Annotated in this window: 52 protein-coding genes (1 of these 52 running past the window's edge); 31 read left to right on the top strand and 21 right to left on the bottom strand. The window is 62.3% G+C overall.

Annotation, left to right across the window (positions count from 1 at the left end; all coding sequences use genetic code 11):
* Together K6N12_RS19775 and K6N12_RS19770 are read right to left on the bottom strand one after the other, a co-directional pair.
* A protein-coding gene (locus K6N12_RS19775) for a BQ00720 family protein (protein WP_003570822.1) crosses the window boundary here: on the bottom strand, window positions 1-4 show its 5' portion. 254 nt of this gene lie to the left of the window's left edge; 4 of the gene's 258 nt are visible here — the first part of the coding sequence; the start codon lies at window positions 2-4; the stop codon falls past the left edge of the window.
* 47 nt (window positions 5-51) lie between these two features.
* Window positions 52-477, bottom strand: a complete 426-nt coding sequence (locus K6N12_RS19770; RefSeq protein WP_097624647.1) for an Hsp20 family protein — start codon at window positions 475-477, stop codon at window positions 52-54.
* Between the two features lie 238 nt (window positions 478-715).
* On the opposite strand from K6N12_RS19770, the gene K6N12_RS19765 reads away from it, so the two are divergent.
* Window positions 716-1,660, top strand: a complete 945-nt coding sequence (locus K6N12_RS19765) for a nucleoside hydrolase (protein ID WP_097624844.1) — start codon at window positions 716-718, stop codon at window positions 1,658-1,660.
* A 30-nt stretch (window positions 1,661-1,690) separates the two neighbouring features.
* On the opposite strand, the gene grpE is transcribed toward K6N12_RS19765, so the two are convergent.
* Window positions 1,691-2,323 (bottom strand): nucleotide exchange factor GrpE, encoded by a 633-nt coding sequence (gene grpE / locus K6N12_RS19760; RefSeq protein ID WP_097624646.1) that lies wholly within the window; start codon window positions 2,321-2,323, stop codon window positions 1,691-1,693.
* Window positions 2,324-2,432: 109 nt separating this feature from the next.
* Window positions 2,433-3,521, bottom strand: a complete 1,089-nt coding sequence (gene hrcA, locus K6N12_RS19755) for a heat-inducible transcriptional repressor HrcA (protein ID WP_097624645.1) — start codon at window positions 3,519-3,521, stop codon at window positions 2,433-2,435.
* 127 nt (window positions 3,522-3,648) lie between these two features.
* On the opposite strand from hrcA, the gene rph reads away from it, so the two are divergent.
* The 4 genes from rph to hemW are packed head-to-tail and all read left to right on the top strand — an operon-like array spanning window position 3,649 to window position 6,647.
* Complete coding sequence (rph, locus tag K6N12_RS19750) at window positions 3,649-4,368, top strand: ribonuclease PH (protein WP_097624644.1); 720 nt, start codon at window positions 3,649-3,651, stop codon at window positions 4,366-4,368.
* Window positions 4,365-4,781: a VOC family protein gene (locus K6N12_RS19745; protein WP_097624643.1), complete on the top strand. Its 417-nt coding sequence runs from the start codon at window positions 4,365-4,367 to the stop codon at window positions 4,779-4,781. Before rph ends, K6N12_RS19745 begins: the two co-directional genes overlap by 4 nt.
* Before the next feature lie 9 nt (window positions 4,782-4,790).
* Window positions 4,791-5,435, top strand: a complete 645-nt coding sequence (gene rdgB / locus K6N12_RS19740; RefSeq protein ID WP_097624642.1) for an RdgB/HAM1 family non-canonical purine NTP pyrophosphatase — start codon at window positions 4,791-4,793, stop codon at window positions 5,433-5,435.
* A 9-nt stretch (window positions 5,436-5,444) separates the two neighbouring features.
* Complete coding sequence (gene hemW / locus K6N12_RS19735; protein WP_097624641.1) at window positions 5,445-6,647, top strand: radical SAM family heme chaperone HemW; 1,203 nt, start codon at window positions 5,445-5,447, stop codon at window positions 6,645-6,647.
* A gap of 62 nt (window positions 6,648-6,709) precedes the next feature.
* Here the strand turns inward: hemW and K6N12_RS19730 are convergent, their stop codons facing one another.
* The 5 genes from K6N12_RS19730 to mutM form a co-directional block, all read right to left on the bottom strand.
* Window positions 6,710-7,792 carry a saccharopine dehydrogenase family protein gene (locus K6N12_RS19730; RefSeq protein ID WP_003589021.1) on the bottom strand — a complete coding sequence of 361 codons (1,083 nt, stop codon included), beginning with the start codon at window positions 7,790-7,792 and terminating at the stop codon, window positions 6,710-6,712.
* Between the two features lie 164 nt (window positions 7,793-7,956).
* Window positions 7,957-9,507 carry a chromosomal replication initiator protein DnaA gene (gene dnaA, locus K6N12_RS19725; protein ID WP_097624843.1) on the bottom strand — a complete coding sequence of 517 codons (1,551 nt, stop codon included), beginning with the start codon at window positions 9,505-9,507 and terminating at the stop codon, window positions 7,957-7,959.
* An 841-nt stretch (window positions 9,508-10,348) separates the two neighbouring features.
* Window positions 10,349-10,627, bottom strand: a complete 279-nt coding sequence (rpsT, locus tag K6N12_RS19720) for a 30S ribosomal protein S20 (protein ID WP_003570835.1) — start codon at window positions 10,625-10,627, stop codon at window positions 10,349-10,351.
* A gap of 191 nt (window positions 10,628-10,818) precedes the next feature.
* Window positions 10,819-11,592, bottom strand: coding sequence for an enoyl-CoA hydratase (locus K6N12_RS19715; RefSeq protein ID WP_097624639.1), 774 nt, complete (start codon window positions 11,590-11,592; stop codon window positions 10,819-10,821).
* A gap of 15 nt (window positions 11,593-11,607) precedes the next feature.
* Window positions 11,608-12,513 (bottom strand): bifunctional DNA-formamidopyrimidine glycosylase/DNA-(apurinic or apyrimidinic site) lyase, encoded by a 906-nt coding sequence (mutM, locus tag K6N12_RS19710; protein ID WP_097624638.1) that lies wholly within the window; start codon window positions 12,511-12,513, stop codon window positions 11,608-11,610.
* A 149-nt stretch (window positions 12,514-12,662) separates the two neighbouring features.
* On the opposite strand from mutM, the gene ubiE reads away from it, so the two are divergent.
* From ubiE to K6N12_RS19670, 8 genes are all read left to right on the top strand, one after another.
* Complete coding sequence (ubiE, locus tag K6N12_RS19705; RefSeq protein ID WP_097624637.1) at window positions 12,663-13,439, top strand: bifunctional demethylmenaquinone methyltransferase/2-methoxy-6-polyprenyl-1,4-benzoquinol methylase UbiE; 777 nt, start codon at window positions 12,663-12,665, stop codon at window positions 13,437-13,439.
* Window positions 13,440-13,487: 48 nt separating this feature from the next.
* Complete coding sequence (ubiB, locus tag K6N12_RS19700) at window positions 13,488-15,062, top strand: 2-polyprenylphenol 6-hydroxylase (protein ID WP_097624636.1); 1,575 nt, start codon at window positions 13,488-13,490, stop codon at window positions 15,060-15,062.
* 199 nt (window positions 15,063-15,261) lie between these two features.
* Window positions 15,262-16,848, top strand: a complete 1,587-nt coding sequence (locus K6N12_RS19695; protein WP_097624635.1) for an aromatic amino acid lyase — start codon at window positions 15,262-15,264, stop codon at window positions 16,846-16,848.
* Window positions 16,849-16,872: 24 nt separating this feature from the next.
* Window positions 16,873-18,252, top strand: coding sequence for a hydantoin-5-propionate amidohydrolase (locus tag K6N12_RS19690; protein WP_097624634.1), 1,380 nt, complete (start codon window positions 16,873-16,875; stop codon window positions 18,250-18,252).
* Window positions 18,249-19,529: a Zn-dependent hydrolase gene (locus K6N12_RS19685; protein WP_097624633.1), complete on the top strand. Its 1,281-nt coding sequence runs from the start codon at window positions 18,249-18,251 to the stop codon at window positions 19,527-19,529. The genes K6N12_RS19690 and K6N12_RS19685 overlap by 4 nt, the downstream gene beginning before the upstream one ends.
* Window positions 19,510-20,607 (top strand): thiohydantoin desulfurase, encoded by a 1,098-nt coding sequence (locus tag K6N12_RS19680; protein WP_097624632.1) that lies wholly within the window; start codon window positions 19,510-19,512, stop codon window positions 20,605-20,607. Before K6N12_RS19685 ends, K6N12_RS19680 begins: the two co-directional genes overlap by 20 nt.
* Window positions 20,608-20,610: 3 nt before the next feature.
* Window positions 20,611-20,940: a TfoX/Sxy family protein gene (locus K6N12_RS19675; protein ID WP_097624631.1), complete on the top strand. Its 330-nt coding sequence runs from the start codon at window positions 20,611-20,613 to the stop codon at window positions 20,938-20,940.
* 33 nt (window positions 20,941-20,973) lie between these two features.
* Complete coding sequence (locus K6N12_RS19670; RefSeq protein WP_097624630.1) at window positions 20,974-22,635, top strand: thiourocanate hydratase; 1,662 nt, start codon at window positions 20,974-20,976, stop codon at window positions 22,633-22,635.
* 17 nt (window positions 22,636-22,652) lie between these two features.
* Here K6N12_RS19670 and K6N12_RS19665 read toward each other — a convergent pair whose 3' ends face one another.
* Window positions 22,653-23,039 carry a VOC family protein gene (locus tag K6N12_RS19665; RefSeq protein ID WP_097624629.1) on the bottom strand — a complete coding sequence of 129 codons (387 nt, stop codon included), beginning with the start codon at window positions 23,037-23,039 and terminating at the stop codon, window positions 22,653-22,655.
* Window positions 23,036-24,286, bottom strand: coding sequence for an MFS transporter (locus tag K6N12_RS19660; protein ID WP_097624628.1), 1,251 nt, complete (start codon window positions 24,284-24,286; stop codon window positions 23,036-23,038). The genes K6N12_RS19665 and K6N12_RS19660 overlap by 4 nt, the downstream gene beginning before the upstream one ends.
* Before the next feature lie 91 nt (window positions 24,287-24,377).
* On the opposite strand from K6N12_RS19660, the gene K6N12_RS19655 reads away from it, so the two are divergent.
* Entirely contained in the window at window positions 24,378-25,253 is an 876-nt protein-coding gene (locus K6N12_RS19655; protein ID WP_131710685.1) for a LysR family transcriptional regulator, read from the top strand.
* Between the two features lie 100 nt (window positions 25,254-25,353).
* Here the strand turns inward: K6N12_RS19655 and K6N12_RS19650 are convergent, their stop codons facing one another.
* On the bottom strand, window positions 25,354-26,259 hold the full coding sequence (locus K6N12_RS19650; RefSeq protein WP_097624626.1) for a LysR family transcriptional regulator: 906 nt from the start codon (window positions 26,257-26,259) through the stop codon (window positions 25,354-25,356).
* A 125-nt stretch (window positions 26,260-26,384) separates the two neighbouring features.
* Here K6N12_RS19650 and K6N12_RS19645 point away from each other — a divergent pair, with 125 nt between their 5' ends.
* The 3 genes from K6N12_RS19645 (at window position 26,385) to coaBC (ending at window position 29,416) form a co-directional block, all read left to right on the top strand.
* Entirely contained in the window at window positions 26,385-27,149 is a 765-nt protein-coding gene (locus K6N12_RS19645; RefSeq protein ID WP_097624625.1) for an SDR family oxidoreductase, read from the top strand.
* A gap of 135 nt (window positions 27,150-27,284) precedes the next feature.
* On the top strand, window positions 27,285-28,034 hold the full coding sequence (locus tag K6N12_RS19640) for an SDR family oxidoreductase (protein ID WP_097624624.1): 750 nt from the start codon (window positions 27,285-27,287) through the stop codon (window positions 28,032-28,034).
* A gap of 176 nt (window positions 28,035-28,210) precedes the next feature.
* A complete protein-coding gene (gene coaBC, locus K6N12_RS19635; protein WP_097624623.1) occupies window positions 28,211-29,416 on the top strand; it encodes a bifunctional phosphopantothenoylcysteine decarboxylase/phosphopantothenate--cysteine ligase CoaBC in 1,206 nt (401 codons plus the stop codon).
* Between the two features lie 29 nt (window positions 29,417-29,445).
* Here coaBC and K6N12_RS19630 read toward each other — a convergent pair whose 3' ends face one another.
* The gene (locus K6N12_RS19630; RefSeq protein ID WP_097624622.1) at window positions 29,446-30,258 is read right to left on the bottom strand and encodes a class II glutamine amidotransferase; all 813 of its coding nucleotides are present in this window, start codon (window positions 30,256-30,258) and stop codon (window positions 29,446-29,448) included.
* A gap of 507 nt (window positions 30,259-30,765) precedes the next feature.
* On the opposite strand from K6N12_RS19630, the gene K6N12_RS19625 reads away from it, so the two are divergent.
* The 7 genes from K6N12_RS19625 to K6N12_RS19595 all read left to right on the top strand — a co-directional run bounded on the left by K6N12_RS19625 (window position 30,766) and on the right by K6N12_RS19595 (window position 42,128).
* A complete protein-coding gene (locus K6N12_RS19625; protein WP_097624621.1) occupies window positions 30,766-31,443 on the top strand; it encodes a FadR/GntR family transcriptional regulator in 678 nt (225 codons plus the stop codon).
* On the top strand, window positions 31,440-32,732 hold the full coding sequence (locus K6N12_RS19620) for a CynX/NimT family MFS transporter (RefSeq protein WP_097624620.1): 1,293 nt from the start codon (window positions 31,440-31,442) through the stop codon (window positions 32,730-32,732). Before K6N12_RS19625 ends, K6N12_RS19620 begins: the two co-directional genes overlap by 4 nt.
* Before the next feature lie 200 nt (window positions 32,733-32,932).
* Window positions 32,933-34,465, top strand: coding sequence for a S10 family peptidase (locus tag K6N12_RS19615; RefSeq protein ID WP_131710686.1), 1,533 nt, complete (start codon window positions 32,933-32,935; stop codon window positions 34,463-34,465).
* Between the two features lie 10 nt (window positions 34,466-34,475).
* The gene (locus K6N12_RS19610; RefSeq protein WP_097624618.1) at window positions 34,476-34,877 is read left to right on the top strand and encodes a GFA family protein; all 402 of its coding nucleotides are present in this window, start codon (window positions 34,476-34,478) and stop codon (window positions 34,875-34,877) included.
* 545 nt (window positions 34,878-35,422) lie between these two features.
* Window positions 35,423-38,971, top strand: a complete 3,549-nt coding sequence (locus tag K6N12_RS19605; RefSeq protein WP_097624617.1) for a DUF5801 repeats-in-toxin domain-containing protein — start codon at window positions 35,423-35,425, stop codon at window positions 38,969-38,971.
* 80 nt (window positions 38,972-39,051) lie between these two features.
* Window positions 39,052-40,776, top strand: coding sequence for a type I secretion system permease/ATPase (locus K6N12_RS19600; protein WP_097624616.1), 1,725 nt, complete (start codon window positions 39,052-39,054; stop codon window positions 40,774-40,776).
* Window positions 40,777-40,793: 17 nt separating this feature from the next.
* Window positions 40,794-42,128, top strand: coding sequence for an HlyD family type I secretion periplasmic adaptor subunit (locus K6N12_RS19595; RefSeq protein WP_222148944.1), 1,335 nt, complete (start codon window positions 40,794-40,796; stop codon window positions 42,126-42,128).
* 10 nt (window positions 42,129-42,138) lie between these two features.
* Here K6N12_RS19595 and K6N12_RS19590 read toward each other — a convergent pair whose 3' ends face one another.
* A complete protein-coding gene (locus K6N12_RS19590; RefSeq protein WP_097624614.1) occupies window positions 42,139-43,722 on the bottom strand; it encodes a peptide chain release factor 3 in 1,584 nt (527 codons plus the stop codon).
* A gap of 91 nt (window positions 43,723-43,813) precedes the next feature.
* Here K6N12_RS19590 and dut point away from each other — a divergent pair, with 91 nt between their 5' ends.
* Window positions 43,814-44,284 carry a dUTP diphosphatase gene (gene dut / locus K6N12_RS19585; protein ID WP_097624613.1) on the top strand — a complete coding sequence of 157 codons (471 nt, stop codon included), beginning with the start codon at window positions 43,814-43,816 and terminating at the stop codon, window positions 44,282-44,284.
* Window positions 44,284-45,183, top strand: coding sequence for a GNAT family N-acetyltransferase (locus tag K6N12_RS19580; RefSeq protein ID WP_097624612.1), 900 nt, complete (start codon window positions 44,284-44,286; stop codon window positions 45,181-45,183). Before dut ends, K6N12_RS19580 begins: the two co-directional genes overlap by 1 nt.
* A 12-nt stretch (window positions 45,184-45,195) precedes the next feature.
* Here the strand turns inward: K6N12_RS19580 and K6N12_RS19575 are convergent, their stop codons facing one another.
* Window positions 45,196-45,660 carry an Lrp/AsnC family transcriptional regulator gene (locus K6N12_RS19575; RefSeq protein WP_003583755.1) on the bottom strand — a complete coding sequence of 155 codons (465 nt, stop codon included), beginning with the start codon at window positions 45,658-45,660 and terminating at the stop codon, window positions 45,196-45,198.
* Window positions 45,661-45,772: 112 nt separating this feature from the next.
* Here K6N12_RS19575 and K6N12_RS19570 point away from each other — a divergent pair, with 112 nt between their 5' ends.
* Window positions 45,773-46,675, top strand: a complete 903-nt coding sequence (locus tag K6N12_RS19570; protein WP_097624611.1) for a DMT family transporter — start codon at window positions 45,773-45,775, stop codon at window positions 46,673-46,675.
* A 45-nt stretch (window positions 46,676-46,720) separates the two neighbouring features.
* Here the strand turns inward: K6N12_RS19570 and K6N12_RS19565 are convergent, their stop codons facing one another.
* Window positions 46,721-47,239, bottom strand: coding sequence for a Dps family protein (locus K6N12_RS19565; protein ID WP_097624610.1), 519 nt, complete (start codon window positions 47,237-47,239; stop codon window positions 46,721-46,723).
* 228 nt (window positions 47,240-47,467) lie between these two features.
* Here K6N12_RS19565 and K6N12_RS19560 point away from each other — a divergent pair, with 228 nt between their 5' ends.
* Together K6N12_RS19560 and cysK are read left to right on the top strand one after the other, a co-directional pair.
* The gene (locus K6N12_RS19560) at window positions 47,468-48,085 is read left to right on the top strand and encodes a LysE family translocator (RefSeq protein WP_097624609.1); all 618 of its coding nucleotides are present in this window, start codon (window positions 47,468-47,470) and stop codon (window positions 48,083-48,085) included.
* Window positions 48,086-48,229: 144 nt separating this feature from the next.
* Entirely contained in the window at window positions 48,230-49,192 is a 963-nt protein-coding gene (gene cysK / locus K6N12_RS19555; RefSeq protein ID WP_097624608.1) for a cysteine synthase A, read from the top strand.
* A 326-nt stretch (window positions 49,193-49,518) separates the two neighbouring features.
* On the opposite strand, the gene K6N12_RS19550 is transcribed toward cysK, so the two are convergent.
* The 4 genes from K6N12_RS19550 to K6N12_RS19535 form a co-directional block, all read right to left on the bottom strand.
* Window positions 49,519-50,445: a reverse transcriptase family protein gene (locus tag K6N12_RS19550; RefSeq protein WP_097624607.1), complete on the bottom strand. Its 927-nt coding sequence runs from the start codon at window positions 50,443-50,445 to the stop codon at window positions 49,519-49,521.
* Complete coding sequence (locus tag K6N12_RS35010) at window positions 50,435-50,713, bottom strand: helix-turn-helix transcriptional regulator (protein WP_425517724.1); 279 nt, start codon at window positions 50,711-50,713, stop codon at window positions 50,435-50,437. Before K6N12_RS35010 ends, K6N12_RS19550 begins: the two co-directional genes overlap by 11 nt.
* Before the next feature lie 716 nt (window positions 50,714-51,429).
* On the bottom strand, window positions 51,430-52,782 hold the full coding sequence (locus tag K6N12_RS19540; protein ID WP_425517723.1) for a YifB family Mg chelatase-like AAA ATPase: 1,353 nt from the start codon (window positions 52,780-52,782) through the stop codon (window positions 51,430-51,432).
* A 257-nt stretch (window positions 52,783-53,039) separates the two neighbouring features.
* Window positions 53,040-53,330, bottom strand: a complete 291-nt coding sequence (locus K6N12_RS19535; RefSeq protein WP_245277343.1) for a helix-turn-helix domain-containing protein — start codon at window positions 53,328-53,330, stop codon at window positions 53,040-53,042.
* Window positions 53,331-53,726: 396 nt separating this feature from the next.
* Here K6N12_RS19535 and K6N12_RS19530 point away from each other — a divergent pair, with 396 nt between their 5' ends.
* A complete protein-coding gene (locus K6N12_RS19530; RefSeq protein WP_165447401.1) occupies window positions 53,727-54,104 on the top strand; it encodes a hypothetical protein in 378 nt (125 codons plus the stop codon).
* A complete protein-coding gene (locus tag K6N12_RS19525) occupies window positions 54,101-56,065 on the top strand; it encodes an AAA family ATPase (protein ID WP_222148943.1) in 1,965 nt (654 codons plus the stop codon). Before K6N12_RS19530 ends, K6N12_RS19525 begins: the two co-directional genes overlap by 4 nt.
* Before the next feature lie 567 nt (window positions 56,066-56,632).
* On the opposite strand, the gene K6N12_RS19520 is transcribed toward K6N12_RS19525, so the two are convergent.
* Window positions 56,633-56,842 carry a hypothetical protein gene (locus K6N12_RS19520; RefSeq protein WP_222148942.1) on the bottom strand — a complete coding sequence of 70 codons (210 nt, stop codon included), beginning with the start codon at window positions 56,840-56,842 and terminating at the stop codon, window positions 56,633-56,635.
* Window positions 56,843-57,038: the final 196 nt, after the last annotated feature.

The raw sequence follows: 57,038 nt of genomic DNA, 5'->3' as shown, positions 1-57,038 counted from the left end.
ACATTCCTGTTCCTCCGGAAGAAGGGACCAACGGTTCGACAAACCGTTGTGCTACTGTGAGACCGAAATGTTAATTTTCTTGACCATGCGCGCGGGCTCCGGTCGAATTAGATCGACGGAGAGCAGACCGTTCTTCAGACCGGCGCCGAGCACCTGCATGCCGTCGGCCAGAACGAAGGTGCGCTGGAACTGACGGGCGGCGATGCCGCGATAGAGATAGTCCCGTTCGCCGTGCTCCACCTGACGGCCGCGAATCAGAAGCTGGTTCTCCTCAATGGAAACATCGAGTTCCTCCTCGCCGAAGCCGGCGACAGCCAGCGTGATGCGCAGACGTTCCGGCGCGCCGTTATCGGCGGCGATGCGTTCGATATTGTAAGGCGGATATCCGTCGCTCGCCTTGGAAATGCGCTCCAGCGTCTTTTCCATGGCATCGAAGCCCAGAAGCAGCGGGCTGGCGAAAGGGGTAATGCGGCTCATCTCTTTTCAAGTCCTTGATGCAAGCGACCATCCCGGACCTTAAGGGCAGCATCCGGATGCCGCTAATATGGGGACAGCACCCCGGCGCTGCAAGACGCGGGTGACGTCTCGGCACCACCCCTCAATTTTGAGGTGGTGATGGCTCCTTGCTTGACAAAGCGGCGGCTGCCTCGCATCAAAACGGGCCGGCGCAGAATGTGCCGATTTGTGACGAGAAATGAAGAAAACGGTGCATCGGATGGCAAGCGCAAGAAAGATCATCATTGACACGGATCCCGGCCAGGACGACGCGGCCGCCATTATGCTGGCCTTCGGCAGTCCCGACGAGCTGGAGTTGCTGGGGATCACCACGGTCGCCGGCAACGTGCCGCTTTCGCTGACCAGCCGCAATGCGCGCATCGTCTGTGAACTCTGCGGCCAGACGGAGACGAAGGTCTTTGCCGGCGCCGACGCGCCGATCGCCCGCAAGCTGGTGACCGCCGAGCATGTACACGGCAAGACCGGCCTCGACGGTCCTCACCTCAGCGAGCCGACGATGGCGCTGCAAACGGGACATGCCGTCGACTTCATCATCGAGACGCTGCGGCGTGAGGAAGAAGGCACGGTGACGCTCTGCACGCTCGGGCCGCTCACCAATATCGGCCTGGCCTTACAGAAGGCGCCCGACATCGCCCCGCGCATCCGCGAATTGGTGATGATGGGCGGCGGTTTTTTCGAGGGCGGCAACATCACGCCGGCAGCCGAATTCAATATTTACGTCGATCCCGAGGCCGCCGATATCGTCTTCCGCTCGGGCGTTCCGATCGTGATGATGCCGCTTGACGTGACGCACCAGTTGCTGACCCGCAAGGATCGGGTGAAGCGCATGGCCGAGATCGGCACGGCGCCGGCAAAGGCGATGGTCGAGATGCTGGAATTCTTTGAACGCTTCGATATCGAGAAATACGGCTCCGACGGCGGGCCGCTGCATGACCCGACCGTGATCGCCTACCTGCTGAAGCCGGAGCTTTTCAACGGCCGAGACTGCAATGTCGAAATCGAGATCCACTCCGAACTCACCGTCGGCATGACGGTCGTCGACTGGTGGCATGTCACCGAGCGCAAGCGCAATGCAAAGGTCATGCGCCAAGTCGATGCGGACGGCTTCTTCGATCTTTTGATCGAACGCTTCGCCCGCATCTGATTTCGGCATCCTTCTCCAAAGGGAGAAGGTTCAGGCGTCCTTCTCGTCGAAGACCGAATTGGTTTCGGCTTCGGTGGCCTTCGGACCGCCCTTGGCGACGCCGACCATGGCCGGGCGCAGCACGCGCTCGCCGATGGAAAAGCCTGCCTGCACGACCTGGACGACCGTGTTGTTCGGCACATCCGGGTTCGGCACTTCGAACATCGCCTGATGGAAATTCGGATCGAACTTCTGGCCGACCGGCTCCAGCTTGCGAACGCCGTGGCGCTCGAGCGCCGACAGCATGGCGCGCTCGGTCATCTCGACGCCCTCGATCAGCGTGGTCAGGCCGGCATCGGCCGCGTCCTTGACCTCTGCCGGAATGGCATCCAGCGCCCGGCGCAGATTGTCCGAGACGGCGAGCATGTCACGCGCGAAACCGGCGACGGAATAGGACTTGGCGTCCTTGACCTCACGCTCGGTGCGGCGGCGCAGATTATCCATTTCGGCGGCAAGGCGCAGATAGCGGTCGCGCAGTTCGCCGTTTTCGGCTTTCAGAAGCTCGAGTGCATCAGGCTGGGGCGCCTCTTCCTGCGCAATATCGTTCTCGACGTAGGCGGCAGCGTCGGCTGCGGCATCGGCCGCAGTTGCGTCAGGTCCGTTTTTCGTCGTGTCATCGGTCATGACGGTCTCCGGTTGGTGTCTTCAGATGCGCCCGATATCGAGGTTTGACCGAAAAAAATCAAGTCTGCGTGACAAAGAAGCGAAAATTCCGCGGTCTTCGTCAAAGTGGTCAAAGCGGATTGCGTGAAAGCCGGGAGACGAGCTGGGCAGTGTAGTCCACCATCGGCACGATACGGGAATAATTGAGCCGCGTCGGGCCGATGACGCCGACGGCGCCGACGATGCGATCGTCGTCGTCACGATAGGGCGCAACGATGAGCGATGAGCCGGACAGCGAGAAGAGCTTATTTTCCGAGCCGATAAAGATACGCACGCCCGAGCCGGTTTCGGCGAGATTGAGGATCTCGATCAGGCTGTCTTTCTTTTCGAGATCGTCGAACAGCATCCGCAGCCGGTCGAGATCCTCGGCGCCGGCGAGACCTTCAAGCAGGTTGGCGCGGCCGCGGATGATCAGCTGCGCCGGCTTTCCCTCGTCGGGGCTGCCGGCCCAGACGGCGATGCCGCGCTCGACGAGATCACGCGACAGGGCATCGAGTTCGTGGCGGACGTTATCCTTCAGCTGACTTAATTGTTTGCGCAGCTCCGGCAGGGTCTGGCCGGACATGTGGGCATTGAGAAAATTCGCCGCCTCGGCCAGCTGCGAGGAGGTAACGCCCGCCGGCAGCTCGATGATGCGGTTTTCCACCTGGTCGTGATCGCCGACGAGCACGGCCAGCGCCTTTGTCGGCTCCAGCCGGATGAACTCCACATGTTTGAGCACCGGATCGCTTTTCGAGGTGATGACCAAGCCGGCGCCGCGCGAAATGCCCGACAGCATGCGGCTCGCCTCGTTCATCATCGATTCCACCGGATTGCCGCCGCTTTCGGCCCGCACCTGGCGGTCGATGCTGGCGCGGTCCTCGGCGGAGAGATCGCCGACCTGCATGAAGGCATCGACAAAGAAACGCAGGCCGATCTGGGTCGGCAGCCGGCCGGCGCTGATATGCGGCGAATAGATGAGGCCGAGATCCTCGAGATCGCTCATGACGTTGCGCACCGAGGCCGGCGACAGCGACATCGGCAGCAGGCGGGACAGATTGCGCGACCCGAGCGGCTCGCCGCTCTCCAGATAGCCCTCGACGATGCGGCGAAAAATTTCCCTGGAGCGCTCGTCCAGCGCAGCAACGGCATCCGAAACCGATGTCGACCTGATGCCCATGAAACTCTCGAACCCGCGCTGATGATACTTCGCGAAAAGTAAGTCAAACTCGCAGCCGTGGCAAAAGGGAATTTGCAAATGGGCGCCGCCAATCGTAGAAGCGGTCAACAAACCCCAGGAGATAAGAATGCGGCCTTCAGGCAGAAAAATCGACCAGATGCGCAAGGTCTCGTTCGAGCGCAATTTTTCCAAGCATGCGGAAGGTTCCTGCCTGGTGAAATTCGGCGATACGCATGTGCTCTGCACGGCCAGCCTCGAAGAAAAGACGCCGCCATGGCTGCGCAATAGCGGCAAGGGCTGGGTCACGGCTGAGTACGGCATGCTGCCGCGGGCGACCGGCGAGCGCATGAAGCGCGAGGCGGCCGCCGGCAAGCAGGGCGGCCGCACCCAGGAAATCCAGCGGCTGATCGGCCGGTCGCTGCGCGCCGTCGTCGACCTGCAGGCGCTCGGCGAGCGGCAGATCACCCTTGATTGCGACGTCATCCAGGCCGATGGCGGCACGCGGACGGCCGCGATCACCGGCGGCTGGATCGCGCTTTACGACTGCCTGAAATGGATGGAAAGCCGCAACATGATCAAGGTCGACCGGGTCCTGAAGGATCATGTCGCCGCCATCTCCTGCGGCGTTTTCGCCAGCCAGCCGGTGATCGATCTCGATTACCTCGAGGATTCCTCGGCCGAGACCGACGCCAATTTCGTCATGACCGGCGCCGGCGGCATCGTCGAAATCCAGGGAACGGCCGAAGGCACGCCATTTAGCGAAGAGGAATTCACTTCGCTGATGGGTCTTGCCAAGAACGGCATCGGCGAACTCGTCGCCCTGCAGAAACAGGCGATTGCGGGATGAACCCCATGCTGGAAGGCATGCTGGAAACGGCGCTTTATGCGCGCGATCTCGATGAGGCCGAGGCGTTCTACGAGAGCGTCCTCGGGCTTGAAAAGATCACCCGCGCCGCCAACCGGCATGTCTTCTTCCGCTGCGGCCCCGGCGTTCTATTGATCTTCAATCCGGAGGAAACCGTGAAGCCGCCGTCGCCTGACGCGCTGCAGGTGCCGCCGCATGGCACGACCGGACAGGGCCATGCCTGCTTTCGGGTGTCCGGCCGCAACATCAATGCGATGGCCGAACGGCTGACGGCGGCCGGTGTGGCGATCGAATCCGAGGTGCATTGGCCGAATGGCGGCCGCTCCATCTATTTCCGCGATCCAGCCGGCAACAGCCTGGAATGCGCGGAGGCTAAAATCTGGGGCATCGAATAGGATATCTGAATGCGCAAGCTCGAAACGAAGACCATCGTCGTCGCCAGCCACAATGCCGGCAAGATCCGCGAGATCCAGGAACTGATCGGACCGCTCGGCTTCACCGCCAAATCGGCGGCCGAGCTGAATTTCGTCGAACCTGACGAAACCGGCACCAGCTTCGAGGAGAATGCGACGATCAAGGCGGTGGCCTCCGCCAATGCAGCCGGCATGCCGGCGCTGTCGGACGATTCCGGGCTGGTGGTCGATGCGCTCGGCGGCGATCCCGGCGTCTACACCGCCAATTGGGCAGAGACATCGGACGGCACACGCGATTTCGACATGGCGATGGCGAAGGTGGAAAAGGCGCTGCAGGATGCGGGCGCGAGCAAGCCGGAACAGCGCACCGCGCGTTTCGTCAGCGTGCTCTGCCTCGCCTGGCCGGACGGCCATACCGAGCTCTTCCGCGGCGAAGTGGAAGGCAATGTCGTCTGGCCGCCGCGCGGCACGCAGGGCTTCGGCTACGATCCGGTCTTCCAGCCGGAAGGTTACGGCGTCACTTTCGGCGAGATGAGCGGCGAGGAAAAACACGGCTGGAACATCGGCAAGCCGCAGGCGCTGTCGCACCGGGCGCGTGCCTTCAAACTCTTTGTCGAAACCTGCCTGGAGGCATAAGGTCGCGAAGTGGACAATTTCGACACGCCAGGCTCCTCGCGCGATGCTGCGCTGCTGCCCGATACCGGCGAGCCCGGTTTCGGCGTCTATGTGCATTGGCCCTTCTGCGCGGCGAAGTGTCCTTATTGCGATTTCAACAGCCATGTGCGCCATCAGCCGGTGGATCAGGAGCGCTTTGCAGCAGCCTTCCTGAAGGAGATGGCGGCGATCCGGGCTATGAGCGGGCCGAAGACGGTGACGAGCATCTTCCTCGGCGGCGGCACGCCGTCGCTGATGAAGCCGGAAACAGTCTCCGCCATTCTCGACGGCATTGCCCGGCACTGGCACGTGCCCGATGGTATCGAGATCACCATGGAGGCCAATCCCTCCAGCGTCGAGGCCGATCGCTTCCGCGGTTACCGGGCGGCCGGCGTCAACCGCGTCTCACTCGGCGTGCAGGCACTTGATGATCGCGACCTGAAATTTCTCGGCCGGCTGCATGATGTCGCCGACGCGCTGAAGGCGATCCGGCTGGCGCGCGACATTTTTCCGCGCATGTCTTTCGACCTCATCTATGCCCGGCCGCACCAGACGGTTGAGCAATGGGAAAGGGAGCTGAAGCAAGCGATCTCTTATGCGGTCGATCATCTTTCGCTCTATCAACTCACCATCGAGGAAGGCACACCGTTTTACGGCCTGCACAAAGCAGGCAAGCTGATCGTGCCGGATGGCGAGCAGTCGGCTGTGCTCTACGAGGCGACGCAGGAAATCACCGCGCGCGAGGGCATGCCGGCCTATGAGGTTTCCAACCACGCCCGGCCGGGCGCCGAAAGCCGGCATAACCTCACCTATTGGCGTTACGGCGATTATGCCGGCATCGGCCCCGGCGCGCACGGCCGGCTGACGCGTGGCCCCGAGAAGATCGCGACGGCGACCGAGCGCAAGCCGGAAGCCTGGCTCGACATGGTCGAGCGCGACGGCCACGGCATTCTTGACGAGGAGCGGCTCGGCTACGAGGAACAGTCCGACGAACTGCTGCTGATGGGGTTGCGGCTCAGGGAAGGCGTCGATCTTGCCCGCTGGCAGCAGCTTTCCGGCCGTGACCTCGACCCGAAGCGCGAAGAGTTTCTGCTCGAACACAAATTCATCGAGCGGATCGGCAATTCACGGCTGCGCTGCACGCCGGCGGGCATGCTGATCCTCGATTCCGTCGTCGCCGATCTCGCCTGCTGACATCTGACAACGGATTGTTTCCAACGCGGCGATGACATCAACGCCGCGTTGGAAAACAATTCTCAGCCGTGGCTGGTGGCGCCGGCCTTGAACAGGCTGCCGGTCGGCGTCTTCAAGAACATCTCCAGCGGAATATGCTCCTGGTGCAGGAAGCCGGTCGCCGGCAGCAGGCCGTCGCGGACCATTTCGATAACGGCAACGACGGAGGCTGACGTCGTCCAGGCGATCGCCGTGCGGCGTGCACCGGCAATCTCGATCGGGTAATAGGCGCGCACGAACTCCTTGCGGCGCAGGCTGCCGTTCTCCGTGCCCTCGGCGGCGACATGGACATAGACAACATCGTCTTCAACCGGCGGCTTGGCATTGGTCAGAATCTCGCCGGCGAGCTTGCGCTTGTCGCGCATCAGAAGCTCGTGGAAGAAGAAGTTCATCAGTTCCATGTGACCGGGATAACGCATGGTCTTGTAGTCGAGATTGTCGATCTTGCCGAGCATGGTGTCGCACATGGTGCCGAGGCCGCCCGAGGTCGTGAAGGCTTCGAGCTTGACGCCGCCGACATAGACGGTCTCGTGCCATTCCATCGGCGAGACCAGCTTGCGCACGCCGCCTTCGATGACCTCGCAATCGTTCAGATATTCGTTGACGACGCCTTCGGGCGACCAGTTGAAGGCATAACCCAGCAGCCCCGTCGGATGCTGCGGCAGGGCGCCGACGCGCATGCGGATCGAACGGCAGCGATCGAAGCCGTCGGCAAGGCTGGCGCCAACGATGCCGACGAAACCCGGGGCCAGGCCGCATTGCGGCGCCATCAGGCCGCGGGCGGTCTTCGACAATTCGATGATGAAATTGGTGGTGGGAACGTCTTCGGTCAGGTCGAAATAATGAATGCCGGCGAGATGGGCGGCGCGCGCCAATTCGATGTTCAGATGGTAAGGCAGGCAGGAGAGCACCGCCTCGACATTCGACAACAGTTCGCCGACCACTTGCGGGTCCGAGATATCGCCGGCGCGGCACTTGAAGGGAACGTCGCTCAGCGGCAGTTGCGCATCGACGCCGATGACCTCGAAACCACCTTCATGCAACAGCGTCGCCGCCAGCCGTCCGACCTTGCCCAGGCCGAGAACGGCGATCTTTCTAAAACTCATTTATGATCCTCCCATGCGCCCTCTTCGGCGCTTCAGTCTTTGCCCGGCACACGCCGCTCCAAATCGGGCATGCACGGGGTGGCCGGAGGTATAGAATAAAAAGCTCATAAAGCAAAACGGCCGGAATCGCTTCCAGCCGTCAACGTTTTCCGAAAATCGGGTCGTTATTCGTTGATCAGCCGCTTCAGAAGCTCGACCTCATGCGACAGCTTGGTGTCTCCGGAAATCAGCTCTTCGATCTTGCGCACGGCGTGCAGCACGGTCGTGTGATCGCGCCCACCGAAACGGCGTCCGATCTCGGGGAAGGAGCGCGGCGTCAGCGTCTTCGACAGATACATGGCGATCTGGCGCGGCTTTACGATGACGCGGGTGCGGCGGTTCGAGACCAGTTCCTGGCGCGAGACATTGTAGTGCCTCGCGACGATGCGCTGGATATCCTCGATACGCACGCGGCGGGGTTCGCCGGAGCCAACGAGATGGGCGAGCAGTTCGTCGACGCGCTCGATCGACAGGTTCGGCTCGAAGGAGCGGCGGAAGACCAGCTGGTTGAAAGCCCCTTCCAGCTCGCGGCCGCTGGCCGTGACGTTGCGGGCGACGTGCTGGAGCAGTTCGGCCGGAATTTCGAGCGACGGATCTTCAAGCCGGGCCGCAGCAAGGCGACGCCTGAGGATCTCGAGGCGCATCTCGTAATCCGGCGCGTCGAATTCGATCGCGACACCGCCCTGCAGGCGCGAGCGCACACGCGGGTCGAGCGATTCCAGCTCCCAGGGGGCGCGGTCGGCGGCGACGACGACCTGCTTGGCGCTGTCGAGCAGCATGTTGAGGAGATGGCAGAATTCGTGCTGGATCATCTTGCCCTGCAGGAACTGCATGTCGTCGATGATCAGGAGATCGATGTTGCGCAGCGAATCCTTCAGCGTCAGCGCATCATTGTCGCGGATCGCGGTGGCGAAGCGCCACATGAAATACTCGGCCGTCAGATAGACGACGCGCAGCGCCCGCGGGTTCTGCACCGCCGCATTGGCGATCGCCTGCAACAGGTGGGTCTTGCCGAGGCCGACCGTCGAATGGATGAACAGCGGATTGAAGCGCACGGCGCCGGAACCGGCCTCGGCGATCGTCTTGGCGGCCGCAAGTGCGACGCGGTTCGAGCTGCCTTCGACGAAGGTGTCGAAGGTGAAACGGCTGTCGAGCGGCGAACCGAAGAGCGGCGCGCCAAAGCTTGCGGGCCTTGCCGCGGCAACGGAGGAAACCGCCTGCTGGACGGCCTGGCCGGCCGGCTGGGCGCTTGCGGGGCGGCGCGCCTGGGGGGCAACGACCGGCTCGGGCTGAACCGCCTCATCGAGCGCCTTCGTGCCGCTGCGCGTCGCAGTGCGCACCAGGACTTCGATCTTCAGAATTTCCGGATCCTCGGCCTGGAACAGACCGGTGATGAGATCGAGATAACGATTGTTGATCCACGACTTCAGGAAGGTGGTGGGAACCGACAGGCGAACCACGCTCTTCGACACCGAATGCAGCTTCAGCCGGGCGAACCAGCTGGCATAGACGTCAGGGCCGACCTGGGCCTTCAAGCGCGCGCTGACGCGCTCAAACAAGATGCTGTGCTTCATTTCCGCCTTTGCTTCTCCCCCTTCGAGGCGAATGGAGCCAAACGCCTGCGGTGCCACATCCCCATTGTCGGGCCCGCCCGCCGTCATCGTATTCATCTGCATAATGCCGCCTTTCAATTCCACCGGGCGGCTTCCGCTAAAATAGCCGCCCGATTATTCCCCGCTTTGGCGAGCTGACGGCATCCTCATGAAGCCGCTTACCTGCCGGTTCACTCAAACATGGCGCAGAACACCGTTGCAGGGACCGCGTTCATGCGGCAACCTTCACCGGCTTTCCGTGCCAGGCTGGCGGTCGATCCTCGTTTTCGACCGATCAGCCCGTACGCAATATTACTTTAACCTTCTCCGGCGACCTCGCCTTAAACGTGTGGCCACTGAAGGCACAAAACATCCCTGCCCGTAACAGCCACGTTACGGCCCAAATCCGTCGAGTGCTTGAAAAAACGGAAGCGCAAGGCTCCGTAACAAATGGCACAAACTTATCGCCCTGCCGACGTGGCAGTTAAGACCGAGCCTCTACAGGTGATGTCCGCGCCCTCTGTTGGAAGCCATTTAGGCAGGATCAAAAGGCAATATCAACGATGAATTTTACGCAAAATTAAGAAGCGGGCATTGACTCCGCCTGCCCTTTTCGGGCGTCACACCACCGTCAAAAAAGAATCGCTTTTGAATCAAGGAGATTCCCCGTTCGGGCTATTTGGACACGCATGGAAAGAAAAAAAATAAAAATCTTCTTGACTCCCCCCTGGTCCCGGAACGTCGGGTCAGAGTCGCGTGGCGTGAAAGCATCCTTGCGCAAGTGTTTGTTATCAAACAATTTTTCCTGTCATGGCGCTGACACGAAACAGTCGCAGGATTAACCATAGAGGGGCTGATCGGCGGAATCGAAAAAGCCCGGTAAAATTACCGGGCTAATCATAACGAGGAAGTTCTTAACGGAAGATTACGCGGTCGCGGTGACCGAAAGAGCCTTCACACGAGCGGCCAGGCGCGAGACCTTGCGCGATGCCGTGTTGGCATGCAGCACGCCCTTGCTGGCGGCGCGGGCAAGCTCGGGCTGAGCCGCCAGGAAAGCTTCCTTCGCCTTGGCGGCGTCACCGGATGCGATGGCCTCTTCGACCTGGCGAACGAAAGTACGAACGCGCGAGCGACGAGCCTTATTGACGTCGGTACGGCGGGCGATCTTGCGGGTCGCTTTTTTCGCCGAAGTTGTATTGGCCATGGATGCCTCTCTCAAGAATTCGAACAAACTCCGCCATTACCGCGGGCCCTGCGGCCACAAAATCCAGCAATGCGGGAGCAATCGCAGAAAACCAAACCGGCTTTCCGAACCGTGGGCGGGCATATAACTCTAAAGCCGGCCCACGTCAACGCGGATTTTCAAGCTTTGCAGCCGGAACCGCCGAAAAGCGTTCAACGGTGCTTAAAAGCCGGTTTGCGCTTCTCGACGAAGGCCGCCATGCCTTCCTTCTGGTCGTCGGTGGCAAACAGACTGTGAAACAGCCGGCGTTCGAAGCGGAGCCCCTCCTCCAGCGTGGTCTCGAACGCGCGATTGACCGCCTCCTTGGCCATCAGCACCGAAGGCTGAGAAAGCGAGGCGATCTTTTCCGCCGCCGCCAACGCGTCGTCGAGCAGACGCTCGGGCGCCACCACACGCGAAACGAGTCCCGAGCGTTCGGCTTCGGCCGCATCCATCATGCGGCCGGTCAGGATGAGATCCATTGCCTTCGCCTTGCCGACGGCGCGCGTCAGCCGCTGCGAGCCGCCCATGCCGGGGATGACGCCGAGGGTTATTTCCGGCTGGCCGAACTTCGCCGTTTCCGAAGCGATGATGAAATCGCACATCATGGCGAGTTCGCAGCCGCCGCCGAGCGCAAAGCCGCTGACGGCGGCGATGACCGGCTTGCGGGCCTTGGCGACCTCATCCCAGCCGCTGATGAAATCACTCTTATAGATATCGGCGAACTGAAGCGCCTGCATCTCCTTGATATCGGCGCCGGCGGCAAAGGCGCGTTCCGAACCGGTGATGACGATCGCGCCGACCGCCTCGTCGGCATGGAAGGCGGCATAGGCCTCCTTCAACTCCTTCAGGACGGTGGAATTCAGCGCGTTCAGCGCCTGCGGTCGGTTCAGCGTGACGAGGCCGACATTGCCTCGGGTTTCGACGATCAGGGTCTCATAGGCCATGCTGTTCTCCCGTTCTTACTTCTGGCAGGTGGCGCAATAGAAGGTGGAGCGGCCCGCCTGGACGATGCGGGCGACCGTACCGCCGCAGCCGGGCGTGCGGCAAGCCTGACCTTCGCGATCATAGACGGAGAAGGAATGCTGGAAATAGCCGAGCGATCCGTCGGTCTGGATATGGTCGCGCAGCGAGGATCCGCCGGCGGCGATGGCATCGGCAATGACATGGCGGATCGAGGCGACGAGCAGGTTGAGCTGCTCCTTCGGCCGGCCGCCTGCCGTCACCAGCGTGCCGGCGGCGCGGATCGGCGAAAGATGGGCGCGCCACAGCGCCTCGCAAACATATATATTGCCGAGACCGGCAATATTCTTCTGGTCGAGCAGCGCACTCTTCAACGGCTGCGCCTTGTCGCGGAAGCGCTCGGCGAGATAGGCGGCGCCGAGCTCGTTTCCCGTCGGCTCCGGGCCGAGATCGCGGAAGAAGGGATGGGCGGCAAGATCGGCGCGCCCCACCATATCCATGAAGCCGAAACGGCGCGGATCATTATAGACAACGCGGCGCGGACCGGCTGGACTTTCCAGATGAAAGACGACGTGATCGTGCTTCTCGTCCTTCGAGCGGGCATGGTGGAATTCGCCAGGCGTGGCCGCGCCAGCGCCCTCCTCGATGCGACCCTCCTCGATCCGAAAAGAGCCGGACATGCCGAGATGGGAAATCAGCGTGTTGCCATCGTCGAGATCGACCAGCAGATATTTGGCGCGGCGGCCAAGGCTGACGATGGTGCGGCCGGAAACCCTGTCGGCGAAAGCGTCGGGAAAGGGAAAGCGCAGATCCCCACGGCGCAGCTCAAGCCTGGCAATACGAGCCCCCTCCATCGCCGGCGCCAGGCCGCGTTTTACCGTTTCGACTTCTGGCAATTCCGGCATCTTAACCCATCTGTATCTAACGTGTTTCAACCGAGGACGATGTGCGCTATAGCGCCAGTGGTCCGCGGAGAGCGCGGCCCAGTGATAACGTCGCGCGCGGTCTTTCGCTATGGCCTGCGCGGCTGAATATCGAGGAACGGAGCAGTCTGATGCCTGAAAGCCGCACTTCCGCCGATGGCGGCATGGAGACCTCCTACGGCTTCCGCGAGGTGCCGGGCGGCGAGAAGCAGGACCTGGTCAACCAGGTGTTCCACAAGGTCGCCAAGCGCTACGACATCATGAACGACGTCATGTCGATGGGCATGCACCGCGCCTGGAAAGACGCGATGATTTCGGCGCTGAACCCGCGCAAGGAGCAGGGCTACAAGGTGCTCGACGTTGCCGGCGGCACCGGCGACATCGCCTTCCGCATCGTCGAGGCCTCGGGCCGGCAGGCGCATGCGACCGTGCTCGATATCAACGGCTCGATGCTCGGCGTCGGCGCCGAGCGGGCGGAAAAGAAGAAGCTTTCCGGCAATCTCACCTTCGTCGAGGCGAATGCCGAGGAACTGCCCTTCGAGGCGGCGAGCTTCGACGCCTATACGATCGCCTTCGGCATCCGCAACGTGCCGCGGATCGATGCCGCACTGTCAGAGGCCTATCGCGTGCTGAAGCGCGGCGGACGGCTGCTGGTGCTCGAATTTTCCGAGGTCGACATGCCGCTGCTCGACAAGATTTATGACGCCTGGTCGTTCAATGCCATTCCGCAATTCGGCAAGGCGATTACCGGCGATGCCGAACCCTACCAGTATCTGGTGGAATCGATCCGCAAATTCCCCAACCAGGAGAATTTCGCGGCGATGATCCGTCAGGCCGGCTTTTCCCGCGTCACCTACACCAACTATACCGGCGGCATCGCCGCGCTGCATTCCGGCTGGAAGCTCTGAGGGAATGAGGGAAGCAAACACCAACCTCGGCCGGCGGGGCACTGCAGCATGAGCACGTTCGGGGCCTATTTCCGCCTTTGGCGCGTCGGCTGGGTGCTCGTGCGTGAGGGCGTCGTGTCAGCTCTGCCGTCCGAAGGCCTGCCGCCTCCGGTGGCGCTCGCCAAATCCTTCGTGACGATTTTCGAGCGCAGCAAGGCGCGCCATCAGAAGCGCAGCGACCGGTTGGCGCATGCCGTCGAGCGGCTCGGCCCCTCCTATGTGAAAATCGGGCAGTTCCTGGCAACGCGGCCTGACGTGGTCGGCGTCGAATTCGCCAACGACCTGTCGCAGTTGCAGGATCGGATGGCCTTCTTCCCCTCGGCTGCCGCCAAGGCCAATATCGAAGGCTCGCTCGGGCGGCCGATCGGCGAACTCTATGCGAGCTTCGGCGAGCCGATCGCCGCCGCCTCGATCGCCCAGGTGCATCCGGCCGAAGTCGAAACATCCGAGGGCCGCAAGAAGGTCGCCGTCAAGATCGTGCGGCCCGGCGTGCGCCAGCGTTTTGCTCATGACATCGAGGCGATGTACCTCGTTGCCCATATGCAGGAGCGTTTCCTGGCCTCCAGCCGACGGCTGCGGCCGGTCGAGGTGACGAAGACGCTGGAGCAGACGACGAAGGTGGAGATGGATCTTCGCCTCGAGGCGGCCGCCCTCTCCGAAATCGCCGAGAATACCGAAAAGGATCCCGGCTTCCGCGTGCCGAAGGTCGACTGGGAGCGCACCGGGCGCGATGTCATCACCATGGAATGGATCGACGGCACCCGCATGTCCGACGTCGAAGGACTGCGCGCGGCCGGCCACGATCTCAACCTGCTTGCCGACACGCTGATCCAGTCCTTCCTGCGCCACACGCTGCGCGACGGCTTCTTCCATGCCGACATGCATCCGGGCAATCTCTTCGTCGATGCGGACGGCATGATCGTTGCGGTCGACATGGGCATTGTCGGACGGCTTGGCAAAAAGGAACGGCGGTTCCTCGCCGAAATCCTCTATGGCTTCATCACCCGCGACTATATCCGCGTCGCCGAGGTGCATTTCGAGGCGGGCTATGTGCCGGGCCACCACAATGTCGAGAGTTTTGCCCAGGCGATCCGGGCGATCGGCGAGCCGATCCATGGGCAGCCGGCCGAGACGATCTCCATGGGCAAACTCTTGACGCTGCTGTTCGAAGTGACCGAACTCTTCGACATGGCGACACGGCCGGAGCTGGTAATGTTGCAGAAGACCATGGTGGTGGTCGAGGGCGTGTCGCGCATGCTCAACCCGCGCTTCAACATGTGGAAAGCCTCCGAGCCTGTCGTCGGCGACTGGATCCGCACCAATCTCGGCCCGAAGCGGATCGCCACCGACCTCAAGGATGGGCTGAAGGCGGCGGTCAAACTTGCCGAAGCCGTGCCGGAAATTGCGGCGAAGACCGAAAAATTCCACCACCAGCTTCTGCACATGAGCGAACACGGCTTACGCTTCGACGCGCAGACGGCTGAGGCGATCGGCAAGGCCGAGGCGCGACACAACCGCTCGGCCAGGATCGCCCTTTGGGTCATTGCATTGACGCTTCTCTATATTGCCTGGATGCTGAGCTGATCCATCGGTAAAACATGCTGTGTTCGGCATTTAGGATATCCCATGCGACCGAGGGCTCGCTTAGTCTCGCCGTTAGAGCATGATGCCGAAGTGTAAGCGGTTTTCGGGCGACATCATGCTCTAGCTCTTTAATTTGGAACGGGATTCAGATTTTCGGCCGGACCGGCCTAAGATCATCCTGTTCTAGGAGATATGGCACATGCAGCACGAACGCCCTGGCATCGAACTTTCCGGACGGCCGCTCGGTTTTGCCGAGATGGTGACGATCGGTGCGGGCAAGGCGACGATTTCGGCTTCGGCCACCGGCATGGCGCGCATCGCCATTGCCCGCGAGATCGTCGAGGATGCGATCGCCTCCGGCATGCCCGTCTACGGCTCGACGACTGGCGTCGGCGCCATGAAGGATGTGGAATGGTCGGCCGACGAACTCGACACCTTCAATCTCGGCCTGGTGCGCGCCCATCATTTCGGCACCGGCACGCCGTTTTCCTGCAATGTCGTCCGCAATGCCATGGCGATCCGCGTCAATACGGCTCTGACCGGCCAGGTCGGCTGCACGCCGGAGTTGATCGAGGCCTATATCACCATGCTGAAAGCCGATCTCATCCCGGTCGTGCGCCGCACCGGCTCGATCGGCTGCGCCGATATCGGCCTGATGGGGCAGATCGGCGCGGTGCTGACCGGGGTCGGCGAAGCGATCTATCGCGGCAACCGCATGCAGGCAGCGGAAGCCTTCCGGGCGGCCGGGCTGGAGCCGGTGCGGATGGCGCCGCGCGACAGCCTCGCCTCGCTCAGCATCAATGCGGTAAGTTTTGCCGCGGCGGCGGAAACGACGCGCAATGCGGCGGCCTCGATCCGGATCCTGCTGGCGACGGCGATGATGGCGGCCGGTGCGCTCGGCGCATCGCGTGATCCGTGGAAGGCGGTCCGCCATGTCGGCACCGCGCGCGAGGCGCTGATCGGCGCCTGGCTCTGCAACGCATCCGATGACTGGAACTGGCCTGTTGCAACGCATGTGCAGGATCCGCTCAGCCTGCGCATGATTGCCCAGGTGTTCGGTGCGGTCATCGAAAACCTGCTATCGACCGGCCACAAAATCCTTGCCGCCACCGGGCGTTCGGACGACAATCCCGTGGTGGTCGAAGGCCGGGTGATGACCTCGGGCGGATCGCTTCCGCTCGACGTGACGATCCTGCTCGAATCGGCCGCCCTCTGCATGGCGCATGCGGCGCGCAACGCCTTCAACCGCTGCGTCATTCTCGGCAACGGCCAGCGGCGCGACCTGCCGGTCAATCTCGTGCCGCCGGGGCGGATCGCCACCGGATTCGGGCCGATCATCAAACTTGCCGGCGAGATTTTTTCGCGCGTGCTGTCGATGTCCAATCCGGTGTCGGCGCAGTCGCTGGTGGTGGCGGCCGGGCTGGAGGACGAGGCGGCGTTCCTGCCGCTGGTCATCGAGCGCTTCGAGCGGCAGATGCAGGCGTTGAAGCGCCTGGCGGCGCTGGAGGCACTGCTCTCCGCCCAGGCGATCGACATCCTCGGCGATGAACCGAAGGGCGTTGCCGCCATGCTCTACGAGGTCGTGCGCAAACATGCGGATTTCTATATCGTGGACCGGCCGCTTTCGGCTGAGGTGGAGGCAATCGAGGAGGAGCTCGGCTCGGACGACTTCCTGTCGAGACTGACTGCACAGGTTCCGATCGCCTCCTTCGACGATTTCTTTGCGCTCGGATCACTGGAGCATATCGAGGAGCGGCTGACCCGCCACGAGGCGCAGGCAATCTGAACTCAGCTTTTTGGAGGAGCCGACATGGACTTCGATCTCGTTCTGCAGGGCACGGTGGTGCTGCCGGACCGCATTGTCGAAGCGGGTTATGTTGCCGTGCGCAACGGCAAGATCGCCGAGGTCGGCCTCGGCGTGCCGCCTGCGGCGCGGGAACGCCACCTGCTCGGCAAAGCACTGATCCTGCCTGGCGCGATCGACGCGCAGGTGCATTCGCTCTCGCAGAAGGACCAGGAGGATTTCATCTGGTCGACGCGGTCGGCAGCGGCCGGCGGCGTGACAACAATCGTCGATATGCCCTATGACGAGGGCGATCTTGTCTGCTCGGCGGCGGCGGTCAAACGCAAGATCGACCATGCCGGGCAGCAGGCGCGCGTCGACTTCGCGCTTTACGGCACCGTCGACCCGGAAGAAGGCCCGGCGCGGATCGGCGAGATGGTCGAGGCCGGCGTTGCGGCGTTCAAATTCTCGACCTTCGGCACCGATCCCAAGCGTTTTCCGCGCATTCCGCCGACCCTGCTCGACGCCTGTTTTGCGGAGATCGCTCCGACCGGGCTGACGGCAGGCGTACACAATGAGGATGACGAGGCGGTGCGCAGCTATATGGCTGAGGTGAAGGCAAGCGGCGTCACCGACTGGCGGGCGCACGGCCTGTCACGGCCGCCGATCACTGAGCTGCTGGCGATGCATACGATCTTCGAGACCGGTGCCGTGACCCACTGCCCGGCGCACGTGGTGCACTGCTCGCTCGGGCGCGGCTACGATATCGCCCGCGCCTATCGCCGCGACGGCTTTGCGGCGACGGTCGAATGCTGCATCCATTATCTGACGCTCGACGAGGAAAACGACGTGAAGCGCCTCGGTGGCAAGGCGAAGATCAATCCGCCGGTGCGGCCGCGCGCCGAGGTGGAGACGCTCTGGCGGAAGGTGGCCGAGGGTGATGTCTGGCTGGTCTCGACCGATCACGTCAGCTGGTCGGAAAACCGCAAGACCAATCCCGACATGCTCGCCAACGCCTCAGGTGTTCCCGGCCTCGAGGTGATGGTGCCGCTCTTCGTCAAAGGCGCCATCGAACGCGGCATTCCCCTGACCTGGGCAGCGCGGCTCATGGCCGAAAATCCGGCCAGGCATTTCCGGCTCGACCATATCAAGGGGGCGCTGACGCCGGGCAAAGATGCCGATATCACCGTGCTCGAACCGAGGGACAGCGTCTATGACGCTGCGGCAAGCGGCAACAATGTCGTCGGCTGGAGCCCTTACAACGGCATTCGCCTGCCCTGGACCGTTTCCGCCACCTATCTCAGGGGTGAAAAGATCGCCGAAGGCGGCAAGGTGCTGGCCGAGCCCGGCAGCGGACGGTTCGTGCGGCCGTTGCCGCGCCAGGTCATTGCGGGAACGGATGCATGAACCGAAATCTTCCCATCAATGCCGGCCGTATCGCCAGGGATATCGAGGCGCTGGCCGCGATTACCGAGCCGGGGCACCCCTGGACGCGGCGGGCCTTCTCACCGCTCTTTCTCGAAGGCCGGGCCTATATCGAAGCGAAGATGAAGGCGGCGGGACTGGAAACGCGGATCGATGCCGCCGGCAATCTGATCGGCCGGCGCACGGGCCGCAAGCCCTGGCTCGGCACGATCATGGTCGGTTCGCATTCCGACACGGTGCCGGACGGCGGCCGCTTCGACGGCGTTGCCGGGGTGGTCTCGGCGCTGGAAGTGGCGCGTGCGCTGAGCGACCAGGCGATCGAACTCGACCACGATCTGGAGATCGTCGACTTCCTTGCCGAGGAGGTTAGCATCTTCGGCGTCTCTTGCATCGGCAGCCGCGGGATGACCGGGCAATTGCCGGAAGCCTGGCTTTCCCGCGTCAGTGGCGGTCTCGACCTTGCCGAGGGCATCGCTGAGATGGGCGGCGAGCCCGGCGTGCTGGCGCAGCAGAAGCGGCCGGATCTCGCCGGCTTTCTCGAGCTTCATATCGAGCAAGGACCGGTGCTCGAAGCCGAAAGAGAGGATATCGGCATCGTCACCGCGATTGCAGGCATTACCCGCATCGAGATCACCGTCGAGGGACGGGCCGATCATGCCGGCACGACGCCGATGGACCGGCGGGCGGATGCGCTGGTGGCAGCCTCGCAGCTGGTGCTCGACATTCGCAACGCCGCGGCTGAGCTCTCCAAAACGCCGGGCCACTTCGCGGCGACGGTCGGTGAATTCAGGATCGAGCCGAATGCCGCCAATGTCGTGCCGTCGAAAGTGGTGCTGCTGATCGATGGCCGCGCCGAGATTCGTGCCGACATGGAGGCCTTCTGCCGCTGGCTCGATGGCCATGTCGAAAAGCTGGCCACCCCCTATGGCGTCACGATCGAGACGCCGAACCGGGTCTCCGACAATATGCCGACGCCGGGCGATGCCGGCCTGCTTTCGACATTGGAGACTGCCTGCCAACGCGTCGGCGCCAAACATCGGCGCATGGCCTCCGGCGCGGGACACGATACGGCCTGGATCGCCAAGGTGGCGCCGGCGGCGATGATCTTCGTGCCCTGCCGGGGAGGACGCAGCCATTGCCCCGACGAACGGGCGGAAAATGACGATATTGCGCTCGGCGCCGCCGTGCTGTTCGAGGCGGTGCGCGAGATGGACACGGATTTGACGCGGGAGAAGACCGATGGGACGCATACTGGTTGAGAAGGACGTGGAAGCCGCGGTCAAGGGCGGCTCCGTCTATGCCGCCGGTGGCGGCGGCTGGGCCGATCACGGGCGGATGCTCGGTTATGCCGCCGTCAATGTCGGCAAGCCCGAGCTGGTCTCGATCGACGAGTTGAAGGACGAGGAGTGGATCGCCACCGCGGCTGCGATCGGCGCGCCGGCCTCCACCACCCCCTGGGAAATGCAGGGCATCGATTATGTGAAGGCGGTGCAATTGCTGCAGGAGGCACTCGGCGAAAAGCTTTCCGGGCTGATCATCGGCCAGAACGGCAAATCCTCGACGCTGAACGGCTGGCTGCCGTCAGCGATCCTCGGTACCAAGGTGGTCGACGCGGTCGGGGATATCCGCGCCCATCCCACCGGCGACATGGGCTCGATCGGCATGGCCGGCTCGCCGGAGCAGATGATCCAGACCGCGGTCGGCGGCAATCGGGCCGAAAGCCGCTATATCGAACTGGTGGTGAAGGGCGCGACCGCGAAGATCTCGCCGGTGCTGCGCGCCGCCGCCGATCAATCCGGCGGCTTCATCGCCAGTTGCCGCAATCCGCTCAGAGCCTCCTATGTCCGCAGCCATGCGGCGCTCGGCGGCATTTCGATGGCACTTTCGCTCGGTGAGGCGATCATCGCGGCGGAGAAGAAGGGCGGATCTGATGTCATCGACGCGATCTGCAAGACGACGGGCGGACATATTCTTGCCGAAGGAATCATTACCCGCAAGGAGGTCGTCTACACCAAGGAAGCCTTCGACATCGGCACGATCACCGTCGGCGCGGGCGAAAAGTCGGTGACGCTGCATGTGATGAACGAATATATGGCGGTGGACGATGCGGATGGCGGGCGGCTTGCCACCTTTCCCGCGGTCATCACCACGCTTTCACCACAGGGCGAGCCGCTCAGCGTCGGCCAGCTCAAGGAGGGCATGCGGGTGTTCATCCTGCATGTGCCGATGGATATCATTCCGCTGTCGGCAAGCGTGCTCGATCCGACCGTCTATCCCGTCGTCGAAAAGGCGATGGGGATCGAGATCGCCCGCTATGCACTGGCGACGAAGGCCTGAGCCATGGCGCGCGATCGGGGTCTCGAAGAACTGATGCGTGAGGAACTCGGCGATCGGCCGGGTCTTGCCGAAAAATCGATGTTCGGCGGCTGGGCCTTCATGCTGAACGGCAATCTTCTCTGCTGCGCACGCCATGACGGCATGCTGATCCGTCTCGGCAAGGGCAATGACGACTGGGCGCTGGCACTGCCAGGCGTGATCCAGATGCTGTCGGGCGAGCGGGTGATGCATGGCTGGGTGCGAGGCGGTGCCGAAGTTTATGGCGACGATACCCTGAGACGGCGTTTGCTCGATGCGGCACTCGCCTATGTGGAATCGCTGCCCAGGAAATAACGAACGAAGGCAGAGCAAAACGAGGAACCCACGATGCCGAAGGCCAATCCACGTCATCCGAAATTTCCGATTCCCGGCGGGCCGGAACTGCGCGCCAAGGGCTGGCGGCAGGAGGCGCTGCTGCGGCTGCTCGAAAACGTGCTCTCCGTCGGCGAGGACCCCGACAATCTGATCGTCTACGCCGCGCTCGGCAAGGCGGCCCGCAACTGGGCGGCGCATAGGGGCATCGTCAAAGCGCTGACCGAGATGGACGAGGACCAGACGCTGCTCATCCAGTCCGGCAAGCCGATCGGCCTCGTTCGAACGCATGCCAAGGCGCCGCTGGTCATCATGGCGAACTGCAATATCGTCGGGCAATGGGCAAAGGCTGAAGTATTCTACGAGCTGCAGCGCAAGGGGTTGATCTGCTGGGGCGGGCTGACGGCCGGCGCCTGGCAATATATCGGCAGCCAGGGCGTCATCCAGGGCACCTACGAGATCTTCATGCGCATTGCCGAGCGGCGCTTCGGCGGCGATCTCCTCGGCCGGTTCGTGCTGACGGCCGGCCTCGGCGGCATGGGCGGGGCGCAACCTCTCGCCGGCCGCATGGCAGGGGCTGCAATCCTCTGCATCGACATCGATCCGGAGCGCGCCCGCAAGCGCCAGCAGATCGGCTATCTCCAGGAAATCGCTCCCGATCTCGATACCGCCCTTCAGATGATCGATGCAGCGGTGAAGGACAAGCGGGCGCTGTCCGTCGGCCTCGTCGGCAATGCGGCGGAGGTCTATCCCGAGATCGCCCGGCGCGGCATCGTGCCCGACATCGTCACCGACCAGACCTCGGCGCATGACCTCGTCTACGGTTACGTGCCGAAGGGTATGAGCCTCGATCAGGTCAAGGGTCTGCGCGACGACGGCCAGGGGCAGTTGATGGCGGCAAGCCGGGCCTCGATCGTCGAGCATGTGACGGCGATGCTGGAATTCCAGAAGCGTGGCTCGGAGGTCTTCGACAACGGCAATCTCATCCGCACGCAGGCCCGCGAGGGCGGTGTCGCCAATGCCTTCGACATTCCGATCTTCACCGAAGCCTATCTCAGGCCGCTCTTTGCCCGGGCGATCGGCCCGTTCCGCTGGATGGCTCTGTCAGGCGAGGAGAGCGATATCGCCCGGATCGACGATCTGCTGCTCGAGATGTTTCCCGATAACAAGATCATCACCAACTGGATCCGGCTGGCGCGCGAGCATGTGCCCTTCGAGGGGCTGCCGGCCCGCATCGCCTGGCTCGGCCACGGCGAACGCACCGCACTCGCAAGGCGCGTCAACACGCTGGTTGCGAGCGGCGAACTCAAAGGCCCGGTCGCCTTCTCCCGCGACCATCTCGACGCCGGCGCCATGGCGCATCCGAATATCATGACCGAGGGCATGAAGGACGGCTCCGACGCAATCGCCGACTGGCCGCTGATCGATGCGATGATGCTCTGCTCGTCGATGGCCGATCTGGTCGTCATCCATTCCGGCGGCGGCGGCTATGCCGGCTACATGACGAGCTGCGGCGTCACCGTGGTCGCCGACGGCACGGATGCCGCCGACGAACGGCTCGACCATGCGCTGACCAACGATACGGCGCTTGGCGTCATGCGTTACGCCGATGCCGGTTACGAGGAGGCGCTGGATGAGGTGGCGAAGAAGGACGTGCCCTATATCCGGCTCGGTTGATGTGCGGGAGGCCGACGTCAGGCAATCAGATTGGAGACCTCGAGGAGGTTGCCGTCGGGGTCCCTGAAATAGACCGAGCGCAAACGCCCGGTCGCGCCGGTGCGCTCGACCGGACCCTCTTCGATGGCAACGCCTAAGGCCTCCAGATGGGCGATGACATCGGCAAGCTGAGTGTCGGCGATGAAGCAGAGGTCGCCGGAGCCGGGTGTGGGTTGCCTTGCCTTGGGATCGAATTCGTGGCCGGCATGGTGCAGATTAATCTTCTGCCCGCCGAATTTCAGTGCTTTACGGCCTTCAGCAAAGGTTTCGACCGACATGCCGAGGATGCGGGAATAAAAGTCGCAGCTGATGGCGATATCGGCGACGGTCAGCACGAGATGGTCAAGCCGGTCTATGCGGATCATGCTTTTCTCCTCGCGAGGTGCTGCGCAAGACAGGCGGAGACAAAGGCCAGCGCCAGCATGGCAAGCGTGAAGATAACGACGGCGGCCCAGCCTTCAACCGCGAAGAACCAGCCGCCCGCCGAACCCATGAGGCTGGAGCCGACATAATAGGCGAGCATATAGAGCGACGAGGCGTGCCCTTTGGTGCCATGTGCCAGCTTGCCGACAAGGCCGCTGGCGATCGAATGGCTCATGAAGAAGCCGGTCGTGAGCACGATGATACCGAGGATAATCGCCGGGAGCGAGGCAAAGAGCGTCAGCGCGCTGCCGGCGGCCGTGAGTGCCAGACCGAAGAGAAGCACGGAAAAGTGCCCGATCCGGTCTCCCAACAGGCCGCCGATCGAGGAGGCGCCGATGCCGAAGAGGTAGACGGTGAAGATCAGGCCGAGTTCGGTCTGGTTGAGGCCGTAGGGCGGCGCCACCAGGCGGAAGCCGGCATAATTGTAGATCGTCACAAAGGAGCCCATCGCCAGGAAGGCGATGGCGAAGATGAAGGGCAGCGCCGGATTGCGGAGATGGCCGAGCCAGGCCTTTGCATGAAAGCGTGGGTCGAAGCCCGGCCGGCGGACGAAATTGCGTGACGGTGGCAAGAGGGCGATGAAGCCGATCGCGGCGGCAAGGCCGATGGCGCCGATGATGAAGAGCGCCGGACGCCAGGTGAGATATTCGGCGAAGATGCCTGTCAGCACGCGGCCGGACATGCCGCCGAAGGCCGTGCCGCCGACATAGAGGCCCATGGTGGCGCCAAGGCCGCGCGGATCGATTTCCTCGGCGAGATAGGCCATGGCAACGGCCGGCACACCACCGAGAACAAGGCCCTGAAGCGCGCGGATGACGAGCAGCAGATGCCAGTTCGGGGCAAAGGCGGTGGCAATGGTCAGCAATGCCGCCCCGACCAGCGATATCGACATCAGGCTGCGGCGGCCGAGACCTTCCGAGACGGCGGCGGCGCAGACGATGGCGACCGCCAGGAAACCGGTGGAGAGCGAAAGGGACAGCGAGCTTTCGGCCGGGCTGACAGCGAATTCCTGCGAGAAGATCGGCAGCAGCGGCTGGACGCAATAGAGCAGCGAGAAGGTGGCGAAGCCGGAAAGGAAGAGTGCCAGGCTGGCGCGGCGATAGGCGCCGGCGCCACGGGTCAGGTAGTGCTTCTGCCCTGGGGTCGCAGCTGTCTCGGAGGTCTTCACTGCATGCACTGACGTCGGCACATCTTCATCCTTCCAGCCTCCGATCTAGTCAAAGCGCCTCCATTTGTCCAATATATGAGACCGTCGATTCCGATAGGTTTTGGAGATAGTGATGGAGCTGCGGCATCTCAGGTATTTTCTGGCGGTGGCGGAAGAGGGCAATTTCACCCGTGCCGCCGGCAAGCTCGGCATCGGGCAGCCGCCGCTCAGCCAGCAGATCCGCGACCTGGAGAGGGAAGTGGGTGCGGCGCTGTTTCACCGTGTGCCGCACGGCGCCGAATTGACGGCAGCGGGCGCGGCCTTCCTTGGCGAGGCAAAGGCGTCGCTGGTGGCAGCTGAGAAGGCGAAGCTTGCGGCGCAAAGCGCCAATCGCGGCGAGACCGGCCGGCTGTCGCTCGGCTTCACCGCATCCTCCGCCTTCAACCCCGTGGTCAGCACGACGATTCGACTGTTTCGCGCACGCTGGCCGGAGGTTCGGCTGTCGTTGACGGAAATGAATACGCTGGCGTTGATGCAGAAGCTGGAACGCGGCGAGCTCGACGCCACCTTCATGCGCCCCAGCCTGGACGATCCCGCCGGCATCCGGCTGCGGCGGCTGCCGGACGAGCCGATGGTGATCGCCCTGCCCGCCAGCCATCCTCTGGCAAGACATCGCAGCCTGCCGCTTGCAATGCTGGCGGACGAACCCTTCATCCTCTTTCCCCGGCTCGTGGGCTTGAGCCTCTACGACGATGTCGTGCTCGCCTGCCGCAAGGCGGGATTCGAGCTGACCGTGGCGCAGGAGGCGCCGCAGATTTCCTCGGTCGTCAATCTGGTGGCGGCCGATCTCGGCGTCTCGATCGTGCCGGCCTCGATTTCGCGGATCAAGCTCGAAGGTGTGACCTACCGGCCGATCGAGGGGCCTCCGGCCGTGGCGCGCCTGGCGCTGGCAATCCTGAAAACACATCGCTCGCCGGTCACCGAGAACCTGATGAGCCTGCTGAGCTAAAGCGCGTCGCGATCTTTCAGATTCGCTCTTCGCGCTTTAGGTCTTTGTTTTTGCGCATGTCGTTGTCGCAAAACCGCTGCACACTTTTGCGCGACATGCTCTAGCCCGCCGGATCCCAATAGGGCGGATCGCCAAAACTCTTCTTCAGGTGATCGGCGATGGCACGGAGCTTGGCGGAGGGGTTTCGGCCCTCGGGATGCGCCATATAGATGAATTCGGCCTCCGGCTTGTGACCGACATCGATTTCGGCAAGCCGGCCCTCGCGGATGGCCGGGCCGGCGATGAAGGCGGGCAGCAGCGCAATGCCGAGGCCGGCAATCGCGGCGTCGCGGAGCATGTCGCCATTGTTGATGCCGAGCGCCAGTTTCGCACGGACGACGATCGCACCCTCCGGCGTCTGGAAGCGCCAGTCGGCAACGCCGCGATTGGTGTAGAAGATGCCGCGATGGCTGTTAAGATCGGCCAGCGACGACGGAATTCCCTGGCGGGCGAGATAATCCGGTGAGGCACAGAGAAGACGGCGGCTTCGCGTGAGGTTCCAGGCGACCAGCCGGCTATCGGCGATCGGACCATTGCGGATAATGGCATCATAGCCGTCCGAAGCGGCATCCACCCGCCGATCATCGATATCGAGGGTCAGTTCGATCTCGGGATGTTTGGCGAGAAAGGGATAGAGCGCCGGGCCGAGATGCATGCGGCCAAAGGTGACGGGGGCGGCGATGCGGATCGGGCCTGACAGCGTTCCGCGCCGCTCCGCCATATCGGCCGCGGCCTCCTCGATCTCGCGCACGATGCGCGCAGCCCGCTCCAGGAAGACCGTGCCATCCTCGGTCAAAGTAAGCTTGCGGGTCGTTCGGTGCAGCAGGATGCCGCCGAGCGACTTCTCCAGCTCGGCCAACCTTTCGCTGACGACGGATTTGGACAGCCGAAGACGCCGGGCCGCCTCGCTGACCGAGCCTGCCTCGACCACGGCGACAAAAGCCGCAATGCCTTCTATCCTGATCATCGTTCGGTCTTTCCGAATTCGAATTCCCCGATCTGGAGACTAATCCGAACGAAAGGAAAATGCCATCTTCCATTCAACGGAAGGGACGGCAAGGGCCGCCTCACCTCAACACAGGAGATGGAACCATGAACCGCTTGAACAACAAGGTCGCGATCGTCACCGGCGCAAGCTCCGGCATTGGCCGGGCCACGGCAAAACTCTTCGCCGCCGAAGGCGCCAAGGTCGTCGTCGGCGCCCGCCGTCAAGGCGAACTTGACAGCCTCGTTGCGGAGATCAAGGCGGAGGGCGGCGATGCCGTCGCCATTGCCGGCGACGTGCGCTCGGAAGATTATCACAAGGCGCTGGTCGCCGCCGCCGTGAGAAATTACGGCAAGCTCGATATCGCCTTCAACAATGCCGGCACGCTCGGCGAAGCCGGTGCGAGCACCGCCGTTTCCGAAGCGGGCTTCAGCGAGGCGCTGGCGATCAATCTGACGGCCTCCTTCCTCGCCGCCAAGCACCAGATCGGGGCGATGGTGGAAAATGGCGGCGGCTCGGTGATCTTCACCTCGACCTTCGTCGGCTACAGCTTCGCCTTCCCGGGGGTTGCCGCCTATGCCGCCAGCAAATCCGGCCTGATCGGCCTGACACAGGCGCTTGCCGCCGAATTCGGACAGCAGGGCGTGCGCGTCAATGCCATCCTGCCGGGTGCGGTCGATACCGACATGTATCGGGACATGAACGATACGCCTGAGAAGCAGGCCTTCGTCACCAATCTGCATGCGCTGAAGCGTGTCGCAACACCCGAAGAACTTGCCCGCTCGGTCCTCTACCTCGCCTCCGACGATGCAAGCTTCGTCACCGGTACGGCGTCGCTGGTCGACGGCGGCGCTTCGATCACCCGCACCTGAGGCGGCGCGGCGCGGTTATCCGCTGCGGGTTGATGATCCTTCAACGCGCCGGCTTATCGCGCCGCCTTTTTCAGAGCATTCTCGCATTGAACAAGAACGGGCCACGCCCCAACATTCGGTCAAAGGAACTTCATCATGTCACGCCTGCAGAACAAGACAGCCCTCATCACCGGCGGCACCAGTGGCATCGGCCTCGAGACCACCCGCCAGTTCATCGCTGAAGGTGCCCGCGTCGTCGTTACCGGCAGCAGCGCGGCAAGCGTCGAGGCGGCCCGCGCCGAATTCGGCAGCAAAGCCACCGTCATCCAGGCCGATGCCGGCAATGCGGTCGGCCAGAAGGCCGTCGCCGATAGCGTGAGAGAGACTTTCGGCACGCTCGACATCCTCTTCGTCAACGCCGGGGTCGCCGAATTCGGGCCGCTGGAACAGTGGAGCGAAGCCGCCTTCGACAAGTCGGTTGATATCAACGTTAAGGGCCCATTCTTCCTGATTCAGGCGTTGCTGCCGATTTTTTCGAAGCAGGCTGCGATCGTGCTCAACACTTCGATCAACGCCCATATTGGCATGCCGAATTCCAGCGTCTATTCGCTGACGAAGGGTGCGCTGCTGACGCTTGCCAAGACATTGTCGGGCGAACTCATCGGCCGCGGCATCCGCGTCAACGCCGTCAGCCCCGGTCCGATCGCCACGCCGCTCTACAGCAAGCTCGGCGCTTCGCAAGCCCAATCGGAGTCGATGACTGCGCAGATCCAGGCCCAGATTCCCGTCGGCCGTTTCGGAACCCCCGGCGAAGTCGCCAAGACGATCGTTTTCCTCGCCTCCGATGAGGCGGCCTATATCGTCGGCAGCGAACTCATCATCGACGGCGGGATGAGCAACCTCTGACCCACGAGTGCGGCGGAGACTGGCTGCCGCCGCAGCTTGCCCGCCTCGGCATGGCGATCGCGATCGTCATGCGGCGGCTTCCGGAGTAGCTCCGATGCCTGTCGCCCTCGCGATTGCATGTTCTCCGCCAAAGGCTTAGGGTCGGGACCGGTCAATAAGGCGACGGGAAGAAAGCCATGGCTCTCAGCGGCAAACGCATCCTCCTCATCATCTCCGGCGGCATCGCCGCCTATAAGAGCCTGGATCTGATCCGCCGGCTGCGCGAGCGCGGCGCCAGCGTGCGCCCGGTGATGACCAAGGGGGCCCAGGAATTCGTCACGCCGCTGGCCGTCGGCGCGCTGGCGGCTGACCATGTTTTCCTCGATCTGTTTTCGCGTGAAGACGAGCAGGATGTTGGCCACATCAGGCTGGCGCGCGACTGCGACCTCGTGCTGATTGCCCCGGCCACCGCCGACCTGATGGCGAAGATGGCAAACGGGCTGGCCGACGATCTCGCCTCGACCGTGCTTTTGGCGACGGAGAGGCCGGTGCTCGCGGCACCGGCGATGAACCCCAGAATGTGGGCGCATCCGGCGACGCGGCGCAATGCGGCGCTGCTCCGGGCAGACGGCATCCGCTTCGTCGGGCCGATGGCCGGCGAGATGGCCGAAAGCCGCGAGGCCGGGCTCGGCCGGATGGCGGAGCCGCTGGAGATCGTCGCGGCCGCCGAAACCATGCTCGACGACGGGGAGAAACCGCTGAAGGGACGCAAGGCGATCGTCACCTCAGGCCCGACGCATGAGCCGATCGACCCGGTGCGTTATATCGCCAACCGCTCCTCCGGTCGGCAGGGGCATGCGATCGCCGCCGCCCTTGCCAAACTGGGAGCCGAGGTGACGCTGGTCTCGGGGCCCGTGACGATTGCCGACCCTGTCGGCGTCAACACCGTGCATGTCGAACGGGCGGAGGAAATGCGCGACGCCGTGCTGGCGGCGCTGCCGGCCGACATCGCCGTCATGGTCGCGGCTGTGGCCGATTGGCGGGTGGCCTCGGCCGCCGACCAGAAGCTGAAGAAACATCCGGGCGAATCCATACCGACGCTGGCGCTGACCGAGAACCCCGATATCCTCAAAACCGTCGGCCATCATACGATGCGGCCGAAGCTGGTGATCGGCTTTGCCGCCGAGACGCAGGACGTCGAAAGCAATGCAAAGACGAAACTCGAGCGGAAGGGCGCCGACATGATCGTCGCCAATGACGTCTCGCCCGCCACCGGCATCATGGGCGGCAGCCGCAACAGCGTCAAACTCATTCGCCGCGACGGCGTCGAGCAATGGCCTGATCTGGCGAAGGAAGAGGTTGCCGAAAGGCTCGCGGCGCTGATCGCCAAGCAACTGAGCTAATCGCCTGCGGCTCCGCTGCTGCCAGGCGTTTAGGCAGGAATGGCCACGCGCTGGGGCTTTGCGGCACTCCGCTTCTCCGGCCGGAAGTCGGCGACATTGATGCCATCTTTACCGACGGTGACGGCGCTGCCATCGGGAATTTCCGCCCAGGCATCGACATCGTCGTTCAACGGCTCGGAGACGAGGCAATAGCCGGCGCTTGCAGGTGAGGCATAAAGCGTCGGCGCCTTGCGATCGGTGGCATAGCGGATCGCATAGAGCGTCTTGCCGTCGGAGAAGGCGGCAGTAAAGCGCAGCACAATCGAGCCGAGGATGCTTTCGGCCAGATCCTCGACAAAACCGACCATCTGGGCCATCGCAGCGATCGGCGCCTCGCGCAGGCCGAATTGCAGCGCCAGCAGAAACATCAGCTCGGAATCGGTCGTGCCGCCGCGGGCGTTGAACAACTCGTCGTCGAGCATCGCTTCCATCGGCCGGCGCAGGCGCTCGAATCCTGAAATCTGGCCGTTGTGCATGAAGGACCAGGTGTCATGCGTGAAGGGGTGGCAATTGTCGCGGCGCGTGCCGCCGCCGGTGGCGGCGCGGACATGGGCGAGAAAGAGTGGCGAGCGGATCTGCCGCGCCAGGCTCTTCAGATTGCAATCCGACCAAGCCGGCAGGATATCGCGGTAGCGGCCGGGCTCGGGCCTGTCGCCATACCAGGCGATGCCGAAACCGTCGCCATTGGTCGCCGTCTTGGCGCGGGTAGCGCAATGCGACTGCTCGATCAGCGAATGGGCGGGCGAGGATACCAGCTCCTCGAGATAGAGAGGGTCTCCGCGATAGGCTGCCCAGCGACACATGGCTTTCTTGCTCCGGACCCCGCCGCCGCACCGGCGGGCATGCTGAAATTGTCTGTCGTCGCGGCTAATAACAGCTTAACGCGCCGCCGATTTGCAAGCGCAAGATGACGGATTCATGACTCTGGCATCTTCAAATTCGGCGAAAGTCTGTGTCCTTTTGTGAACATACGGATTGCCTTGCGGCAGCGCGTTGCACGGATTTGTTCTTGCATCTGAAAAGAATCAGCCTACCTTTGACCGATCAGCAACAGAAAGAAAGGAAGGTGATCCAATGTCTAATGAGATTTCGGACCTCGTAACGGGCATGGGAGAGGTGATGAAAGCGAGGCAGCCCTCGCTGTAATCCCGCCTTCCTGGGGCTGCGTAGACAGCCCGGGCCAGTTTGAGGCCAAACTCATGGAAAGGGTCGCCGAGGCGACCCTTTTTATTGCCCTGATATAAGATCGTTGACGGACCATCGAAATCCCACTACTCATAAAGTCATCAGATGACTTTATGAGTAGTGGGATGCGTGCAATCAGCAGGACCAATCTCGCGGATGATGCCGTCGAGGCGATCCGCAGCGATATTCTCGGCAAACGCTGGGCGGTCGGCGAGAAATTGCCGAATGAAGCCTCGCTGTCTGCCATGCTCTCGGTAAGCCGCGGCACGGTGCGCGAGGCGGTGCGGGTTCTCGTGTCGCAGGGTTATCTCGAAACAAGGCAGGGTTCGGGAACCTATGTGCGGGCGACCAGCGATGCCGGCCGGCCGCTGACCATGGCCCGGCGCGCCAGCCTGCGCGACCAGTTCGAGGCTCGCCTGGCGCTCGACGTCGAGGCCGCGCGGCTGACCGCGCTTCGCAAGACGCCGGAGACGGTTGCCGGGCTTCGCCGGCTGCTTGCCGAACGCGGCAGTTACGACGGCGGCGATCAGGCCGCCTTCATCGAACGCGACCTCGCCTTCCACAAGGCCGTCATCGCCGCTTCGGGCAACCGGGCGATGATCGAGATCTACGATTTCTTCTCGGCCTCGATCGCCGATACCATCGCGGCGACGCTCGGGAAGGATATTCCTGAACCGGATATGCAGGCGCATGCCGATATCGTCGACGCCATCGAAACCGGCGATCCGGACAGGGCGGATTTGGCTGTGCGCCGCTTCATGGCGCCGGTTCTTGCCGCCCTCGACCGGATGATCCTGTCATGAACACGCCTTCCCGCGATCTCGCCGCCACGCTCGACCCATCCGACGAACTGCTGATCGATGCCGAGGCCGGCAGCCTGCCGCCGCCGCAGGCAACACCGGTCCGCGGAGCCGCGGATCGTTTCCTGCTTGGCGCCAGCCTTGTGCTGATCGCCTTCAACCTGCGCCCGGTCTTTTCGAGCGCTTCGGCGCTGCTGCCGGAGATCCGCTCGGAACTTGGTCTCACCGCGCTCGGCGCCAGCCTGCTGACGACGCTGCCGGTCGTCTGCCTCGGCGCATTCTCGCCGCTTGCACCGCGTCTTGCCCAACGCCTCGGTTCCGAACGGACGCTACTCGGCGTCATCCTGCTTCTGACCCTTGGCACCGCTTTGCGCGGGCTCTCCTCCGTACCGCTGCTTTTTATCGGCACGGCGCTGGCAGGCGCCTGCATCGCCGTCGGCAACGTGCTGCTGCCGGGGCTGGTGAAGCGGGATTTTGCCGGGCGCGCCGCGCTGATGACCGGCTTCTACACCATGGCGCTCTGCGCGGGTGCGGCCAGTGCGGCGGGGCTGACACTGCCGATCGAACACGCGCTCGGCGGCTCTCTCCAAGGCGCGCTCGCTATCTGGGCACTGCCGGCGCTCGTCGTCGGGCTGATCTGGCTGCCGCAGGTTCTGCGCAGCGGAGGCAAGGCAAGGCGAAACGGATTTCATGTCAAAGGCCTCTGGCGGGATCGGCTCGCCTGGCAGGTGACGCTGTTCATGGGTCTGCAATCCGCACTTGCCTATTGCGTCTTCGGCTGGCTGGTTCCGATCCTGCGCGAGCGCGGCCTCGACGGCGTCACCGCCGGGGCGATCGTATCGCTCTCGGTGATGGTGCAGGCCGCATCCTGCCTGATCGTGCCGCATATCGCCGTGCGCGGGAAAGACCAGCGGCTGATCAATGCGAGCCTTTGCGGCGTCGCCGTCACGGCCCTGCTCGGCCTGCTCTTTGCGCCGCTGTCGACCGTCTGGCTCTGGGCTGTGCTGCAGGGCATCGGCCAGGGCGGGCTGATCGCGGCGGCGATGACGACGATCGTGCTGCGGTCGCGCGATCCCGATGTCGCCGCCCATCTGTCCGGCATGGCGCAATGCGTCGGTTACCTGCTTGCATCAATCGGCCCGCTCATCGTCGGCCTCATCCGCGGCTGGACCGGCAGCTTTTCCTGGTGCGCCGCCCTCTTCGTCGCGCTTGGGCTCGGAGCCGCGATCAACGGCTGGAAGGCCGGCCGGTCGATCGAGATCGATGTTCATGCCGTGGAGAAGGTGATCTGAGCCCTCACCGGCCCATCACCATCTCTTGATGTCGGTCGCCCGGCCGCGGATGTTACGCTATCTCTAGAGCGCGTCGCATCAAACTTGATTCATGCGACGCGCTTTAGCTCTTTGTTCTTACGCATGCCGTTGCCGTAAAACCGCTGCACGCTTTTGCGCGACATGCTTTACCTGCAGCCCGTACCGCCGGAGGAGACATCTTGCGTTTACGACCTCTGTTTCTGTTTGCAGCGCTGGCGGTGTCGCTGGCCCCTGCCCTTTCCTCGGCTGAGGAAAGCACCCAACCCGGGGCAAATGTCGAGCGCAGCGCGCGCGACGGCGTGCTGAAGCTGCTGCCGGCCGATTCCGTCACCGAGCACGAAATGACGATCGGCGGCCGGAAGTTTGCCTATACCGCAACCGCCGGCACACTCGATCTCTTCGGCCAGGACGGCGCGCCGACCGGCGCCATCTTCTACACCGCCTATGTCGCGAAAGGCGGCGGCCCGGGCCGGCCCCTGACCTTCGCCTTCAACGGCGGCCCGGGTGCGGCTTCCGCCTTCCTGCATCTCGGGCTGGTCGGGCCCAAGGTGCTCGATTTCGGGCCTCAGGCGCGCGACGGCGCGCATGCGCAGCTCGTCGACAACCCACAGAGCTGGCTTGAGTTCACCGATCTCGTGCTGATCGATCCGATCGGCACCGGCTGGAGCCGGACGGTGAAGGCCGACGACGCCTCCAATTATTACAACGTCAACGCGGACGCTCAGAGCATCGCCAAGGCGATCGCGCTTTATGTCGCGCACAACAACCGCTCCAACGCGCCGAAATATCTTCTCGGCGAGAGCTATGGCGGCTTCCGCGCCGCCAAGGTCGCCTCGGCGCTGCAGGAAAGCCAGGGCATTATCGTCGCCGGCGCGGTGATGCTGTCGCCCCTGCTCGAGGGCCAGTTGATGTTCAACGCCGATCAGTTCCCGCTCGGCGCAGCACTGGAGCTGCCGTCGCTGGCGGCGGCCGAACTCGACCGGCACAACGCCTTTGACGAAGGGAAGCTGCGCGAAGCGGAAACCTTCGCGCTTGGGGATTATCTGACGACGCTCGCCGGGCCGCCGCCGACGGGCGCCAATGCCGCCGCCTTCTATGGCAGGATTGCCGGGCTGACGGGCATCCCTGAGGATATCGTCACGCGCAACCGCGGCTTCCTCGGCAACTCCTTCGTCAAACATTCCGACGGGGGCAACGGCGAAGTGATGAGCCCTTACGACGCCTCTTTTGCGGCCCCCGACGCCTATCCTGAATCGGATTACGACCGCGGCGACGACGCCATTCTCGATGGCTTCGCCCGCGCCTATGGCGGCGCCTTTGCCGACTATGCCCGCAACCAACTTGGCTTCAAAACCGAGATGACCTATTCGCTGCTCGACAGCGATATCAGCCGGCGCTGGGAATGGGGCAGCGGACGCGGCGGCGGATCGCGCTTCCAGGCAAGTGCGACCGATGACATCAGGCAGCTGCTTGCCTCGAACACGGCCTTCCATCTTTTGATCGCGCATGGCTACAGCGATCTGGTGACGCCCTACGGCGTCAGCCGCTACGTGGTCGACCACTTGCCGCCATCGCTTAGCGGCGGCCGCGTCGGGCTGAAACTTTATCGCGGCGGCCATATGTTCTATACCAAGGCCGATCAACGGGCCGCCTTCACGGCGGATGCCAAGGCCTTCTACGCCACGCACCCGGCCGCGCAGCCGGCGGATTGAGGAAATGCGGATGCATATCACCGGAGGATGCCATTGCGGCGCCATCCGCTATCAGGCGGCGATCGAGCCGGAGCGGGTGTCGATCTGCCATTGCACCGATTGCCAGCGGCTGACCGGCTCTGCCTATCGCATCACCGCGCCGGCGCGGCCGGGAAGTTTCGAGCTCACCTCAGGCGAGCCGCGCGGCTATGCAAAATACGGCGACAGCGGCGGCCTCAGCCGGCAATTCTTCTGCCCGAACTGCGGATCGCCGCTCTACCGCACGGATGGCGACGGCGGCGCGATCGGCATCCGCCTCGGCGGCATCGACCAGCGGCGGGAACTCACCCCGAGGAAGCAGATATGGTGCCGCTCGGCCTTGCCCTGGGTGGAGAATATCGAGCCGCTGCCACGGTCCGACGGCGAAGACTGAGAAACATTCGGCGCGACCCCTTGCCTTGCTCTTGTCGCAACCGGACGCCGCGTCGGATCTTTGAATATCGCCGCGCCGCAGGTCCGCGTTTGACCTGGCGAAATGTCAACGCAATGTATTCATTCGCAAAAAACGGAAAAAATTCTGCTAAGGCTCAGTACAGATCCCCCATTAGCTCAAACTTGCTAAGTGCAAATTCGCCCAACTTATAGTATAAAAGAAAGCGGAGGGGAATTGCATGGCGTATTCGGTGGGGGTTTCATAGTCATAAATGTCTTTATTCCGGATTTTACAAACTCTTTCTTGCATTTTAAGAGGATGTAATATTTGGAGTTGTCGTTATGGCAACCTCTGTACATGGACTTTGGTCTTAATCCACCGACGGACTTTGGTCTTAATGCCCTCCAACTGACTGGCGCCCTCCATCGGCGAGACAATCGCGACTCGATGGAAAGCAGCAAGTTCGATGCGCGGGGGGAGACCTGCCGGGTGCATTCGGCGCCCGGGGCCTGGACCCCTGCGACTCTAACCGAGGGAGCATCTCCATGGCACTCGACATCACAACCCAGGACATCGTCATCGACGAAAGCGCCAATTTGCAGGACGACGACATCGATCCGCTGCTTGCGCCGCACAGCACCAACACAACGCTGCAATACATGTTGGGCCTCGATGGCTCGGGCGGGCTATCCTCACCTGAAGTCGCCTACCAGTCCAACTTCGTCGTCGCCTCGGCGAGCGCAGGGGAAACCATCACCTCGGTGGTTCTCACGCAGAATTCTTCCGGGACCCCGTTTTCCACCACCGTCGGCGTCAACAGCAACATCCGCACGGTCGACGGCAATTATGTCTGGCTGTTCCAGAGCGCAACGAATGCAAACGTCGTGATCGGCGTCATCGGTACCTCTGATCCGCTCGCCGAACCCGCCGAGACGGGACCGCTTGCCTTCTCGCTCGGACTGATCGGCACCGGCGCCACCCATGACCTCTATACGGTCCAATACGTGCCGCTGCTCCATCCCGACGCAACCAACCCCGACGACCGCATCGATCTGACCAATAAGGTATTTGCCTCGGTCACAGGGACCACGGTGGTCAATTTCAGCCAGCTTGACGACGCACCCTCCGGACACAACGACTGGTACATCCTCGACGCCGACACAGGCAGCACACAGAAGATTCTCGTGACGGCTCACGACGAAGGCGCGCAGGCGGAAGTCAATGTCAGCACGCAGGGCCTGGGCGTCGCCTCTCAAGATGTGCGCTTCGGCCGTGAGCTTCAAATCGACTTGATCAGCGGCGGCACCCAGAGCGCGGGCAAGGACTTTACCGATACGCCAACCGCGCCTGATTACACCGCTCACATCGAAAACGTCTCGAGCGCCGGCTTCTCGGTTTCGCAATCGACTCCGACCGGCACCGTCGCTGACATCGAGATCCACGCCTACAATAACGACGACAATGCCGAGGGCTCCGCATTCCCGGGTGACGATAACGATACCGAGATCAATATAACCGGCGTGACGTTCAAGCTGAACGGTGTGGCAACAACGGCGGCCGCACTCGGCATCACGGTCAATCTCAGCGGCAATGGACTGATTCTCGAAAATGTCGGCGAGGGCGTGACGATCGATTTCACCACTGCAGGCGGGGCCGGCGGAACCTTCGACCGCTTCACCATCAAGAACATCGACACGGAGAAAGACTTCTTCGACGTCAAGGAGGTGCACTACGGCGGCGAGGTCAGCAATGCTCACAACGAAGAGGTCGGCTCCTTCATCAATTTCGACGATGACGGACCGACGATCACGGCAACCGGCAGCCCGCCGAACCTGACGGTCGACGAGACTATCCTTGCGACCAATGCCAGCGACGACTTCTCGACCTTCTTCACCTCAAATGCCGGGGCCGATGGCGACGCCATCACCTACTCGCTTGGCATCAGCCAGGTCACCAATGTCAGCGGCCTCACCGATACGGCAACCAACCAGTCCGTGCTGCTGTTCCTCGAAAGCGGCAGTGTCGTCGGCCGCGCCGGATCCGCCGCCGGCGCAATTGTCTTCACCGTCAGCGTCAGTGCTGCCGGCGTCGTCACCCTCGACCAGCAACGGGCGATCTTCCATGCCGACGCCACCAACCCGGATGACAGCCGAACCCTGGCAGCCGACGACCTCATCACCCTGACGGCGACCATCACCGACAAGGACGGCGATCACGCCCCGGCCACCCACAATATCGGCCAGAACCTCATCTTCAAGGATGACGGGCCGGCGATCACGGCAACCGGCAGCCCGCCGAACCTGACGGTCGACGAGACTATCCTTGCGACCAACGCGCCGGGCGACTTCTCGACCTTCTTCACCTCAAATGCCGGGGCCGACGGCGACGGCATCACCTATGCGCTCGGCATCAGCCAGGTCACCAATGTCAGCGGCCTCACCGACACGGCAACCGGTCAGTCCGTGCTGCTCTTCCTCGAAGGTGGCAACGTCGTTGGTCGCGCTGGATCGGCCGCCGGCGCCATCGTCTTCACCGTCAGCGTCAGTGCTGCCGGCGTCGTCACCCTCGACCAGCAACGGGCGATCATCCACGCCGATGCCGCCAACCCAGATGACAGCCGGACCCTGGCGGCCGACGACCTCATCACCCTGACCGCGACCATCACCGACAAGGACGGCGATCAGGCAACCGCCACCCACAATATCGGCCAGAACCTCAATTTCGAGGACGACGGGCCGACGATCACCGTGCCGTTTGACGGCAACCCCGCTCTCGCAGGCACCCAGCACGAAACCCTCGCCAACGTGCTCAACGCCTCGGCGAGCGGAGCCTTCGGCTACGATATCGGCGCTGATATTCACCCAGCCGCTTTCTACACCGGCGGCGGCTCCGACTTTGTCGACCAGAATGGCGTAACGGCCGGCGTCCAGATCGGACTGACCGGCACGATCACCGGCGGCGGCGGAGGCAATCTCCTCACCTCGAATGTGACGCTGGCGTCGGAGAGCCTCACCTCAGCGACGTTCAACTTCACCTTCACCTACGACAGAGATCCGGCTGCCGGCACCCAGACAGGCACGGGAGGCGGCACCCTCGTCTTCGATAAGGTCGCCGACACCTATACCATCAACCTGACCGACCCGCTCGAAGGCTTCAGTTTCGACGTGCTCCATACGAGCGAGCTGCTGTCCAAGCAGCCGACGAGCAATGTCGGCCACCCGCCGATCGTGCTGGAAAAGCTGCAGGCAGATGACTCGAATACACCTGCCGATGAAGACTTCTATGTGCAGTTCACCGGCAACCTGGTCAACAAGGCCAACCCGTTCGGCTTGACGAGCAATGGCCAAGGCTCGTCCACTGACACCACCTTCACCATCGGCGGTCACGAGATGGTGAGCAACGGGAATGAGACGTGGGTGTCTGCAACACAGAGCACCAACGGCGTCGCCGGCGACACGATCCAAAAAGACGAACTGCTCACCTTGCGGTTCTTCAACAGCGATGTCGGTATCTCCAATGAGGCCACCACCCCGACAGCGACCGCCGGCACGATGGCGATCAAATTCGACGGCATCGGCAACAGCGAAGACCTGATGCTGATCCTCAACCTGATCGACAAGAACGGCGCCGACAACATCGCCGGCAACGGAGACGATAATACGACGATCACGCGGGCCATGTATGTGTCGAACGCCGACATCTACAAGACGGGGCAAGTGCCGGCCCCCTACAGCAGCGAGTTCACGCTCGACAACAATGACGGCCTCGTGATCGTCGAGCAGAACGACTACAACGCGACCGGCGAAGACTACGTGCTCCAGGGCGTGCAGATCATGCAGTCGGGCAACGGCATCACCGGCAACAACACAGCGATCGACCTGGTGCGGACGACCGGCGCCAACGGCGGCAGCAATGCGACCGCCGGCCTGGTAAATTTCGACGGCGCCGACAACGACGTGCTGAAGATCACCGACATCGGCTTCACCTCAACCGTCAGCCAGACACCGGATGCCAACCTCGACTTCGCCTTCCAGGTGGTCGATGCGGACGGAGACCAGACGGTGATGCAGCACATACTTGTCGACGTCGCCTGACATGTAACCAACGGGGGCAGCATTCGCTGCCCCCGTCATCCATTGCGCAAAGTGTCATCTCGAGTACAGAGCCATAAAAGATGAAAACCAAACAGCCGCCCCCGGCGCTTCAGGTTGTGATGAAAGAAGCCAGACGGGCTATCCGGCCGCTTATCTGGTTCAGCGGCGCCATCAACGTCCTGATGCTGACCGGGGCGCTTTACATGCTGCAGGTCTATCACCGCGTGCTGTCCAGCCACAGTCTCGAGACGCTGCTGATGTTATCGCTGATGGCGGCAGGCGCACTTGCGGCAATGGCGGGGCTGGAGGTGGTGCGCGGGCGCCTTCTGGCAACCCTTGGATCGTGGATGAACGCGCGGCTGGCGCCCGTTCTGCTGACGGCATCGGTGGAATATGCGGCCTCAAAGCCCGGCCAGGCCAATGCCCGCCCGCTGCGCGACCTCGACCAGGTCCGGAATTTCTTCACCAGCCCGAGCATCTTCCCGATTCTCGATGCACCTTGGGCGCCGCTGTTTTTCGCCGCCATCTTCTTCATGCATCCGTGGCTGGGCTGGCTGGCGCTGTCGGGTGGCGGGGTGCTGTTTACGCTGGCCCTGCTCAATGAATGGCTGACACGCAAGCCGTTGACCGAGGCGACGAGCGCACAGTCGCGGGCCTACACCCAAGCCGAGGCTGCGATCCGCAACGCCGAGGTCGTCCAGGCGATGGGCATGCTGAAGCCACTGCTCGAGGGCTGGAAGGTGCAGCAAGACGAGGCAAACAGGGGCCAGGTTGTTGCCGCCAACCGCGGTGGCATCATCTCGGCCATCGCGCGTTGCCACCGGCTGGCTCTGCAAATGGGGATATTGGGCCTCGGGGCCTATCTCGTCCTGCGCAATGAGGCCTCCCCGGGGATCATGGTCTCCGCCTCCATACTGATGGGCCGCGCGCTATCGCCGGTCGAGCAGGCGATCGGCACGTGGAAGGCGACGGTCGGCGCGCGCGCCGCCTACCGGCGTCTCACCGCCGTCGCCGGCGAGCACCCCGAGGCCGCACCGGTTCCAGCGATGCCGCGGCCGACAGGCCGGTTCGAGGCCGACAATATCGTGCTTGCCCGACAGGGCGGCGAACATATTCTGAAAGGGATCAATTTCCGTCTCGAGCCGGGTGAATCCCTGGCTTTGATCGGCCAGAGCGGGGCCGGCAAGACGAGCCTAGCACGCATCCTGGCCGGGGCCTGGCGCCCTTCTGGCGGGCGGGCTTTGCTTGATGGCATGGATGTCGCCCAATGGGCGGCGGAGGACCGCGGTCATCATGTCGGCTACCTGCCGCAGGACATCGAGCTTTTCGCCGGGAACGTCTGCGAAAATATCTGCCGCTTCGCCACGGTCAGTCCGGTGGTGTTCGACAAGGCGGTCAAGGCAGCGCAGTTGGCGGGCGTCCACGACCTGATCAAAGGGCTGCCGAAGGGTTACTTGACGGAGATTGGCGAATCCGGCGCGGTCCTGTCCGGCGGACAGCGCCAGCGCATTGGCCTGGCGCGGGCGCTCTACGGCGACCCGGCCCTCGTCATCTTGGATGAGCCCAATTCCAATCTCGACCGCGAAGGTGAGGAGGCCTTAATCGCGGCCCTCGGCACGATCAAGGCGACGGGCACGACCGTCATCCTGATCGCGCACCGGCCGAACATCATGGAAACGGTGGACAAGATATTGGTTCTCAACCGCGGCCAGCAGGACCTCTTCGGTCCACGCGATTACGTCTTCAATGAACTGGCCGTGCGCCTGCGCAAGGTCACCCAGATGCCGACTATCGTGGCGAAGTGAGAAGAAACGAGACAGACATGAAGGATATGAAGGTCGTTCCGTTACCGGTTTCACCGCCCACCGCTCCGGTCCCCCTGCGCCTGACCGGCGTGACGATCACCGGCTTCGCGATCATATTCCTGTTCTTCGGCATGGCCGGGGGCTGGGCGACGCTGGCGCCGCTGGACAGCGCCGCAGTGGCCCCCGGGGTCATCAAGGTTGCCGGCGACCGCAAGCTCATCCAGCACCTGGAGGGCGGCATCATCGCCGGTCTGAACGCCGCCAATGGCGATATCGTCAAGGCGGGTACTGTCCTCATCCAACTCGACGCCACACAGGCAAAGGCGAGGCTCGATCTGGTCCAGAACCGGATCGCAACGCGTGAGACGCTGGCCGCTCGTCTGCGGGCCGAGCGCGACGACAAGACCGAGATCGAATTCGACCCGGCGCTGCTCGCAAACCCCACCCGCTCGGCAAAGGACGCGGTGGCCGCCCAGCGCGATGTCTTCGCGGCGAAGCACCACAATCTGCAGGACGAGCGTGAAATTCTCAGCCAGCGCCGTCGTCAGACCCAGGAAGAGATCACGGGACTGGAGGAGCTGATCATCACCGAGGACAAGCAGATCGAGGGGTTCGAGGGTGAAACCAAGGATCTTGAAAGCCTCCTCAAACGCGGGCTGGTCACCCGCGAGCGCGGCCTGCTGCTAAGACGGCAACAACGGGAGGTCGAGGGGGAACGCGCGACCAATGTCGCGGCCATTGCCCGCGCCAAGAGCGCCATGGCCGAGATCGACATGCAAATCCTCAATCTCAGCACCTTGCGGCTAAACGAGGCTGTGGAAGAGTTGAGTAAGGTCGAAGCTGAGCTGTTCGACCTTAGACAGGAGGAGCGGTCCGCCAAGGACGTGCTTGCCCGCACCAATGTCGTCGCGCCCGTCGATGGCATCGTCATGGACCTGAAGGTCCACACAACAGGCGGCGTCATCAAACCCGGCGAGACACTGATGACGGTCGTGCCGCTCGGCCAGCAGCTCGTGGTCGAGGCCATGGTCCGGCCTGAAGATGTCGAGACGATCGCGCCCGGACAACGCGCACGCGTCAGTTTCCCGGCATTTGCCCGCTACAACCTGCCGCCGCTCGACGGCGTCGTTGAGATCGTGTCGGCCGACCGGATGGTGGAGGAGCGCAGCGGGGCGCCCTATTTCGCGGCGACCGTGCTGATCGACAAGAGCGAACTCACCAAGCTGGAAGGCCGCAAGCTTCTGCTCGGCATGTCGAGCGAAACGATGATCCGGACAGGCGCCCGCACCGTGCTTTCCTATCTGGCCGAGCCGATCACCCAGAATTTCCGCCGGGCGCTGCGGGAAAAATAGCGGCGACCGATCACGCCGCCTTGGCGGCGTGATATTCCTTGATGGCGACCATCTTGATCGCCGGATGGCGTTCGGATTCGTAGCGCAGCGAAAAACCGTCCTGGGCGAGGAAGACCGGATCGCCGTCGAGATCGCGGGCGATATCGCCGCGTTTGACGGTGAGGAATTTTTCCAGATCGGCCGGCTGATCGGCCGAGATCCAGCGGCAGACGGAGAAACGCGACATTTCGAAGGAGACCGGCAGGCCGTATTCGGCCATCAGCCGTTCCTTCAGGACGTCGAGCTGCAGGGCGCCGACGACGCCGACGATTGCCGGCGAGCCGTCTTCCGGCGAGAACAGCTGGACGACGCCTTCTTCGGCCATCTGCTGCAGCGCTTCTTTCAGCTTCTTCGCCTTCATCGCATCTTCCAGCCGCACACGGCGCAGGATCTCGGGCGAGAAGTTCGGCACGCCCTGGAAGACGAGGGCTTCGCCTTCGGTCAGCGTATCGCCGATGCGCAGCGTCCCGTGGTTGGGAATGCCGACGACATCGCCGGCATAGGCAGTGTCGGCGAGCTGGCGCTGCGAAGCGAAGAAGAATTGCGGCGCCGTCAGACCGAGCTGCTTGCCGGTGCGGGCAAGCCTTGCCTTCATGCCGCGCTCGAGCTTGCCGGAGCAGATGCGGGCAAAGGCGATGCGGTCACGATGGTTGGGGTCCATGTTGGCCTGGATCTTGAAGACGAAGGCCGTCATCTTGTCGTCGGTCGCATGCACGGTCCGGGTGTCGGCGACCTGGTCGCGCGGCGGCGGCGCAAATTCGCCGAGCGCGTTGATCAGATCGCGAACGCCGAAATTGCGCAGCGCCGAGCCGAAGAAGACCGGGGTCATATGGCCTTCCAGGAAGGATTCGCGGTCGAAGGGCCGGCAGGCCTCGATCGCCAGTTCCGTCTCCTCGACGAAAGCCCGACGCTCGTTTTCCGGCAGCCGATCGGCAACAGCCTGCGGACCGTTGACCGGCGTTCCCTCGATTTCGGTATCCGAGCCGCGCACCGTGTTGGCGGCAATATTGTAGGAGCCGCAGAAGGTTTTCGAGCGGCCGATCGGCCAGGTGATCGGCGCCGTATCCAGCGCCAGCTTCTCTTCCACCTCGTCGAGGATCTCGAAGGGATCGCGGCTTTCGCGGTCCATCTTGTTGATGAAGGTGATGATCGGGATATCGCGCATGCGGCAGACTTCGAAAAGCTTCAGGGTGCGCGGCTCGATGCCCTTGGCGGCGTCGATGACCATGACGGCGGCGTCGACGGCGGTCAGCGTGCGATAGGTGTCGTCGGCGAAATCCTCGTGACCAGGCGTGTCGAGGATGTTAAAGACATTGTCGTTATATTCGAAGGTCATCACCGAGGTGACGACGGAGATGCCGCGTTCGCGCTCGATCTTCATCCAGTCGGAGCGCGTCTGCATGCGATCCTTCTTCGCCTTGACTTCGCCGGCAAGCTGAATGGCGCCGCCGAACAGCAGCAGCTTTTCGGTGAGCGTCGTCTTGCCCGCGTCCGGGTGAGCGATAATAGCGAATGTGCGGCGGCGGGAGACCGCCTCGGCGAGACTTTCGGCCATGCTTGTGAATCCTGTGGAATTGCCGCGTATCTAGCGATTAAAGCCTGGCATTGCAATTGACCTCGGCGCTCAGGGCGCAAAGTAATGGGCCATGACCATTCATCATGATGTGAGACCGACGCTGAATCTCATCCGCCTGGCCAATGGCGAAGGCCTCGACCTGCCCGCCTATGAAAGCAAGGGCGCCGCCGGCATGGACCTGCGCGCCGCCGTCGACGAGGCAGCGCCGCTGACGCTTCAGCCTGGCAAAAGGGCGCTGGTGCCGACCGGCTTCATCTTCGAGATCCCCGAAGGTTTCGAGGGCCAGGTGCGGCCGCGCTCCGGCCTTGCCTTCAAACACGGCATCACCTGCCTGAATTCGCCCGGAACCGTCGACAGCGACTATCGCGGCGAGGTGAAGGTGCTGCTTGTCAATCTCGGCGAGGAAGCCTTCATCATCGAACGAGGTATGCGCATCGCCCAGATGGTGATTGCGCCGGTGACCCAGGTGCGGGTGGCCGAAAGTGCCGCCGCAAGCGAGACGACGCGCGGCGCCGGTGGCTTCGGTTCCACCGGCGTGTGATGACAAAGCGCCCCGACAGCGCGGGCCTATTCTTCCGGCAGGATTATTTCGGCGACCCGGCCGGCTGGGCGGCGTTGGTGCGCCTGCTCCGGGATATTTTCGGCATCGATATCGGCCCGTTGCAGCAGCTCGGCGGCCCCGACCCCACAAGCATGCCGTTCGGCTGGTTCGATGCCGAGGGCGGGCTTGCCGCCAATATCTCGGCCTTTGCGCTGCCTTTCGTTCTCAATGGCAGGGTCGTCCATGCCGCCGGGCTGCAATCGGGCGCCGTGCGGCCGGCATGGCGCCGACGCGGGCTCTATCGCGATTTGACGGTGAAGGCGCTCGACTGGTGCGACCGGCAGGGCTTTGAAGCCGTCATCCTCTATACCGACAAGCCGTCGCTCTATGAGCCCTATGGTTTCCGCGCGATACCACAGCATCGATATCAGGGAGCGGCACCAGACCCATCGATTTTTTCAGGACCTGCCCGGCAACTTGCGCCGACCGATGCGGATGATCTTGCCCTGCTGCAATCGCTGCTGAACGCGCGGAGCCCGGTTTCGACCTCGCTCTCGGTCACCGTCAATGCGGCGATGTTTCTCATCAACACGCAGCTCGATCCCGATGTCCGCGTCAGCTTCATCGAAGACCTGCAAGCGGTGATCGCCTGGAAGATGGATGCGGCGGGTCGCTTCAGCCTTCTCGATGTCGTGGCGGTCGAGATCCCGACGCTTGCAGTCATCCTCGGCGGGCTCGACATCGCCTCCGCCGCCATCGAGGTGTTTTTCCGTCCCGACAAGCTCGACTGGGCGGGTGCTCCGCAGCCGGCGAAAAGCGGCACGGTATTGATGCTGCGCGGGCTCGGCGATGAGGCCCCGCACTTTCCGGCAATGCTGTCTCCGATGGCGGACTTCTAAAAGTTCGCCGCCTTACTTTTTCCGTGACAGCGGCGGCAGGCGGCGCTTGACGGGCGAGGCTTTGATCATCGCGGTGTTGGTTTCCGCCCGTTCGGCGACCCGGTCGAGGAGACCGTCGAGCTCCGCCATCGAGCGGATGACCAGGCGGGCGATGAAACAATCCTCGCCGGTGACCTTGTCGCATTCGACGATTTCGGGAATCTCCTGAATGAGCCGTTCGACGATGTGCAACTGTCCCGGCAGCGGCCGCACACGGACGATCGCCTGCAGGGGGTAGCCAACGGCGGCAGGATCGAGATCGATGGTGAAGGCCTTGATGACGCCGCGCTCCTCCAGCCGCCGCAGGCGCTCGGCCGCACTTGGCGAGGAAAGGCCCACCTGCTGCGCCAGCTCCTTCAGCGAGATGCGGGCGTTGCCGGCCAATGCTTCGAGAATGGCCTGATCGGTTTCGTCTAGCGATTGCACATCGTTAGGCATGTCGTCAATCTTTCCTCATATTATTAGGCTATGCCGTTCACCATCCTTTTCAACCTTATATAAAATCGCGCACCGCCGCAATATCATGATGCCATCGAAAACGGAGGCGATCATGAGCGGCGACATTAGAAGAGGCACGGCGGAGATGACGGCAGCGATGCTGATCTCGGGGACGATCGGCTGGTTCGTCGTCATGTCGGGCCAGCCGGTCAGCGGCGTGGTGTTCTGGCGCTGCCTGTTCGGCGCGCTGACTCTACTCGTCATCTGCGGCGCGCTCGGGCTGCTTCGGCCTGGTATCCTGACGTTGCGCGCCTTCGGCATCGCCATCTTCGGCGGCATCGCCATCGTCTTGAACTGGCTGCTGCTGTTTGCCTCCTATTCGCATGCGACGATCTCGATCGCCACGACCGTCTACAACACCCAGCCCTTCATGCTGCTGATGCTCGGCGCCCTGTTTCTCGGCGAAAAGATAACCGCCACCAAGCTGTTCTGGCTGATGCTTTCCTTCGCCGGCATGGTGGCGATCGTCCAGGCGAAACCGGGTGGGAGCGGCAATACGGTCGACGGCTACGGCCTCGGCATCCTCATGGCGCTGGGCGCGGCCTTCTTCTACGCGCTGGCAGCACTTGCCGCGAAATGGCTGAAAGGCACGCCGCCGCATCTGATCGCGCTGATCCAGGTCGCGACCGGCATGCTGATGCTGGCGCCGATGACCGACTTTTCGCATCCGCCCGCGGATCTCGGGACATGGGCGATCCTGGTGACCGTCGGCGTCGTCCATACCGGGCTGATGTATGTGCTGCTCTATGGCGCTATCCAGAGGCTGCCGACACATCTGACGGGGGCCCTGTCCTTCCTCTATCCGATCGCGGCAATCCTCGTCGACCGGCTGGCCTTCGGCCACGCGCTGCAGCCGATGCAGATCGCGGGCGCCGCAATCATCCTCATTGCCGCCGCCGGCATGAACCTCGGCTGGAGCCCGAGATGGCTGCGGCCGAGGGCGCTGCAGAGCTGAGAGCCGGGCGCGCCGCACAGATGACGCCACGCCCGACTGCCGATATTATTTCTGCCGCCGGGTCGTTTCGAACAGGAACCAGGTGCGGCGCTCGGACTCGTCGATCCAGTTCTCGATCAGGCTGGCGGTCGCGACATCATTGTGCTCATCGCAGAGATCGTGCACCTCGCGCAGCAGCGAAACGAGTTGGCCATTGTCCTCACGCAGTTCCGACAGCATGTCCTCGGCCGTGACGAAATCCGCGTCATTGTCGGAAATTCGCTGCTGGCGGGCGATCTGGCCGATGGAGCGCAGCGTCACGCCGCCGATCTTGCGGGCGCGCTCGGCAATGTCGTCGGTCATGGCGAAGATCTGCTCGGCCTGTTCGTCGAGCAGCAGGTGGTAGTCGCGGAAATGCGGGCCGGACATGTGCCAGTGGAAGTTCTTGGTTTTCAGATAAAGCGCGAAGACATCGGCGAGCAGCGCGGTCAGCGCCGCCGAAATGTCGGTGACGGCGTTGGTCGGCAGAGTGGACGGCGTCTTCAGCGGCGAAAGTCTGCGGGTTTCGGCTGGGGTCGGGGACATTCATTCTCTCCTTGGTGATCAAAATCTCGACGCCGCCGACCTTTTCGAGCGCAGAAGACACTGACGGCGCGCGTGCAGAGAGAGAACTAGCAAGGCCCGACCGCTTTCCAAGTGGACCGAGGTTCAGCAGACCTATTCCTTATGGTTATGGACCGATCAGCACCGAAGCATTGATGAAGCCGCAACGCGCGCCTATAGAGAGATCGCGCAATCCAGTGGATATCAAAGATGAGCCTTACCGCCCTGATCGCCTATGCCGGAGCGCTGTTCATCGCCGCGGCCATTCCCGGACCCGGGATTACCGCGATCGTCGCCCGCGCGCTCGGCTCGAATTTCCGCGAGACCTTCTTCATGGGCCTCGGCCTGGTGCTCGGCGACATGACTTATCTCACCGCGGTCATTCTCGGCCTTGCCTTTGTGGCGCAGACCTTCACCGAGGTGTTCATCGTCATCAAGATCGCCGGCGCGCTCTATCTCGGCTATATCGCCTGGAAATTGTGGACGGCGGGACTGGTGCCGCAGGATATCGCGGCGAAGAAATCCAGCAATATCGGCCTGTCCTTCCTTTCCGGCCTGCTGGTGACGCTCGGCAATCCGAAGACGATGCTGTTCTATGTCGCGCTGGCGCCAACGCTGATCGATATCGGCCATATAAGCTTGCGCGACTATGCGATGCTGCTTGCGGTGACCTTCGTGGTGCTGATCGTCGTGCTCGTGCCCTATATGCTGCTGGCCTCGCGGGCCCGCACGATGCTGAAAAAGCCGCGCGCCCTGCAGGCGCTGAACCGGGTTGCTTCAGGCATCCTGGCCGGCACGGCGGCCTTCATCGCCACACGGGCGGCCTGAAATAAACATCCGGCAAGAAACGGTTTTCAAAGCTTTTTTTCTCCGACGCCCGCCCTCCCGACATGAACGCGGTCTGGTCTCTTCAGCCCTTTGACCCTATTCTCCTCCTCAATTTCAGACGTAGGATTTCAAAGGGAGGCACTCATGTCGCATAAGCCCGGCCGCGGCCGCATCTATTCCTCGATCACCGAGACCATCGGCAACACGCCGCTCGTGCGCTTCGACAAGCTGGCGCGGGAAAAGGGCGTGGTGGCCAACCTGATCGGCAAGCTCGAATTCTTCAACCCGATCGCCTCCGTCAAGGACCGCATCGGCGTGGCGATGATCGAAAGCCTGGAAGCGCAGGGCAAGATCACCCCTGGCAAGACGGTGCTGATCGAGCCGACCTCCGGCAACACCGGTATCGCGCTCGCCTTTGCCGCCGCCGCCAAGGGTTACCGGCTGATCCTCACCATGCCGGAAACTATGTCGGTCGAGCGCCGCAAGATGCTGGCGCTGCTCGGCGCCGAGCTGGTGCTGACCGAGGGACCGAAGGGCATGAAGGGCGCGATCGCCAAGGCGGAGGAGCTGGCGGCGTCGCTTCCCGACGCCATCATTCCGCAGCAGTTCGAAAACCCGGCCAATCCCGAAATCCACCGCAAGACGACCGCCGAGGAAATCTGGAACGACACCGAGGGCACGGTCGACATCCTCGTCTCCGGCATCGGCACCGGCGGCACGATCACCGGCGTCGGCCAGGTGCTGAAAAGCCACAAGCCCGAGATCCAGATCATCGCCGTCGAGCCCGCCGATTCCCCGATCCTCTCCGGCGGCAATCCCGGTCCGCACAAAATCCAAGGCATCGGCGCCGGCTTCGCCCCGAAGATCCTCGATACCGGCATCTACGACGAGGTCGTCACCGTCACCAATGACGAGGCTTTCGAACAGGCGCGCCTGGTCGCCAGGCTCGAAGGCGTGCCGGTCGGCATCTCCTCGGGTGCGGCGCTAGCCGCGGCGATCAAGGTCGGCAGCCGTCCGGAGAATGCGGGTAAAAATATCGTGGTGATCATTCCGTCCTTTGCGGAGCGTTATCTGTCCACGGCGCTGTTTGAGGGGCTCGGGAGCTGACGTAGAGCTTCAGCTCCGCTTTCCCATTCCTAATTCTCGGGAAAATATTGGGGCGCTGCGGCGCCCCTTGCTATTGCTAACGTGATCGACAGGAGCGAACTTACAATTGGAAGGGACAAGGTCAAGAGGCATGGGACTTTCCGAACTGTCCGATTGGATCATGTCCAGAAGTTCGGACGCCCGAGTGCAAACAACAACGCCTATGGACGCCGTCGGGGCCGTTGCGGCAACCGTCCGCAGGGGCATGCTCCTGCGGACGGAGAATCGGACTCAGCAATTGGCGATGACTGAGGCCGGAACTGATCCTGGGAAGCAACCACGTTGGCCTAGATGGCTTCTTCAATTTGCCTACGCTGAGCGAGACGCCCACGTATCTGACTCTCTATCTTGGCCAGCAGTTTCGTATCGGTTGCTATCTTCTGCTGTTTTGACAGGTCAACAATCTTCTTATGCTGCCGATTTGGTAGTTTGAGCTTTCCGTCTCTAACGATTACGCCGGTTATGTCGGCAGGGGAGGCCATAAGGCTCAGTTCTTTTTCGTGTTTAAGCTTAAAGCCGTTCCTAAAAATAACCTGCTTCACTTGCCAAATGAGGGAGCCCGGCACAGTTTTTCCTGAAATAGTGATGTCATCCGCATATACACTGAGGATGCACCCAGCCCCTGCAACCAAGGTCGCCACGTCGTGCCACATTTTCATGTTCGAGTAATAAGCAAGGATCGGACTGCAGGGTGATCCTTGGGGCAACCTATTCATATCGGTAGTCAACGACACCAGCACCGCCGTAACATCAGGCGCACACTTCATGATCGTTCCGAAAAACCAGGCTACTCGATCGGCGCTGCAGCTCGGAAAGTAGTCAGCAATATCGAGGAGCCAGAAGGCGCGATTGTTAACGTGTCTTCCTGCGTTATCCACATAAGAGACGCCTTTAACAGGGCTACAAAGAAAAGGGGGAGTTTCGATGCGGGAAAGCAGGTCTGCGATCCGTGCTTGCAACTTTTTCAACTGATCGACTGGAATATCGATAGGACGGTACTGGGTTGCTTGGTCAGGTGGCGGGGGTTGTGTCAGCCAAGGCGCGGTGTCGCTGTCTTTTCGCTTCCAACGTTTCTTATAGCGAACATCCAGACCCTCGACGGCCTTCAGAAGCGGTAGCGAACACATCAAAACGTTTGCGAGCTTCTTACGTGTGCTCACATTGAAAAGAGCGCTATCTTCGATCTTATGGAAACGGAATGACTTACGCGGCATTCGACGATGATTTCTGCTCGATCAACCGTAAGAAACTGATGACCTTCGACGCAACAAAAGCTTTCGCCCTCTCGCCCTTTCCGGCATTCTCGATGTTCTCGGAAAAGAACATTATCGAAGACACCGGGATTCCGAAGGTCTTTGAGTATCGCTCAATTATATCAAGTGAAGGTATCTTGCTTCCACTCTCGATCTCTGAGAGATGCGATCTGGAAATACCAAGCTTTTCCGCAAGTTCAACCTGCTTCAAGTCATGGAAAACCCTCATTAATCTCAAGGCTTCGGATAACATATTACGTTCCCTTCCTTGTAGATATTGGGTTCACGGTTTATCACGACGGTCCGAAGATATCGTGGCATACTCGCAATATGCGATATATGGTCAAAGCCAGCCTGACGACCACCTTCAACATTTGCGGATTTTTCAGCTGTTTCCAGCACCAAGAGACGAACTGCTTCCAGCGCGTCTTTGTTCCACTCCTTAACCGCTGCCGCTGGCGATCACTTTCTTCTACAGACATAGAGATTCCCTTCTGTTTGCCCTCGGGACCATCCCTAAGGGTCGTCGCCAAACAGACTCGGAACCAGCAGCATGCACCGTCTACCTAGAAGCAACCCGCTCGTCGGGGTTGCTTCTGCTTCGCCCGCCGCCGTCGTCCCCTCTCGGGTCTCCTCGGGCGTCCGGGTAAGATCAGAGGGCACGAAGGCCCTCCACGGCATTCGCTTTCGCGAATGGCCTGAAAATAACGACTTCTTCCGCTCGTGATCTGAAACGAGATGTAGACTCGCCCTGCCGCAATTACAAGAACAATATTCGCTAACAGCGAACTTTTTTCCACCGTGGACGCGTTATTCTGTCAGGGGGCAGGACCTGAATGCCGCGAAAATGATTGGCAAGGGCGATCAGGCTGTGGGGTTGGCGCGAGCATATTACCCTCGGCGCCGGCCCAGCCGGCCTCAGACTTGTTAGAAAATCCACTCTTCTTACGCCGCCGCCGTCAGCCTCTCCCCCGCGATCCGGTAAGAAATCGCTTCGGCAAGATGCAGGCGGCCGACGGTCGGTTTGCCGTCGAGATCAGCCAGGGTGCGGGCGACCTTGAGGACGCGGTGGTAGCCGCGGGCGGAGAATTTCATTTTTTCGGCGGCGTCGCGCAAGAGCTGCAGGCCGGCGGCATCCGGTTCGGCGAGTTTCTCGATCATTGATGTGGAGCAGCGGGCATTGGTGCCGATGCCCTTGGCGCCGGCGGCCTCGAAGCGCTCTTGCTGCCGTTCGCGGGCGCGGGCGACGCGGCGGGCGACGTCGGCGCTGGCCTCGGCGGCCATCGGGCGGATGAGATCGGCGGCGGAGACGGCGGGTACGTCGATGCGGATATCGATGCGGTCCATCAGCGGGCCGGAGATGCGGGCTTGGTAATCGCTCATGCAGCGCGGGCCGCGGGCGCAGCTGTGGCCGGGCTCGCCGGCCATGCCGCAGCGGCAGGGGTTCATGGCGGCGATCAGCTGGAATTTCGCCGGATAGGAGACGCGGTGATTGGCGCGGGCAATAACGCATTCGCCGCCTTCGAGCGGCTGGCGCAGCGCATCGAGCGCCTGCGGCGTGAACTCCGGAAATTCGTCGAGGAAGAGTACGCCATGATGAGCAAGCGAGGCTTCGCCGGGACGGGCGCGCAGGCCACCGCCGACGAGGGCCGCCATGGTGGCGGAATGATGCGGGGTGCGGAAGGGACGGCGATCGGAAAGCTTGCCGCCGGTAAGCTGGCCGGCGATCGAATGGACCATCGAGACTTCAAGCAGCTCGGCCGCCGAAAGCGGCGGCAGGATCGACGGCAGCCGTGCGGCCAGCATCGACTTGCCGGAGCCGGGAGGGCCGACCATCAAGAGATTATGGCCGCCGGCGGCCGCCACTTCGAGGGCACGCTTGGCGCTTTCCTGGCCCTTTATCTCGGCAAGATCCGGCAGGTTGGCGGCATTGGCGCGGATCGACGCCTCCGGCCGCGACAGCACCTGGGTGCCGCGGAAATGATTGGCGAGGGCGATCAGGCTGCGCGGCGCGAGGATATTGACCTCGGCGCCGGCCCAGGCGGCCTCGGCGCCGCTTTCGGCCGGGCAGATCAGCCCCTTGCCGAGCGCATTGGCGCCGATGGCAGCCGGCAGCGCGCCTGATATCGCGGCGATGGTGCCGTCGAGGTTGAGTTCGCCGACGACGACATAATCCGACAGCGCATCGGCGGGAATGGCGCCGAGGGCGGCCATCAGGGCAAGCGCGATCGGCAGATCGAAATGCGAGCTTATGCCATATTTCAATATTTTATATGGAGAGACTATGGGCTTTATCAGCGGCCCTGTAGCCTAACCCTTCAGCGAAATATCCTCGGGGGTCCGGGGGCAGACAGCCCCCGGTCTTCGGGGGCGCGGGGGGAATGTAGCCGTTCGCTGCAAACAAAAATGACCGCGGAATAAGAAGTTCCACGGCTGCAAACGACATTGATGAGTCTAACCCTTCACGGTCATCGGCATCCCTGCCTGTACCGTATTTCCATTAGGCCATATCGCATGATCGACGTCAATATTCATTCGTCGCTCGCCACACCGCATCAAAGCTTAGTTCGGCGATCTCTTTTTCGCTTGGCCACTGGAATGTTCTCAAGCTTATTCAACGACTGCATGTTGTCGCTCGTGTTGGCGTTGAACATGCCCCAACCGTTCCCATCGGCGGGCGACACGAAAGTGATGCCTTGATCCTCATAGAATCGTTGCAACGCTGCGACGTAATGCTCGCTCACGTCCACGCCTTTCTCCACCCGCTGAATAGTCTTCCTAGACATGCCGAAGACAGCCTCGACGTCTTCCTGACTGAGGCCCAGAAACTCTCTGGCTGCTTTCATGATTACGGCTGGCACTCGCGGCATAAGGACTCATAAGCACGCTTCCACAGCCTGAGCAAAACATGTTGTCAACAAATGTTGACGCCGAACAATTATTCGGCTTAATGAGTCCTCATTGGCGTCATTTTGTCGCCAAATGAGTCGCGAATCCTTTAAATGGATAGCGGCATAGCGGAGTTGGGCGAATCATGAACTCACAGATGGCGGAACATATTTCTCAACTGAATCGACTCGTAACGGCCTCGAACTTCCACAAGCAGGTCGATCGCGGCGCCGCGCTCATGGCCATACCAATTGGACACAAATCCCGTAGGCGATGGTGCCGCCAGGGCACTTTCAATCAAAATGCGAGATCACGCGGTGGGCCGGCGGGCTCGACCTTTGGAGGATGAATAGATGAGGATTCTCAGATTTGGGGAAGCCGAAGGTAATTCGTCGCTACGGGCGATCCGGCGCCGCGTGGAGGCTTCCGACCTGCTGTCGTCCGACTTGCGCGGAATTCTCAAAGATCGCCGACTGCCAGTTATCGATCCTCTCGAAACGCCAATCATAGAACAATGGGTGATCGAGAACTATCCGGCCGCGATGTTGACCGGCTACATCCATTATCCGAACAAGCCAGACCCGTGGGCGTCGGAATGGCTCAGCTTCACCGCGCCTTTGGAGCTCCTGTCAGTGGAAGCAAATCTTGCCCGCTCAATGGCATGCTGGTACCGGCTCGGGACACCAAGCCCTTGGGCCAAGGATACTCTCGCGGCTTGGAGCCACAGATGACAGCTAGGGCTGCGACGCTCCGCGCGCTGACCAAGCTGGCGAAAGCAAAGCTGATGATGCGCAGATCGCCGGGTCTCTTTCTTGCTCACGCGGCACTCCGGCGATCACTCCGTTCGCAACATGCGCTCATGCGAGGATTACCCTCGACCGTGATCGTCGTCACAGGGGGTGCCTCCGTCAGCGAAAGCCATCGAAAAGCAGCGGAACTTGTCGCGACGGGATCGCTAGATGTTCGGGCGAGGCTTCGCCGGCATCAGGAGGTCCTTGTGCATGTTCTCACGCCTCCACTCCGGAAAACGTCCAAAGTCGACAATCCAATTCTGGATGAGCATGGCAGGTACGACGTCATAGTCGTTCTCGTTCACAGCCGGTCAGATATCCCCCCAGGGATGTCTTTGATTGCCGATGCGATTGTGGACATGCCAAAGCCTACTGTGGAGCACATTCATGCAATTCGGCGGTTGCTTCGGCGGACGCCGATCAATGACGACACCGCTCGGCTGCTCGTGGACCTGGAATTTCCATTGCTCGTACCGGTCGTGTGCAAACACCGTCTTTCCGATACCGAAGCGCTAAGTCTGCTGTCGGCCTCCTCCGGGAATTCGGCAGGTGTCGGCCCTCGGCTGGAAGAGCTCCCTGGTTACTCCCCGGTGAAAAAGTGGGCCCAGGCATTCATCGTAGATCTCGACCGCTTCCGACATGGAAAGATGGACTGGTCGAACATGCCCCGCGGCATTCTCCTCTACGGTCCTCCGGGCACCGGTAAGACCATGTTCGCTCAGGCCTTCGCCAGGTCGGCAGCCCTGCCGCTGATATCGGCGTCGGTTTCTCGGTGGCAGGCGGCCGGCCATCTGGGTGATCTCCTGAAAGCAATGAGCGAAACATTCGACAAGGCCCGAGCGAAGCAGCCAGCGATCATATTTATCGATGAGCTGGACTCGATCGGCGACAGGTCGAAATTCTCCGGCGATCATATTGACTACAGTCGCCAGGTCGTCAATTTTCTGTTGGAGCAGATTGATGGCGCAAAGGGTCGAGACCAAATCCTGGTCATTGGCGCCACAAACTTCAAGGAAGCAATCGATCCGGCCCTTCTCCGTAGCGGTCGGATAGAACGTCACATCAGAATCGATCTCCCAAACGCAAGCGAACGGGCCGAAATCCTCCGCTTCCACCTGGGAGTGGAGAATATCGAAATAGAGTTGATGGACATTGCCGCCGATCTTGAAGGCTGGAGCGGCGCCGACTTGGACATGCTCGCAAGAGAGGCCAAAGGTCGGGGCCGGATGAATGGCCGAGGGGTCAGGATAGACGATCTGCTCGAGTCTTTACCTCCGGTGCAGGCTCTTTCTCCCCACCAGGCTCGCCGCGTCGCTTTTCACGAAGCCGGGCATGCTATCGTTGCGTCAGTCCTTTCTCCCGGTTGCAGGGTGAGCGTGTCGATCCGGAAGAAGCTCCGCCTCGTGGGTTCGCGAGATCTGGCGCCCGGCTGGACCCGATATGAAGACGACGACTATGACCTGCTTCCAACGAACTCAGACTTTGAGAATGTCATCTGCCGAACGCTGGCTGGAGCGGCGGCGGAAGAATTGCATCTGGGTTCCAGATCGACTGGTTTCAGCGGTTCAGCGGGAAGCGACCTCGACACGGCGTCAGCCATCGCGGCACGCATGGTCGCGTCATATGGCCTGGGCCGGCGACTCCGGTTCTTAATAGAATCTCATCACATGGATATCAGGCGGGCATCTCGCCTGCCGGCCGACCTGCGAGACGAGATCACCCAGATTCTCGAAGAACAGTTTGCTCGTGCCAAAACGGTCCTCTCCGAACAGTCGGCATTTCTGGTCGAGCTCGCGGAAGAGCTTCTGGAAAAGGAATACGTCGGGTCAACGGACGTCGCAGCGATCGCTGCAAAGAGCATGACTTCAGGGAAGGATTCGACGCGATCCGCTTGTCCTTGAACGGTCGCGTCCGCACCGGGATCATCGTTGGCAACAATATGGAACCGACGTTGTTTCAAGCTGGCCCCGATTAGGCAATCCTACGAACGTTCGCTGGTGACACTGCGACGTTTCAGGGTTTCGCGGCGTCGGCCTTGGCCAACGATGCGCCGAGAAAACGAGCCATCGTCCTCTTCATTCTTCGAGATTTCTGACACACTCGCAGATAGCGGCTCTTCTTTATCAGACCGTGTCGCGTCTGCCCCTTCCTCACCAATGATATTACCGCTTCCCATTCGACCGTCGAGCCTATTCGCTTGAAGATGGCGACAATACACCTTCCCCGAGATCCGCGCCATCGGCTCTCGGCAGTCTTGTTGAACGTTAGCAGGGACCGCGCATGAGGGGCCGTGGCACTGTATTGACCGATACGCCACCCCAGCGGCGGACTTGGACGATAGAGCAAACTGCTCTTTTCGCTTACTGAGCCCCGCGGGGATCGCCGGAACGTTGAGTAAAGACGTGCAGAAAACCTTCGTCACCTGATAGCAGACAGGTAGTGTTTAAATGCTTTGCCTTTGTTCCATCTCAGAATCCTAACTCGTGTCGTGAGATCAACCTCTCCATGTCCTCTTCGCGGCCGGCAATTAGTCGACGGTTCAGATGAATGGTATCGAGGAAAGACCGCATGTCCCAGACGAAGTCCCGAAACATCTGGTAACGTTTTGCTTCGAGTCTATTGTTGCCAGCTTCTTCATACTCGTCCGTGACAATTTCCTGGCCGATGAAGGCAACCACGAACTCTTCTTCTAGCATCTGAAACTGAGATTTAATGTCCGCCAGCGCATCCCCGACGTCCCATCCTCGCTGTCAATCGGCTTGGTAACGGGACCCCTTATCGGCTCCCAAAAGTGACCCCTGCCTCTGGTTGCATAGGGTCAGCGCGCGTAGGCCCGGAGCTTTTCATTTAGCGCAGGGGCCTGCGGGCGCGGGT

Origin of the sequence: Rhizobium redzepovicii, from assembly GCF_019793435.1 — a bacterium.
Lineage (GTDB): Bacteria > Pseudomonadota > Alphaproteobacteria > Rhizobiales > Rhizobiaceae > Rhizobium > Rhizobium redzepovicii.
This window is presented reverse-complemented; position numbering and strand designations above follow the sequence as displayed.

Bases quoted from the DNA above. Each gene is read 5' to 3' on its own strand.
- K6N12_RS19650 (WP_097624626.1), bottom strand. From the start codon at position 26,259: ATGATCAGGATAGAAGGCATTGCGGCTTTTGTCGCCGTGGTCGAGGCA.
- K6N12_RS19765 (WP_097624844.1), top strand. From the start codon at position 716: ATGGCAAGCGCAAGAAAGATCATCATTGACACGGATCCCGGCCAGGAC.
- K6N12_RS19580 (WP_097624612.1), top strand. From the start codon at position 44,284: ATGACAAAGCGCCCCGACAGCGCGGGCCTATTCTTCCGGCAGGATTAT.
- grpE (WP_097624646.1), bottom strand. From the start codon at position 2,323: ATGACCGATGACACGACGAAAAACGGACCTGACGCAACTGCGGCCGAT.
- K6N12_RS19770 (WP_097624647.1), bottom strand. From the start codon at position 477: ATGAGCCGCATTACCCCTTTCGCCAGCCCGCTGCTTCTGGGCTTCGAT.
- rdgB (WP_097624642.1), top strand. From the start codon at position 4,791: ATGCGCAAGCTCGAAACGAAGACCATCGTCGTCGCCAGCCACAATGCC.
- K6N12_RS19655 (WP_131710685.1), top strand. From the start codon at position 24,378: ATGGAGCTGCGGCATCTCAGGTATTTTCTGGCGGTGGCGGAAGAGGGC.
- K6N12_RS19535 (WP_245277343.1), bottom strand. From the start codon at position 53,330: ATGAAAGCAGCCAGAGAGTTTCTGGGCCTCAGTCAGGAAGACGTCGAG.
- K6N12_RS19625 (WP_097624621.1), top strand. From the start codon at position 30,766: ATGCGTGCAATCAGCAGGACCAATCTCGCGGATGATGCCGTCGAGGCG.
- K6N12_RS19600 (WP_097624616.1), top strand. From the start codon at position 39,052: ATGAAAACCAAACAGCCGCCCCCGGCGCTTCAGGTTGTGATGAAAGAA.
- K6N12_RS19690 (WP_097624634.1), top strand. From the start codon at position 16,873: ATGGACTTCGATCTCGTTCTGCAGGGCACGGTGGTGCTGCCGGACCGC.
- K6N12_RS19565 (WP_097624610.1), bottom strand. From the start codon at position 47,239: ATGTCCCCGACCCCAGCCGAAACCCGCAGACTTTCGCCGCTGAAGACG.
- K6N12_RS19630 (WP_097624622.1), bottom strand. From the start codon at position 30,258: ATGTGTCGCTGGGCAGCCTATCGCGGAGACCCTCTCTATCTCGAGGAG.
- K6N12_RS19680 (WP_097624632.1), top strand. From the start codon at position 19,510: ATGGGACGCATACTGGTTGAGAAGGACGTGGAAGCCGCGGTCAAGGGC.
- K6N12_RS19595 (WP_222148944.1), top strand. From the start codon at position 40,794: ATGAAGGATATGAAGGTCGTTCCGTTACCGGTTTCACCGCCCACCGCT.
- K6N12_RS35010 (WP_425517724.1), bottom strand. From the start codon at position 50,713: ATGAGGGTTTTCCATGACTTGAAGCAGGTTGAACTTGCGGAAAAGCTT.
- K6N12_RS19715 (WP_097624639.1), bottom strand. From the start codon at position 11,592: ATGGCCTATGAGACCCTGATCGTCGAAACCCGAGGCAATGTCGGCCTC.
- K6N12_RS19590 (WP_097624614.1), bottom strand. From the start codon at position 43,722: ATGGCCGAAAGTCTCGCCGAGGCGGTCTCCCGCCGCCGCACATTCGCT.
- ubiB (WP_097624636.1), top strand. From the start codon at position 13,488: ATGAGCACGTTCGGGGCCTATTTCCGCCTTTGGCGCGTCGGCTGGGTG.
- K6N12_RS19620 (WP_097624620.1), top strand. From the start codon at position 31,440: ATGAACACGCCTTCCCGCGATCTCGCCGCCACGCTCGACCCATCCGAC.
- K6N12_RS19745 (WP_097624643.1), top strand. From the start codon at position 4,365: ATGAACCCCATGCTGGAAGGCATGCTGGAAACGGCGCTTTATGCGCGC.
- K6N12_RS19695 (WP_097624635.1), top strand. From the start codon at position 15,262: ATGCAGCACGAACGCCCTGGCATCGAACTTTCCGGACGGCCGCTCGGT.
- K6N12_RS19675 (WP_097624631.1), top strand. From the start codon at position 20,611: ATGGCGCGCGATCGGGGTCTCGAAGAACTGATGCGTGAGGAACTCGGC.
- dut (WP_097624613.1), top strand. From the start codon at position 43,814: ATGACCATTCATCATGATGTGAGACCGACGCTGAATCTCATCCGCCTG.
- K6N12_RS19610 (WP_097624618.1), top strand. From the start codon at position 34,476: ATGCATATCACCGGAGGATGCCATTGCGGCGCCATCCGCTATCAGGCG.
- K6N12_RS19550 (WP_097624607.1), bottom strand. From the start codon at position 50,445: ATGCCGCGTAAGTCATTCCGTTTCCATAAGATCGAAGATAGCGCTCTT.
- K6N12_RS19685 (WP_097624633.1), top strand. From the start codon at position 18,249: ATGAACCGAAATCTTCCCATCAATGCCGGCCGTATCGCCAGGGATATC.
- K6N12_RS19730 (WP_003589021.1), bottom strand. From the start codon at position 7,792: ATGAGTTTTAGAAAGATCGCCGTTCTCGGCCTGGGCAAGGTCGGACGG.
- K6N12_RS19645 (WP_097624625.1), top strand. From the start codon at position 26,385: ATGAACCGCTTGAACAACAAGGTCGCGATCGTCACCGGCGCAAGCTCC.
- rph (WP_097624644.1), top strand. From the start codon at position 3,649: ATGCGGCCTTCAGGCAGAAAAATCGACCAGATGCGCAAGGTCTCGTTC.
- K6N12_RS19665 (WP_097624629.1), bottom strand. From the start codon at position 23,039: ATGATCCGCATAGACCGGCTTGACCATCTCGTGCTGACCGTCGCCGAT.
- ubiE (WP_097624637.1), top strand. From the start codon at position 12,663: ATGCCTGAAAGCCGCACTTCCGCCGATGGCGGCATGGAGACCTCCTAC.
- dnaA (WP_097624843.1), bottom strand. From the start codon at position 9,507: ATGCAGATGAATACGATGACGGCGGGCGGGCCCGACAATGGGGATGTG.
- mutM (WP_097624638.1), bottom strand. From the start codon at position 12,513: ATGCCGGAATTGCCAGAAGTCGAAACGGTAAAACGCGGCCTGGCGCCG.
- hrcA (WP_097624645.1), bottom strand. From the start codon at position 3,521: ATGGGCATCAGGTCGACATCGGTTTCGGATGCCGTTGCTGCGCTGGAC.
- coaBC (WP_097624623.1), top strand. From the start codon at position 28,211: ATGGCTCTCAGCGGCAAACGCATCCTCCTCATCATCTCCGGCGGCATC.
- K6N12_RS19530 (WP_165447401.1), top strand. From the start codon at position 53,727: ATGAGGATTCTCAGATTTGGGGAAGCCGAAGGTAATTCGTCGCTACGG.
- K6N12_RS19575 (WP_003583755.1), bottom strand. From the start codon at position 45,660: ATGCCTAACGATGTGCAATCGCTAGACGAAACCGATCAGGCCATTCTC.
- K6N12_RS19670 (WP_097624630.1), top strand. From the start codon at position 20,974: ATGCCGAAGGCCAATCCACGTCATCCGAAATTTCCGATTCCCGGCGGG.
- K6N12_RS19605 (WP_097624617.1), top strand. From the start codon at position 35,423: ATGGCACTCGACATCACAACCCAGGACATCGTCATCGACGAAAGCGCC.
- rpsT (WP_003570835.1), bottom strand. From the start codon at position 10,627: ATGGCCAATACAACTTCGGCGAAAAAAGCGACCCGCAAGATCGCCCGC.
- K6N12_RS19640 (WP_097624624.1), top strand. From the start codon at position 27,285: ATGTCACGCCTGCAGAACAAGACAGCCCTCATCACCGGCGGCACCAGT.
- K6N12_RS19525 (WP_222148943.1), top strand. From the start codon at position 54,101: ATGACAGCTAGGGCTGCGACGCTCCGCGCGCTGACCAAGCTGGCGAAA.
- K6N12_RS19560 (WP_097624609.1), top strand. From the start codon at position 47,468: ATGAGCCTTACCGCCCTGATCGCCTATGCCGGAGCGCTGTTCATCGCC.
- cysK (WP_097624608.1), top strand. From the start codon at position 48,230: ATGTCGCATAAGCCCGGCCGCGGCCGCATCTATTCCTCGATCACCGAG.
- K6N12_RS19570 (WP_097624611.1), top strand. From the start codon at position 45,773: ATGAGCGGCGACATTAGAAGAGGCACGGCGGAGATGACGGCAGCGATG.